Source organism: Actinoplanes siamensis (assembly GCF_016862395.1).
GTDB classification, from domain to species: domain Bacteria; phylum Actinomycetota; class Actinomycetes; order Mycobacteriales; family Micromonosporaceae; genus Actinoplanes; species Actinoplanes siamensis.
The window spans coordinates 57,672-114,387 of sequence record NZ_BOMW01000012.1; the positions used below are offsets into that span (position 1 = coordinate 57,672).

Annotated in this window: 55 protein-coding genes and 1 pseudogene (2 of these 56 only partly in view); 18 read left to right on the forward strand and 38 right to left on the reverse strand. The window is 72.0% G+C overall.

The features are described from left to right. The 4 genes from Asi03nite_RS05060 to Asi03nite_RS05075 form a co-directional block, all read right to left on the reverse strand. Positions 1–1,377: the 5' portion of a serine/threonine-protein kinase gene (locus Asi03nite_RS05060; RefSeq protein ID WP_203677226.1), read on the reverse strand. 543 nt of this gene lie to the left of the window's left edge; the window shows 1,377 of its 1,920 coding nt (coding positions 1–1,377); it begins with the start codon at positions 1,375–1,377; the stop codon falls past the left edge of the window. A 392-nt stretch (positions 1,378–1,769) separates the two neighbouring features. Continuing rightward, on the reverse strand, positions 1,770–4,478 hold the full coding sequence (gene cphA / locus Asi03nite_RS05065; RefSeq protein WP_203677227.1) for a cyanophycin synthetase: 2,709 nt from the start codon (positions 4,476–4,478) through the stop codon (positions 1,770–1,772). After that, a complete protein-coding gene (locus tag Asi03nite_RS05070; protein WP_203677228.1) occupies positions 4,369–5,256 on the reverse strand; it encodes a cyanophycinase in 888 nt (295 codons plus the stop codon). The genes cphA and Asi03nite_RS05070 overlap by 110 nt, the downstream gene beginning before the upstream one ends. 193 nt (positions 5,257–5,449) lie before the next feature. Further along, on the reverse strand, positions 5,450–5,947 hold the full coding sequence (locus Asi03nite_RS05075) for a winged helix-turn-helix transcriptional regulator (RefSeq protein WP_203677229.1): 498 nt from the start codon (positions 5,945–5,947) through the stop codon (positions 5,450–5,452). A 97-nt stretch (positions 5,948–6,044) separates the two neighbouring features. Between Asi03nite_RS05075 and Asi03nite_RS05080 the strand changes: the two are divergent. After that, a pseudogene (locus tag Asi03nite_RS05080) lies at positions 6,045–6,596 on the forward strand (PaaI family thioesterase); the annotation flags it as partial. 123 nt (positions 6,597–6,719) lie between these two features. Here Asi03nite_RS05080 and hisS read toward each other — a convergent pair. Then, the gene (gene hisS / locus Asi03nite_RS05085) at positions 6,720–8,036 is read right to left on the reverse strand and encodes a histidine--tRNA ligase (protein ID WP_203677231.1); all 1,317 of its coding nucleotides are present in this window, start codon (positions 8,034–8,036) and stop codon (positions 6,720–6,722) included. A 10-nt stretch (positions 8,037–8,046) separates the two neighbouring features. Further along, the gene (locus Asi03nite_RS05090) at positions 8,047–8,745 is read right to left on the reverse strand and encodes an MBL fold metallo-hydrolase (protein WP_203677232.1); all 699 of its coding nucleotides are present in this window, start codon (positions 8,743–8,745) and stop codon (positions 8,047–8,049) included. A gap of 162 nt (positions 8,746–8,907) precedes the next feature. On the opposite strand from Asi03nite_RS05090, the gene Asi03nite_RS05095 reads away from it, so the two are divergent. Next, complete coding sequence (locus Asi03nite_RS05095) at positions 8,908–9,771, forward strand: peptidylprolyl isomerase (RefSeq protein ID WP_203677233.1); 864 nt, start codon at positions 8,908–8,910, stop codon at positions 9,769–9,771. A gap of 32 nt (positions 9,772–9,803) precedes the next feature. Beyond that, positions 9,804–10,634, forward strand: coding sequence for a peptidylprolyl isomerase (locus tag Asi03nite_RS05100; RefSeq protein WP_203677418.1), 831 nt, complete (start codon positions 9,804–9,806; stop codon positions 10,632–10,634). A 347-nt stretch (positions 10,635–10,981) separates the two neighbouring features. On the opposite strand, the gene Asi03nite_RS05105 is transcribed toward Asi03nite_RS05100, so the two are convergent. From Asi03nite_RS05105 to ruvC, 8 genes are all read right to left on the reverse strand, one after another. Next, on the reverse strand, positions 10,982–13,465 hold the full coding sequence (locus Asi03nite_RS05105; protein ID WP_239102396.1) for a RelA/SpoT family protein: 2,484 nt from the start codon (positions 13,463–13,465) through the stop codon (positions 10,982–10,984). A gap of 171 nt (positions 13,466–13,636) precedes the next feature. After that, entirely contained in the window at positions 13,637–14,200 is a 564-nt protein-coding gene (locus Asi03nite_RS05110) for an adenine phosphoribosyltransferase (protein WP_203677234.1), read from the reverse strand. Between the two features lie 67 nt (positions 14,201–14,267). Then, positions 14,268–15,416, reverse strand: coding sequence for a protein translocase subunit SecF (secF, locus tag Asi03nite_RS05115; protein ID WP_203677235.1), 1,149 nt, complete (start codon positions 15,414–15,416; stop codon positions 14,268–14,270). A gap of 1 nt (position 15,417) precedes the next feature. After that, positions 15,418–17,328 carry a protein translocase subunit SecD gene (secD, locus tag Asi03nite_RS05120; RefSeq protein ID WP_203677236.1) on the reverse strand — a complete coding sequence of 637 codons (1,911 nt, stop codon included), beginning with the start codon at positions 17,326–17,328 and terminating at the stop codon, positions 15,418–15,420. Positions 17,329–17,492: 164 nt separating this feature from the next. Further along, entirely contained in the window at positions 17,493–17,903 is a 411-nt protein-coding gene (yajC, locus tag Asi03nite_RS05125) for a preprotein translocase subunit YajC (RefSeq protein WP_203677237.1), read from the reverse strand. A gap of 123 nt (positions 17,904–18,026) precedes the next feature. Continuing rightward, complete coding sequence (gene ruvB / locus Asi03nite_RS05130) at positions 18,027–19,067, reverse strand: Holliday junction branch migration DNA helicase RuvB (RefSeq protein WP_203677238.1); 1,041 nt, start codon at positions 19,065–19,067, stop codon at positions 18,027–18,029. After that, the gene (ruvA, locus tag Asi03nite_RS05135; RefSeq protein WP_203677239.1) at positions 19,064–19,666 is read right to left on the reverse strand and encodes a Holliday junction branch migration protein RuvA; all 603 of its coding nucleotides are present in this window, start codon (positions 19,664–19,666) and stop codon (positions 19,064–19,066) included. Before ruvA ends, ruvB begins: the two co-directional genes overlap by 4 nt. Beyond that, positions 19,663–20,190 (reverse strand): crossover junction endodeoxyribonuclease RuvC, encoded by a 528-nt coding sequence (ruvC, locus tag Asi03nite_RS05140; protein ID WP_203677420.1) that lies wholly within the window; start codon positions 20,188–20,190, stop codon positions 19,663–19,665. Before ruvC ends, ruvA begins: the two co-directional genes overlap by 4 nt. 97 nt (positions 20,191–20,287) lie before the next feature. Here ruvC and Asi03nite_RS05145 point away from each other — a divergent pair, with 97 nt between their 5' ends. Continuing rightward, a complete protein-coding gene (locus Asi03nite_RS05145; RefSeq protein ID WP_203677240.1) occupies positions 20,288–20,827 on the forward strand; it encodes a hypothetical protein in 540 nt (179 codons plus the stop codon). A gap of 86 nt (positions 20,828–20,913) precedes the next feature. Here the strand turns inward: Asi03nite_RS05145 and Asi03nite_RS05150 are convergent, their stop codons facing one another. Genes Asi03nite_RS05150 through pdxT form a run of 3 tightly spaced genes read right to left on the reverse strand, consistent with a single transcriptional unit; the run spans position 20,914 to position 22,883 of the window. Beyond that, positions 20,914–21,474: a Uma2 family endonuclease gene (locus Asi03nite_RS05150; protein WP_239102434.1), complete on the reverse strand. Its 561-nt coding sequence runs from the start codon at positions 21,472–21,474 to the stop codon at positions 20,914–20,916. 35 nt (positions 21,475–21,509) lie between these two features. Next, positions 21,510–22,262 (reverse strand): YebC/PmpR family DNA-binding transcriptional regulator, encoded by a 753-nt coding sequence (locus tag Asi03nite_RS05155; protein WP_203677242.1) that lies wholly within the window; start codon positions 22,260–22,262, stop codon positions 21,510–21,512. Between the two features lie 15 nt (positions 22,263–22,277). Next, positions 22,278–22,883, reverse strand: a complete 606-nt coding sequence (pdxT, locus tag Asi03nite_RS05160; protein ID WP_203677243.1) for a pyridoxal 5'-phosphate synthase glutaminase subunit PdxT — start codon at positions 22,881–22,883, stop codon at positions 22,278–22,280. Positions 22,884–23,044: 161 nt separating this feature from the next. Here pdxT and pdxS point away from each other — a divergent pair, with 161 nt between their 5' ends. After that, complete coding sequence (gene pdxS, locus Asi03nite_RS05165) at positions 23,045–23,941, forward strand: pyridoxal 5'-phosphate synthase lyase subunit PdxS (RefSeq protein ID WP_203677244.1); 897 nt, start codon at positions 23,045–23,047, stop codon at positions 23,939–23,941. A gap of 44 nt (positions 23,942–23,985) precedes the next feature. Here the strand turns inward: pdxS and Asi03nite_RS05170 are convergent, their stop codons facing one another. The 4 genes from Asi03nite_RS05170 to pgsA are packed head-to-tail and all read right to left on the reverse strand — an operon-like array spanning position 23,986 to position 27,193. After that, complete coding sequence (locus Asi03nite_RS05170) at positions 23,986–24,519, reverse strand: hypothetical protein (protein ID WP_203677245.1); 534 nt, start codon at positions 24,517–24,519, stop codon at positions 23,986–23,988. Positions 24,520–24,562: 43 nt separating this feature from the next. Beyond that, positions 24,563–25,699, reverse strand: coding sequence for a glycosyltransferase family 4 protein (locus Asi03nite_RS05175; RefSeq protein ID WP_203677246.1), 1,137 nt, complete (start codon positions 25,697–25,699; stop codon positions 24,563–24,565). A gap of 10 nt (positions 25,700–25,709) precedes the next feature. Next, entirely contained in the window at positions 25,710–26,576 is an 867-nt protein-coding gene (locus Asi03nite_RS05180; protein WP_203677247.1) for a phosphatidylinositol mannoside acyltransferase, read from the reverse strand. Then, a complete protein-coding gene (pgsA, locus tag Asi03nite_RS05185) occupies positions 26,573–27,193 on the reverse strand; it encodes a phosphatidylinositol phosphate synthase (RefSeq protein ID WP_203677248.1) in 621 nt (206 codons plus the stop codon). Before pgsA ends, Asi03nite_RS05180 begins: the two co-directional genes overlap by 4 nt. Positions 27,194–27,369: 176 nt before the next feature. On the opposite strand from pgsA, the gene Asi03nite_RS05190 reads away from it, so the two are divergent. Continuing rightward, positions 27,370–29,529: an elongation factor G-like protein EF-G2 gene (locus Asi03nite_RS05190; RefSeq protein ID WP_203677249.1), complete on the forward strand. Its 2,160-nt coding sequence runs from the start codon at positions 27,370–27,372 to the stop codon at positions 29,527–29,529. Here Asi03nite_RS05190 and Asi03nite_RS05195 read toward each other — a convergent pair. Next, positions 29,522–29,734 (reverse strand): hypothetical protein, encoded by a 213-nt coding sequence (locus tag Asi03nite_RS05195; protein WP_239102397.1) that lies wholly within the window; start codon positions 29,732–29,734, stop codon positions 29,522–29,524. The genes Asi03nite_RS05190 and Asi03nite_RS05195 overlap by 8 nt on opposite strands. A gap of 73 nt (positions 29,735–29,807) precedes the next feature. On the opposite strand from Asi03nite_RS05195, the gene Asi03nite_RS05200 reads away from it, so the two are divergent. Beyond that, entirely contained in the window at positions 29,808–30,185 is a 378-nt protein-coding gene (locus Asi03nite_RS05200) for a TetR/AcrR family transcriptional regulator (RefSeq protein WP_203677250.1), read from the forward strand. Here Asi03nite_RS05200 and Asi03nite_RS05205 read toward each other — a convergent pair. From Asi03nite_RS05205 to Asi03nite_RS05215, 3 genes are all read right to left on the reverse strand, one after another. After that, a complete protein-coding gene (locus tag Asi03nite_RS05205) occupies positions 30,139–30,663 on the reverse strand; it encodes an HIT family protein (protein ID WP_203677421.1) in 525 nt (174 codons plus the stop codon). The genes Asi03nite_RS05200 and Asi03nite_RS05205 overlap by 47 nt on opposite strands. A gap of 114 nt (positions 30,664–30,777) precedes the next feature. Further along, positions 30,778–32,775: a threonine--tRNA ligase gene (thrS, locus tag Asi03nite_RS05210; protein ID WP_203677251.1), complete on the reverse strand. Its 1,998-nt coding sequence runs from the start codon at positions 32,773–32,775 to the stop codon at positions 30,778–30,780. A gap of 204 nt (positions 32,776–32,979) precedes the next feature. Further along, positions 32,980–33,894 carry an ADP-ribosylglycohydrolase family protein gene (locus Asi03nite_RS05215; protein ID WP_203677252.1) on the reverse strand — a complete coding sequence of 305 codons (915 nt, stop codon included), beginning with the start codon at positions 33,892–33,894 and terminating at the stop codon, positions 32,980–32,982. Between the two features lie 96 nt (positions 33,895–33,990). On the opposite strand from Asi03nite_RS05215, the gene Asi03nite_RS05220 reads away from it, so the two are divergent. From Asi03nite_RS05220 to Asi03nite_RS05235, 4 genes are all read left to right on the forward strand, one after another. Then, on the forward strand, positions 33,991–34,680 hold the full coding sequence (locus Asi03nite_RS05220; protein ID WP_203677253.1) for a response regulator transcription factor: 690 nt from the start codon (positions 33,991–33,993) through the stop codon (positions 34,678–34,680). 2 nt (positions 34,681–34,682) lie between these two features. Then, complete coding sequence (locus tag Asi03nite_RS05225; RefSeq protein ID WP_239102399.1) at positions 34,683–36,077, forward strand: HAMP domain-containing sensor histidine kinase; 1,395 nt, start codon at positions 34,683–34,685, stop codon at positions 36,075–36,077. Positions 36,078–36,418: 341 nt separating this feature from the next. Continuing rightward, positions 36,419–38,536 carry an RICIN domain-containing protein gene (locus Asi03nite_RS05230; RefSeq protein ID WP_239102400.1) on the forward strand — a complete coding sequence of 706 codons (2,118 nt, stop codon included), beginning with the start codon at positions 36,419–36,421 and terminating at the stop codon, positions 38,534–38,536. A gap of 56 nt (positions 38,537–38,592) precedes the next feature. Further along, positions 38,593–38,739, forward strand: a complete 147-nt coding sequence (locus Asi03nite_RS05235; RefSeq protein WP_203677255.1) for a hypothetical protein — start codon at positions 38,593–38,595, stop codon at positions 38,737–38,739. Here Asi03nite_RS05235 and Asi03nite_RS05240 read toward each other — a convergent pair. Together Asi03nite_RS05240 and Asi03nite_RS05245 are read right to left on the reverse strand one after the other, a co-directional pair. Next, on the reverse strand, positions 38,730–39,752 hold the full coding sequence (locus tag Asi03nite_RS05240; protein WP_203677256.1) for an adenosine deaminase: 1,023 nt from the start codon (positions 39,750–39,752) through the stop codon (positions 38,730–38,732). The two genes, Asi03nite_RS05235 and Asi03nite_RS05240, sit on opposite strands and share 10 nt — an antisense overlap. A 21-nt stretch (positions 39,753–39,773) precedes the next feature. After that, positions 39,774–40,517: a trans-aconitate 2-methyltransferase gene (locus tag Asi03nite_RS05245; protein WP_203677257.1), complete on the reverse strand. Its 744-nt coding sequence runs from the start codon at positions 40,515–40,517 to the stop codon at positions 39,774–39,776. A 68-nt stretch (positions 40,518–40,585) separates the two neighbouring features. On the opposite strand from Asi03nite_RS05245, the gene Asi03nite_RS05250 reads away from it, so the two are divergent. Continuing rightward, the gene (locus Asi03nite_RS05250) at positions 40,586–41,563 is read left to right on the forward strand and encodes an aldo/keto reductase (RefSeq protein WP_203677258.1); all 978 of its coding nucleotides are present in this window, start codon (positions 40,586–40,588) and stop codon (positions 41,561–41,563) included. Next, complete coding sequence (locus Asi03nite_RS05255; RefSeq protein WP_203677259.1) at positions 41,557–41,805, forward strand: hypothetical protein; 249 nt, start codon at positions 41,557–41,559, stop codon at positions 41,803–41,805. Before Asi03nite_RS05250 ends, Asi03nite_RS05255 begins: the two co-directional genes overlap by 7 nt. A gap of 466 nt (positions 41,806–42,271) precedes the next feature. On the opposite strand, the gene Asi03nite_RS05260 is transcribed toward Asi03nite_RS05255, so the two are convergent. From Asi03nite_RS05260 to Asi03nite_RS05290, 7 genes are all read right to left on the reverse strand, one after another. Continuing rightward, positions 42,272–42,475 carry a cold-shock protein gene (locus Asi03nite_RS05260; RefSeq protein WP_011905669.1) on the reverse strand — a complete coding sequence of 68 codons (204 nt, stop codon included), beginning with the start codon at positions 42,473–42,475 and terminating at the stop codon, positions 42,272–42,274. A gap of 346 nt (positions 42,476–42,821) precedes the next feature. Further along, positions 42,822–43,094 carry a DUF4235 domain-containing protein gene (locus Asi03nite_RS05265; RefSeq protein ID WP_203677260.1) on the reverse strand — a complete coding sequence of 91 codons (273 nt, stop codon included), beginning with the start codon at positions 43,092–43,094 and terminating at the stop codon, positions 42,822–42,824. Further along, positions 43,094–43,570, reverse strand: coding sequence for a DUF3618 domain-containing protein (locus Asi03nite_RS05270; protein WP_203677261.1), 477 nt, complete (start codon positions 43,568–43,570; stop codon positions 43,094–43,096). The genes Asi03nite_RS05265 and Asi03nite_RS05270 overlap by 1 nt, the downstream gene beginning before the upstream one ends. A gap of 73 nt (positions 43,571–43,643) precedes the next feature. Further along, positions 43,644–44,075 carry a phage holin family protein gene (locus Asi03nite_RS05275; protein WP_203677262.1) on the reverse strand — a complete coding sequence of 144 codons (432 nt, stop codon included), beginning with the start codon at positions 44,073–44,075 and terminating at the stop codon, positions 43,644–43,646. 66 nt (positions 44,076–44,141) lie between these two features. Continuing rightward, entirely contained in the window at positions 44,142–45,332 is a 1,191-nt protein-coding gene (locus Asi03nite_RS05280) for a mechanosensitive ion channel family protein (RefSeq protein ID WP_239102401.1), read from the reverse strand. A 258-nt stretch (positions 45,333–45,590) separates the two neighbouring features. Next, positions 45,591–46,415, reverse strand: coding sequence for a DUF1206 domain-containing protein (locus Asi03nite_RS05285; protein WP_203677263.1), 825 nt, complete (start codon positions 46,413–46,415; stop codon positions 45,591–45,593). Positions 46,416–46,459: 44 nt separating this feature from the next. After that, positions 46,460–46,750 (reverse strand): hypothetical protein, encoded by a 291-nt coding sequence (locus Asi03nite_RS05290; RefSeq protein ID WP_239102402.1) that lies wholly within the window; start codon positions 46,748–46,750, stop codon positions 46,460–46,462. Positions 46,751–46,839: 89 nt separating this feature from the next. Between Asi03nite_RS05290 and Asi03nite_RS05295 the strand changes: the two genes are divergently transcribed. Continuing rightward, a complete protein-coding gene (locus Asi03nite_RS05295) occupies positions 46,840–47,127 on the forward strand; it encodes a GNAT family N-acetyltransferase (protein ID WP_203677265.1) in 288 nt (95 codons plus the stop codon). A 514-nt stretch (positions 47,128–47,641) separates the two neighbouring features. On the opposite strand, the gene Asi03nite_RS05300 is transcribed toward Asi03nite_RS05295, so the two are convergent. After that, positions 47,642–49,174 (reverse strand): glycoside hydrolase family 3 protein, encoded by a 1,533-nt coding sequence (locus tag Asi03nite_RS05300; protein WP_373872090.1) that lies wholly within the window; start codon positions 49,172–49,174, stop codon positions 47,642–47,644. Between the two features lie 138 nt (positions 49,175–49,312). Here Asi03nite_RS05300 and Asi03nite_RS38435 point away from each other — a divergent pair, with 138 nt between their 5' ends. Together Asi03nite_RS38435 and Asi03nite_RS05305 are read left to right on the forward strand one after the other, a co-directional pair. After that, positions 49,313–49,441, forward strand: coding sequence for a hypothetical protein (locus tag Asi03nite_RS38435; protein ID WP_275409326.1), 129 nt, complete (start codon positions 49,313–49,315; stop codon positions 49,439–49,441). 18 nt (positions 49,442–49,459) lie between these two features. Beyond that, a complete protein-coding gene (locus Asi03nite_RS05305; RefSeq protein WP_203677267.1) occupies positions 49,460–51,097 on the forward strand; it encodes a RecQ family ATP-dependent DNA helicase in 1,638 nt (545 codons plus the stop codon). 124 nt (positions 51,098–51,221) lie between these two features. On the opposite strand, the gene Asi03nite_RS05310 is transcribed toward Asi03nite_RS05305, so the two are convergent. Beyond that, a complete protein-coding gene (locus Asi03nite_RS05310) occupies positions 51,222–51,899 on the reverse strand; it encodes an MBL fold metallo-hydrolase (protein ID WP_239102403.1) in 678 nt (225 codons plus the stop codon). Between the two features lie 186 nt (positions 51,900–52,085). On the opposite strand from Asi03nite_RS05310, the gene Asi03nite_RS05315 reads away from it, so the two are divergent. Further along, positions 52,086–52,589, forward strand: a complete 504-nt coding sequence (locus Asi03nite_RS05315) for a hypothetical protein (RefSeq protein WP_203677268.1) — start codon at positions 52,086–52,088, stop codon at positions 52,587–52,589. A gap of 69 nt (positions 52,590–52,658) precedes the next feature. On the opposite strand, the gene Asi03nite_RS05320 is transcribed toward Asi03nite_RS05315, so the two are convergent. Continuing rightward, positions 52,659–53,261 (reverse strand): VOC family protein, encoded by a 603-nt coding sequence (locus tag Asi03nite_RS05320; RefSeq protein ID WP_239102409.1) that lies wholly within the window; start codon positions 53,259–53,261, stop codon positions 52,659–52,661. A 93-nt stretch (positions 53,262–53,354) separates the two neighbouring features. Between Asi03nite_RS05320 and Asi03nite_RS05330 the strand changes: the two genes are divergently transcribed. Next, complete coding sequence (locus tag Asi03nite_RS05330) at positions 53,355–56,210, forward strand: NACHT domain-containing protein (RefSeq protein ID WP_203677269.1); 2,856 nt, start codon at positions 53,355–53,357, stop codon at positions 56,208–56,210. Positions 56,211–56,358: 148 nt separating this feature from the next. Here Asi03nite_RS05330 and Asi03nite_RS05335 read toward each other — a convergent pair whose 3' ends face one another. Next, a protein-coding gene (locus Asi03nite_RS05335) for a glycosyltransferase (RefSeq protein ID WP_203677270.1) crosses the window boundary here: on the reverse strand, positions 56,359–56,716 show its end. It continues 824 nt past the right edge of the window; 358 of the gene's 1,182 nt are visible here — the last part of the coding sequence; its start codon lies beyond the right edge, outside the window; its stop codon occupies positions 56,359–56,361.

The window sequence follows — 56,716 nt, forward strand, 5'->3', positions numbered from 1 at the left end:
GTCGACCTTGCCCTGGCCGGAGACGGTCTGGTCGCCCGGCATCAGGAACCAGAGCTTCCAGTCCTCGACCGCCCGGTCCCCCCGGTTGGCGAGGGTGACCTGGGCCTTGAACCGGCCCTTCTCCTGCGACCAGACGGCGTAGCTGACGATGCAGTTGCCCGCCGCCGGGACCACGCTCGGACCGGGCGTGACCGCGTTGGCGCGCTCGTCGCCCTTCGGCGGGGCGGCCAGGCTCCACCCGTACGTCAGGCCGCTGAGCAGCCCGATCGTGCCCAGCACGACCAGCGCACGCCGGGTCCGGATCTGCTTGCGGGTACGGGCCGGCGACCGGTCGCCGGACGGGACCGGCGGCGGGCCTCCCGCACCCGGGCGCAGCGACGGCGGCCGGTCGCCGGCGTCCGGCGAGGGCGGCGACAGCGACGCGGCCGCCGCGGCCGGCCCCATGCCCGCGTAGGGATAGCCGGACGGCAGGATCGTGGTGTCCTCGCCGCTGTCCTCCCAGTCCGCGCGTAAGCCGCTGACCTGTGGCATCGGTGCGCCAGCGGCGACAGCGGCCAGCACGTGCGCGACCTCCGCGGTGGGCGGGCGGTCCGCCGGCCGCTTCTCCAGGCAACGGCCGACCAGGGCGTCCACCTCGTGCGGCAGGCCCTCGACCGGCGGCAGCGGATCGGGCTCCACGTACTGGTGGGCGCGCAGCAGGGCGGTCGTGGTGCCGACGTCCCACGGGAGCTGGCCGATCAGCATCCGGTAGATCAGCAGGCCGACCGCGTAGACGTCGGTGGCCGGGCTGACCTGGCCGCCCTCCAGGCGCTCGGGGGCCAGGTAGGCCGGCGTGCCGAGCAGGCTGCCGTCCGGGTCGGTGTCGTTCTCCCCGATCAGGGCGGAAATACCGAAGTCGACCACCTTCGCCCCGGACTGGGTGAGCATCACGTTGGCCGGGGTGACGTCGCGGTGCACGATCCCGCGCGCGTGCGCGGCCGCCAGGGCGGCCGCGACCTCGGCGCTGATCCGGACGGCGGTGTTCCACGGCAGGGTGCGGACCCGGGCCAGCACCGCGGCCAGCGACTCGCCGTCGACCAGCTCCATCACGACGTACGGCACGGGCTCGCCGTCGATCGTGGCGGCCTCGCCGTAGTCGTACACGTTGGTGATGTGCGGGTGGCTCAGCCGCGCCGCGGCCTGCGCCTCGGCCCGCAGCCGGCGCCGGAAGGAGGGATCGGCGCTGGTGGACGGGGGCAGCACCTTGACCGCCACCTGGCGGCCGAGAACTTCGTCGAAGCCTCGCCAAACCACCGACATCCCGCCGGCCCCGAGCCGCTCCACCAGCCGATACCGGCCGGCGAGCAGACCCGAACCGGGCAGGTCCGTCGTGCTCATGTGCCCCCACAGGCGCGCTTCGAGGAAACGCCGGACCGCACCGCCATGCGCCCCCGACGCCGGGCGACTCGGGCCCACTGATCGGATCCCGAGCATCCCCCATCGATGGCGAGGATGTTAGTCCCTGGCAGGCGTCAGTTCGATTCACCACCATGCGATCTACCAGGCAATCATTACCGTCTGTGGGATCGGCCGAGCGACGTGTGAGGCTGGCCGAACGGCCAGGAAAGCGCTTTCCGTAAACACGCCGTCACGGAGGGGCGGAGACGGGTGCGGGGATTGCCCGCTTCGCCGGAACTTGCGCCTTCAACTTTCGAGTGACTCCGTCGTGGAGATATGCACGATTAGTCAATGCATCGCTACGCAGCGAGATCATGCCTGTCCATGATCTGTCACACGACTTGACGCCCGCGGGCCGGCTGTGGCGCACTCCACGCCGCCGGAGTGACCGGCAACACAGGATGGGAGCCGGGCGGCGCCGCGCCCAATTCACCGAGGAGCGCCCGGATCGGCTCCCACTTCTCGTAGATCACCAGCAGCACCTCGCCCGGCGCGGTCAGGCTCAACCCGGTGGTCACCGCCTCGCGGTAGTCGCCGGCGCGGATCACCCGGATCTGCGGCCGGCGCGCCCGCATCTCCCGCTCGACCAGCTCGGACACCTCCCCCGGCGAGCGACCGCGCGGGTCCCGGTCGTCGTAGAGCACCGCCCGGGTCAGCCCGTCCGCCAGGATCTGCGCCGACGCGGCGAGCAGGTCGTCACGCCGGTCCCCGGGCAGCGTCACCGCGGCCACGCAGCGGTCCGCGCCCCACAGCCGGTGCAGCGTGCGCAGGGTGGTGGCGAGCGCGGCCGGGTTGTGCGCGTAGTCCAGGAAGATCGAGACGTCGCCGAGCCGCAGCATCGTGCCCCGGCCCGGGTTGTCCACGATCGGGTCGAACTCGGCGAGCCGCGCCGCCACGGTCTCCGGGCGGACGCCCAGGGCGCGGGCCGCGGCGATCGCGGCGAGGGCGTTGGCCGCGGCGTGCAGGGCGGCGCCGCCGTACGCCCCGGGCACCTCGGCCACCCGCATCAGCGGCGTCCGCCGGTCCCCGGTGGCCTGCACCAGCCAGCCGTCGTGCAGCACGTACGCGGTCCCGCCCCGCCCGAGGTGCTCGGTCAGCACCGGGTTGGCCGGGTCCAGCCCGAACCACACGAGGCGTTTCCGGTCGGCCCGTACCCGGGGGCGGGCTGCCAGCGTGCGCACCCAGGGATCGTCCGCGTTGAGCACCAGCGTGCCGCCGTCCCGGACCCGCTCGGCGACCACCGCCTTGACGTGCGCCAGGTCCTCGATCGAGCCGAGCCCGTCCTGGCCCAGGTGGTCGGCGGTGATGTTGGTGATCACGCCGACGTCCGACCAGTCGTAGCCGAGCCCGCGCCGCAGCAGCCCGCCCCGTGCCGTCTCCAGCACCGCCACCTCGACCTGCGGGTCGCCGAGCACCTGCTGCGCCGATCGCGGACCGGTGGCGTCGGCCAGCCGGATGGCCCGCCCGTCCACGTACACCCCGTCGGTGTTCGCCGCGCCGACCCGGTGGCCGGCGCCGCTGAGCAGGTGCGCGACCAGCCGGGTGACCGTGGTCTTGCCGTTCGTGCCGGTCACCGCGACGACCGGGATCCGCCCGTCGGAGCCACCCGGGAACATCGCCCGGACGATCGCGTCGCCCACCTCACGCGCCCGGCCGAGCGCCGGGGCCAGGTGCATCCGCAGTCCGGGCACCGCGTTCACCTCGATCACCCCGGCGGCCGGGGCGTCCTCGCCGACCGGCGGCAGCGGCCCGGCGATGTCCGGCAGCCGCAGGTCGATCCCGGCGATGTCCAGACCCACCAGCGCGGCGATCCGCTGACACAGCCGGGTCACGTCCGGATGCACCTGATCGGTGACGTCCCGGCTGGTGCCGCCGGTGGACAGGTTGGCGCACTCGCGCAGCCAGACGGTCCGCCCGGCGGGCGGGACGTCCGCCGGGCCGAACCCGGCGACCCGGCACGCGGCGGCGTCCAGGCTGATCCGGGTCATCACCCGGGCATGCCCCTCTCCCCGGCGCGGGTCGGCGTTGACCTGCTCGACCAGCTGGGCCAGGGTGGCGGCGCCGTCGCCGACCACGTGCGCGGCGATCCGCTCGGCCGCGGCCACCACCTCGCCGGCCACCATCAGCACCCGGTAGTCCCGGCCGGCCAGCTGCCGCTCGACCACCACGTCGCCGCCCGCCTCGGCGAAGGCCCGCTCGACCGCCTCGGGCGTACCCAGCCCGAGCGTGACGTGGTCGCCGTGCCGGCCGTGCCGGGGCTTCACCACCACGGGGGCGCCCAGTTCGCGCAGCAGCCGGACCGCCTCGGCCGCCGTGCCCGCCGTTCCGCCGGGCGCCACCGGGACACCCGCCTCGCCGAGCAGCCGCCGGGTGACGTGCTTGTCCGCGGCGATGTCGATGCCCACCCCACTGGTCCGGTCGCTCATCGCGGCCCAGGCCAGCCGCCGGCGGGTGCCCCAGCCGAGCCGGATCAGGCTGAGATCGTCGAACCGTTCCACCGGGATGCCGCGCCGGCGGGCCGCCGTGACGATCGCCCGGGTGCTCGGGCCGGTAGCCTCCCGCTCGGCGCACGCGGCCAGCTCGGCGAGCCGGTCGGCCGGCAGCCCACGGGCCTGGCCGTCGTGGATCGCCTGCACCAGGTCGACGGCCGCCTCCAGCAGCTCCCCGGGCACCCGGGACTCGGGTGACTCGTCGGCCGGGCACTCCACGATCACGTCGTAGAGCCCGGTCTCGCCGGCCGACACCGTCCGGCCGAAGCTGACCTCCCGGCCGATCAGCTGGGACAGCTCCAGGCAGACGTGCTCGGTGACGTGCCCGAAGTAGGTGCCGCCCCGCAGCCGGCTGACGAACCCGCCCGGGGCGCCGGCCGCGCAGTGGTGCTCGACCAGCCCGGGCAGCGCCCGCAGCAGACGCTCGGTGAACCCGGTGACGTCACAGGTCTCCCGGCCGGTCAGCTCCTCCAGACGGAGCCGGGCCACCACCGCCGGCCGGGACAGATACACGTTGGGGCCGCGCAGACGGCGCAGGCTCTCGATCTTCATGCGAGTGCTCCCCGATCCCCGGCCGGCGGCCGGTGAGGTGGAAGGTGTGGCCCGCCGGCAGCACGTGCACCAGCGCCCCGGCCAGCGCGATCGGCCCCTCCGGCGGGACCTGGATGTCGGTGGCGGCGCCCGCGTCGACGATCGTCACGGCGCCGCTGCCGAGCACCTCGAACCGGTCGCCGTCGATGAGGATCGCGGTGTCCTCGTCGATGCCCAGGCCGAGCTCGTGCGGATACAGGGCCACCGCGCTGAGCAGCCGGTTCAGCCGCCCCCGCTGGGCGAAGTGCTGATCGATCAGCACCCCCGGAACAAATTCCAGACCAGGACCCGTGTGTACGCTCGCGGCCGTCACCCCGGGCCCGCCCCCACCGATGATCATGGTGGCCGACATCATCGCCGCCCCGGCGCTGGTTCCGCCGAGCACCACCGAGCCGGCGGCCACCAGTTCCTGCAGCAGCGAGTCGGCTGCCGTCCCGCCCAGCACCGTGGTGATCCGCCGCTGGTCGCCACCGGTGAAGAAGATCCCTGTCGCGTCCCGCAGCACCGCCGCCGTGCCGGGCTCGTTCGCGTCGGCCCGGCTGGCCAGGCGCAACGCGCACACCGAGGCGGCGCCCAGCTCGGTGAACGTGCCGACGTGGAACGCCTCAGCGGCCTCGGGGGACTCAGTGGCGGCCGCGATCACCACGATCCGGGCGGACCGGCCCCCGGCCAGCTCGACGAACCGGACGAGCAGCTCCGGTCCGGCGGCGCCGCCGATGATGAGTAGCCGGCCGTCCACCGTGCCTCCTCAGCAGCTCCCGCGTGGGCCACTGTCGAGGTTAATCGGAACAAAACCGCAACATTCGGCTAATCGGAATGCTTGGCGGGCAGCGGATGGCGAATCTCCGGCGGGCCCTCGGCCAGCGCGATCGAGGGCCGGGCCGAAGTGCGCGACCAGCCGGCCGGCGAGAGCCGGGCCGGCCGAACGAAATCTAGACGGGCCCGCCGCGCCGCCGCGCTCCCGGGCCCGGGCGGGGCAGGACGTCCCGGTGGCCGGCGACCTGGTGGCCGCCGGCACAGTGGATCTCGACGTGCAGCTCCTCGGCGCAGTCCCGGTGGACGAACTGGATCGGCGGCCCCTCCGGGTCGGCCAGGTACCTGTTGCCCCAGTCGCCCAGGGCGATCAGCACCGGGTAGAGGTCGAAGCCCTTCTCGGTCAGCCGGTACTCGTGGCGGACCCGGGCGCCCGGCTCCTGATACGGCTCGCGGCGCAGCACCCCGGCGCCGACCAGGGCGGACAGCCGGTTCGCCAGCACTTGGCGGGGGATCCGGGTGCGCACCCGCATGTCGTCGAAGCGGCGGATGCCGGTGAAGACCTCGCGCAGCACCACCATGGTCCACTTCTCGCCGAGGATCGCCATCGCCCGGGAGATGGTGCAGTTCGCCACGTCCCAGTCGAGGGCGCTCGGTCGTGTGACGGGTTCAACCATCGGACCACCCTAGGTCTCGTGCCCCCGTGACGCCTTCCCAGCACCGCGCGGGCCGGTTCAGCCGGCCTGTGACGCCGCCGACCACGCCGCCAGGCTAAGTCTCGTTGACAGACGCAGCAAGCGGTGCCAGCCTGCATCCATGACGCAGACTCAGACCGAGCGGACCCGCACCTTCTCCTGGACCGACCCCAGGGAGCACGTCAACTCGCTGGCCTCCCGCACCGGCCTGGAGTTCCTGCGCGCGATGGCGTCCGGCGACATCCCGCCGCCCCCCATCGTCCAGCTGATCGACGGCAACGAGCTGCGGGTCCAGGAGGGCAGCGTCACCATCACCATGGACCCCCAGGAGTTCCACTACAACCCGATCGGCACCGTGCACGGCGGAATCCTGTCCACCCTGCTGGACACGGCGGCCGCCTGCTCGGTGCAGAGCACGCTGCCGGCCGGCGTCGGCTACACCAGCATGGACCTGAACGTGAAGTTCCTCCGCCCGGTCACTGTCGCCTCCGGCCGCCTCACCTGCACCGGCACGGTCCTGCAGCGGGGCCGCCGGACGGCCCTGGCCGAAGCCCGGCTCACCGACGGGACGAACCGCCTGATCGCCCACGCCACCTCGACCTGCCTGCTGTTCGACCTCCCCACCCCGTAACCCACCGCCCCGGACACACCCCCACGCCCGGCCGCCGATCCCGGCCGGGCATCGCAGGCGCGTCAACAGGCCCGCACGGGTGTGAACGCCTCGGCGCCGACGGGGAGCGCCGGGGGCGCACCGTCAGAGGTTGGTGATGGTGGGGTGCAAGTCGGCGGCGGGTGGGGTCCAGCTGGCGGCGTCCGCCTCGACCTGCTCGCCGGAGCGGATGTCCTTCACCGTGTCCGGCGAGCCGGGGAACCAGACGTAGGGAATCCCCCGCCGATCGGCGAACTGGATCTGCTTGCCGAACTTGGCAGCCGTCGGCGCCACCTCGGTCGGAATCCCCCGCTTGCGCAGCGCCGCCGCGATCCGGTGACACGCCGCCCGCTGGTCCTCGCTGGGCAGCGCGACCACCACGCAAGTCGGCACCGAGCGGGACACGCCGAGCGCGTTCTGCCCGAAGAGCAGCCCGAGCATCCGGGAGACGCCGATCGAGATGCCGACGCCCGGGAAGCGGGTGTTCCCGACGGAGGCGAGCGTCTCGTAGCGGCCGCCCGAGGAGATCGAGCCGAACCGCTCGTACCCCCGCAACTGGGTCTCATAGACCGTGCCGGTGTAGTAATCCAAGCCCCGGGCGATCTTGAGCTCGGCCCGGACCAGGCCCGACGCGTGCTCGTCCGCCGTCTCCACCACCTGCAGCAGCTCGGCGAGACCCTCGTCGAGCAGCGGATCGTCGACCCCGAGCGAGCGCACCCGGTCCACGAACGAACCGTCGGAGGCCGAGATCTCCGCCAATTTCAGGCATGCCGCCGCTTGCGCGTCAGACGCCCCCGCGGTCTCCGCCAGCAGCGCGGCCACCTTCTCCGGACCGATCTTGTCCAGCTTGTCGACGGTGCGCAGCACCTGCGCGGTGTCCGGCAGGCCCAGGCCCCGGTAGAAGCCCTCGCACACCTTCCGGTTGTTCACCAGGATCACCGCGGGCGGGATCGGCAGCGACCGGAAGACGTCGCCGATGACCAGCGGCATCTCGGTGTCGAAGTGGAACGGCAGGGTGTCCCGGTTGACCACGTCGATGTCGGCCTGCAGGAACTCGCGATAGCGGCCCTCCTGCGGCCGCTCCCCGCGCCACACCTTCTGGATCTGGTAGCGCCGGAACGGGAAGACCAGCTTGCCGTGATTTTCCACGACGAATCGAGCGAACGGCACCGTCAGGTCGAAGTGCAGCCCGAGCTGGTCGTCGGTGGCCGGCGCGGACGACGACTCCTCCTGAAGCCGGCGCAGGAGGTACACCTCTTTCGACGTCTCACCCTTGGCGAGCAGCGTCTCCAGCGGCTCGACCGCCCGGGTTTCGAGCGGCGCGAACCCGTACGACTCGAAGGTGGACCGGATCTTGTCCAGTACGAACTGCTCGACCATGCGCTGCGGCGGCAGCCACTCAGGGAACCCCGAGATCGGCACAGATTTTCTCCTAGAGGAAGCGGCCGGGCGCCGCGATCAGCTCCCGCAGGTACGGGTTCGACGCGCGCTCACGGCCGATGGTGGTGGCCGGACCGTGGCCGGGCAGCACGACGGTGTCGTCGGGCAGCGGCAGGATCTTGTCCCGCAGGCTGGCCATCATCGTCGGGGTGCTGCCACCCGGCAGGTCGGTGCGCCCGATCGAGCCCGCGAAGAGCACGTCTCCGGAGAGACAGATCTCCTCCGCGTCCCAGGAGGAGTTCTCGCCCGGCAGGCGGAACAGCACCGACCCGCCGGTATGGCCTGGCGCGTGGTCGACGGTGATCTCCAGGCCGACGAGAGAGAGAACCGCACCATCCGACAATTCCGACACATCCGACGGCTCGGAGTACTGCATCCGGCCGCCGAACAGCGAGTTCAGGTCGGCGCTCAACCCCTTCGAGGGGTCGGCGAGCATCTCGCGGTCGTCGGGGTGCACGTAAGCCGTGATGCCGCGCGCCCCGCAGACCGGCGCGACCGAGAACGTGTGATCCAGATGACCGTGGGTGAGCAGCACCGCGGCCGGCGACAGCCGGTGCCGCGCGAGCACCTCGTCGAGCTGGTCGAGCACACCGATGCCGGGGTCGACGATCAGGCACTGCTCGCCCGGACCGGCGGCCACCACGTAACAGTTGGTGCCGAAGGCCTGTGCCGGAAAGCTGGCGACGAGCACGAGCCGGGTCCCCCTCGAAGAAAACTCTCACAGCAAAACGGGTGCGAATCGTAACGAGCCTAGCTGGGCGGCCGCACACCACTTTCTCAGGAGGTACCCGTACACTCTTGCGGGCGTGTGGCGTGCCGCACCCCTTGACATGCACAGGGAAGGACAGCGTTAGTGGCTCCCAGCAAGGACCGGCAGCGCAAGCTCGCGCGCGCGAAATTCGATCGCCAGATGGCTCGCCGCGCTGTCCGCGAGCGCAGGCGCCGCCGTGTCCTGGCCGGCGCCGGCATCGCCCTGGCCGTGATCGTGGTCGCGGTCGGCGGCGCCTGGATCGGCGGCGCGTTCGACCCGACGGAGAAGACCTCCACCGAGGCCGCCGACGTCTGCCTGTGGTCGCCGCTGGACGTGGCGAACAACGCCGACCTGAAGGACGTGGGCACGCCGCCCACCAAGAACCTTCCGGAGACCGGCACCGAGACGATGAGCATCACCACCAACCAGGGCGCGCCGATCACCGCGAGCCTGGACGTGGCGAGCGCCCCCTGCGCCGCCGCCAGCTTCTCCTACCTCGCCGGCAAGCGGTTCTTCGACAACACCGACTGCCACGAGATCCTCGACATCGGCGCGGTGCGCTGCGGTGACCCGAGCGGCACCGGCCAGGGCGGCCCGACGTACGCCTACTACGACGAGAACACCCCGGTGCAGCCGGAGCCGTCGGCGAGCGCGTCCCCCGGGGCGAAGAACCCCGTTCTCTACCCCAAGGGCACCGTGACCACGATCGGCAACCCGGCCGGCAGCAACGGCAGCCAGTTCCTGCTCTTCTTCAAGGACTACGCGCCGGCCGCCGGCGACACGCAGTACTCGATCGTGGGCAAGGTGACCGGCGGGCTGGACACGCTGGCGAGGATCGGCAAGATTCCCACGGTGACCGGCGACGCGGGTGACAAGGTCAAGCCGAAGGAGAAGATCACCATCAAGAGCCTGACCGTCGCCGCGGACAGTGCCGCGGCAGCACCCTCGGCGAGCGCGCAGTCGTGAGTTCGGAAGAGACCAGCAGCAGGAGGAACGACGTGTCGTCGATCAAGGACCGGCAGCGTGCGGCTGCGCGAGCACGGCTCGAGAAGGAGATGGCCGAGCGCGCCGCGGCGGCCCGGGGCCGGCGCCGCCGTCAGGCGATCATCGGCTCGGCCATCGCCGTGGTGGTGATCGCCGGCGCGGCCGTGTGGATCGTCAGCGCCCTGAAGAAGGACGACAAGAAGACGACAGCCGGCAGTACCACCCCGGCCGGCACCGTCTCCTGCACCTGGACCCCTGTCGGCGCGGGCGGCGGCGGCAAGGTCAAGGACGTCGGCACCCCGCCGACCACCGTGCCGAACACCGGCACCAGCCTGCTGACCTTCGACACCAACCTGGGCCCGATCGAGGCGACCATCGACCTGAGCAAGGCGCCCTGCACCGGCGCCAGCTACAAGTACCTGGCGTCGAAGAAGTTCCTCGACAACACCAAGTGCCACCGCCTGGTCAACGAGGACAGCTTCAAGGTCCTGCAGTGCGGCGATCCGTTCGCCACCGGCAAGGGCTACCGCGACACCGACGGCACCGGCGGCCCGAGCTACACCATGGCCGAGGAGAACCTGCCGACCAACACCAACAACCCGTACCCCGCGGGCTCGATCGCGATGGCGAACACGGGCCAGCCCGGCTCCACCGGCAGCCAGTTCTTCATCTGCTCGGAGGACACCAACCTGCCGGCCAGCTACACGCTGCTCGGCACCATCACCAAGGGCCTGGACCTGGTGAAGACGGTGGTCAAGGCGGGTGACGACGGCGCGTTCGCGTCGCAGGCCGGCGGCGGCCACCCGAAGAAGGAGCTCGACATCAAGACCATGACGGTGTCCTGACCGGAGACCATGCGAAAAGGGCGGCCCCCAGCGGGGTCGCCCTTTTTCATGCCGATTCGCCGGTACGACCGATGCCCGCACCCGTGACGTCCCCGTCCCCCGGCGCCACCTCGGGCGACCGATGCCCGCACCCGCGACGTCCCCGTCCCCCGGCGCCACCTCGGGCGACCGATGCCCGCACCCGTGGCAGCCCACCGCCGCGGACCGACAGGTGCCCAAGCCCGTGGCAGCCCACCGCCGCGGCGGGCCGGGCGGGGCAACGCTGCCGGCCGCACGCCTCTCGGCTGGCTCCCCTGGTGGTCATCCGGCACGGATGGCCACCAGGGGAGCCAGCCGAGAGGCAGCCGTCAGGCGCCGGAGGTCACCCGGTACGCGTCGAACACGCCGTCGACCTTGCGCACCGCCGCGACCAGGTGACCGAGGTGCTTCGGATCGGCCATCTCGAAGGTGAACCGGCTCACCGCCACCCGGTCCCGCGTCGTGGTGACCGTCGCGGACAGGATGTTCACCCGCTCCTCGGAGAGCACCCGGGTCACGTCGGCCAGCAGCTTGTGCCGGTCGAGCGCCTCCACCTGGATGGCGACCAGGAACGTCGACGCGGACGTCGGCTTCCAGCTCACCTCGACCACCCGCTCCTCCTGCTCGCGCAGGTCCTGAGCGTTGGCGCAGTCCTCCCGGTGCACGCTGACCCCGCCGGAGCGGGTGACGAACCCGAACACCGCGTCCCCGGGGACCGGGGTGCAGCAGCGGGCCAGCTTCACCCAGACGTCGGAGACGCCCTTCACCACCACGCCCGGGTCCTGTGCGGTGCTGCGGTTGCGCGGCGGGCGGGTCGCGACGGCGGTCTCGGCGATGTCCTCGACCGCCCCCTCTTCGCCGCCGAAGCCGGCGACCAGCTTGGCGACCACCGACTGGGCGGAGACCGTGTTCTCCCCGACTGCGGCGTAGAGCGACGACACGTCGGGCAGGTGCAGGTCACGCGCGATGGTCGTGAGGTTGTCGCTGGTCAGCATCCGCTGCAGGGGCAGGCCCTGCTTGCGCATCGCCTTGACGATCGCGTCCTTGCCGACCTCGATCGCTTCCTCGCGGCGCTCCTTGTTGAAGAACTGCCGGATCTTCGTCCGTGCCCGGGGGCTCTTCACGAAGCCGAGCCAGTCCTGGGTTGGGCCGGCCGTGCTGGACTTGGACGTGAAGATCTCGATCACGTCGCCGTTGGAGAGCGTCGACTCCAGCGGCACCAGCTTGCCGTTCACCCGGGCGCCGATGCACTTGTGCCCGACCTCGGTGTGCACCGCATACGCGAAGTCGACAGGCGTGGAGCCGGTCGGCAGCGGGATCACGTCACCCTTGGGGGTGAAGACGTAGACCTCCTGGCTGGAGAGGTCGAACCGCAGCGCGTCCAGGAACTCGGACGGGTCGCTCGCCTCGCGCTGCCAGTCGAGCAGCTGCCGCAGCCAGGTCATCTCGTCGATGTGCGCCGGCGGGCCGACGATCGTCGCGCCCTTCTGCTCCTTGTACTTCCAGTGCGCGGCGATGCCGAACTCGGCGGTGCGGTGCATCGCGAACGTCCGGATCTGCATCTCCACCGGCTTGCCGGTGGGGCCGATCACCGTGGTGTGCAGCGACTGGTACATGTTGAACTTCGGCATCGCGATGTAGTCCTTGAACCGGCCCGGCACGGGCTGCCAGTTCGCGTGGATCACGCCCAGCGCGGCGTAGCAGTCGCGGACGGTGTCGACCAGGATGCGGACGCCGACCAGGTCGTAGATGTCGTTGAAGTCCCGGCCCCGGACGATCATCTTCTGATAGATCGAGTACAGGTGCTTCGGGCGGCCGGTCGTCTCGGCCTTGATCTTCGCCGACTTGAGGTCGAGGCTGACCCGGTTGGTCACCTGGCGCAGCAGCGCCTCGCGCTGCGGCTGGTGCTCCCCGATCAGGCGGTTGATCTCCTCGAACCGCTTGGGGAACAGGGTGCCGAAGGCCAGGTCCTCCAGCTCCCACTTGATCGTGTTCATACCCAGCCGGTGGGCCAGCGGGGCCAGGATCTCCAGCGTCTCCTTCGCCTTCTGCTCCTGCTTGGCGCGGGGCAGGAAGGTCAGGGTGCGCATGTTGTGCAGCCGGTCGGCCAGCTTGATCACCAGGACGCGCGGGTCCTTGGCCATCGCGACGACCATCTTGCGGATCGTCTCGGCCTTCGCCGCGTCGCCCAGTTTCACCCGGTCGAGCTTGGTGACGCCGTCGACGAGCAGCGCCACCTCGGCGCCGAAGTCGTTGCGCATCTGTTCGAGGCCGTAGTCGGTGTCCTCGATCGTGTCGTGCAGCAGCGCGGCCACCAGCGTGGTGGTGTCCATGCCGAGATTGGCCAGGATGGTGGCCACCGCGAGCGGATGCGTGATGTACGGGTCGCCGGACTTGCGATACTGCCCGGAGTGCCAGCGGGCAGCCACGTCGAACGCCTTCTGCAGCTGGCGCACGTCACCTTTCGGGTGACTCGCCCGGTGCGTGGCGATCAGCGGCTCCAGCACCTCGCTGACCTGTGTGCTCTGCCACGGCGCGTTGAACCGGGCCAGCCGCGCCCGCACCCGCCGCCCGGTGGGCGCGCTGGCGAAGCCGAAGCCGGTGCTCTCGCCCGCCGGGTCGGTCTCGGACGACGCCGGAACGGCCCCGTTGGTCACGGCTGCGCCGGCGGCTCCGTTGACAGCGGCGCCGTCGGCAGCGGTCGTCTCGTCAGCGCGGTCCGAGTTGCCGGGCGTGATCTCGCCCGAGCCGGTCCGCGAGTTCTGGGTCGGTTGCACCGTGCCCTCCGCCGGAGGGACGACGTCGCTGGACACCGGCCTCCTCATCACCTTCGCCATGACCCCCGGCGGCTGACCGGCCGCCGGGGTCGATTTCTCCAGGGGTGGCCCTCTGGAACGACCATCCTACCCGCACCGACATCACGAATGACCCTGCCGAACATCCCAATCGGCCGGGCCGGCCGGGCGAAGGACATCGAAGCCGGATCAAACGGTCAGCAGCGTGTGCACCGGGCGCGGCGCCAGCCTCTCCCGCCCGTCCAGGAAGCTCAGCTCCATCAGCACGCTGAAGCCGACAACCGTGCCACCGGCCCGTTCCACCAGGTCGATCGCGGCGGCCGCGGTGCCCCCGGTGGCGAGGACGTCGTCGACCACCAGGACGCGCTGTCCGGCGACGAACGCGTCCGCGTGCACCTCCAGGGTGGCCTCACCGTATTCCAGCGCGTACGAGGCGGACAGGGCCTTGCGCGGCAGCTTCCCGGCCTTGCGGATGGGAACCACCCCGGTGCCGGTGGCGTAGGCGATCGCCGCCGCCACCACGAAGCCGCGCGCCTCCACGCCCGCCACCACGTCGAACGAGCCGGCGCCGTGGTGGGTGACGATCGCGTCGATCACCTGCCGGAACACCGCGCCGTCGGCGAACAGCGGCATCAGGTCCTTGAAAACGACGCCGGGCTTGGGGAAGTCCGGCACGTCGATGCTGGCGCCCGCGACGACAGCTGCCAGTTCGGGGCCGCTGTCACCGGTCGCTCCCGGTTTCTCGCTAGTCACGGCGGACAGCCTAAAGGCCCGCCACCGCGCGTGCGGTGACGGGCCTTCGATCGCTTTCCCCGGGGTGTTACCGTCGTCCGCCCGGGCGGTTGCCGTTGCGGCGGGCGGCCGGGCGGGCGCCCGGGCGCGGGGTGGTGCCGCCGGCCATCGCCGGCACGTCCGAGTCGGTGGCGTTCGCCGGGCGGGTGCGGTCGCCCTTGGCCACGTCGTCCGACCGGTTTGCGCGCCGGGCCAGCACCCGGGCGTTGTGCGCCTTGATCTTCGGCTCCTGGTCCTTCAGCGCGCTCAGCACCGGCGCGGCGAACAGGATCGAGGAGAGCACGCCGAAGCCCATGCCGACGAAGAGCACCAGGCCCAGGTCCTTCAGGGTGCCGGCGCCGAGCAGCCCGGCGCCGATGAAGAGCAGGCCGCCGACCGGCAGCAGCGCCACCAGACCGGTGTTGAGCGAGCGCATCAGGGTCTGGTTGACCGCCAGGTTGGTCGCCTCGGCGTAGGTCCGGGTGCTGCCCGCGGTGATGCCGCGGGTGTTCTCCTGCACCTTGTCGAAGACCACTACCACGTCGTACAGCGAGTAACCGAGGATCGTCAGGAAGCCGATCACCGTGGACGGCGTGACCTCGAAGCCGACGAGCGAGTAGACACCGGCGGTGAGCACCAGGTCGAGCAGCAGCGAGGCCAGCGCGGCCACCGCCATCCGCCACTCGAACCGGATGACCAGGTACGCCACCACCAGGACCAGGAAGATGATCAGACCGATCAGCGCCTGCCTGGTGACCTGACCGCCCCAGGCGGCGGAGACCTGGTTGTCACTGATCTTGGTGGCGTCCACCCCGAGGTCCTGGACCAGCACCGTCTTGGCCTGCTCGGCCTCGGTGGCGGACAGCGCCGAGGCGCGCACGGTGTAGGTGGCGTCCTTGCCCTCGCCGACCTGCTGGACGGCGCCGATGGTGGCCTCGGCGTCGGACTGCCGGACGGCCTTCTCGACCGCCGAGGCGATCTCGTCCTGCGTCAGCGTCTTGCCGTTGGCCTGGGCCGGGACACTGAACGAGGTGCCACCGGCGAACTCGATGCCGAGCTCGAACCCGCGGATCACGAAGCTGCCGATCGCGATCAGCACCAGCGCCGCCGCGACGGTGAACCACATCTTCCGGCGGCCCACGATGTTGATGTTCGCTTCGCCCGCGTAGAGGCGGGTCGCGAGACCGGGACGGGCCATGTCAGGCCTCCTTCACACGCGAGGAGACGGACTCCTCGGTCGAGTTGCGGCGCAGGACACGGCCGAGACCGCTGACCCGCGGCGACAGGAACGCCTTGGTGTTGGCGAACATTGTCATGATCGGGTGCCGGAAGAGGAACACCACGACCAGGTCGAGAACGGTGGACAGACCCATCGCGAACGCGAAGCCCTGCACCGCGCCGATCGACACGATGTAGAGCACGACCGCACACATGATGGTGATCGTGTTCGCCGAGATGATCGTGCGCCGGGCCCGGTGCCACGCCCGCGGCACCGCGCTGCGCGGCGTACGGCCCTCGTGGATCTCGTCCTTGAGCCGCTCGAAGTAGATGACGAACGAGTCCGCCGCGACACCGAGCGACACGATGAAGCCGGCGATGCCCGCCAGGGTCAGCGTGTAGCCCATCGTGCGGCCGAGGAAGACCAGCGCGCCGAAGGTGAGCAGACCGGAGAGCAGCAGGCTCAGGAAGATGACCGAGCCGAGCAGCCGGTAGTAGAAGAACGCGTACACCGCCACCAGGGCCATGCCGATCGCGGCGGCCAGCAGGCCGGCCTCGAGCTGCTGCAGGCCGAGGGTCGCGGAGATGGTCTGCGCCGGGCCGGAGGAGAAGGTCACCGGGATCGCGCCGAACTTCAGCTGGTCGGCCAACTGCTTGGCGCTCGTCGCGGTGAAGCTGCCGGTGATCTGCGACGAGCCGGTCAGCACACCCTGGATCTGCGGCGCGGAGAGGATCTCCTTGTCCAGCACGACCGCGACGGCGCAGTGCTCGGCCGAACCGTAGAGCGCCTGAACCGCGGCGTAGCACGGGTCGCTGGAGGTCGCGTTGAACGCCACCCGGGTCAGGTCGGCCCACTTCTTCTGGCCCTCGCTCTTGAAGTCGAGCGAGACGACCCACTGGCCGTTGGTCTGGTCGAGCTGCGGGCTGGCGCTGGAGATGTCGTCACCGACCACCTTCGCCTTGTCCAGCATGACCTTGGCCTGGCCGCTGTAGCAGGCGACGACCTGCGCGTCCGCGTCGTCGATCGAGCCGTTCGGCCGCTTGTCGAGCTGGTCGCAGCTGACCGTCGGGATGTTGAACTGCATCTGCGGGGTGAGCGCGGCGACCTCGGCCGGGGTCAGCGTGGAGAACGGCTTGTACGGCAGGCCGGCCTTCGGGTCGCTGCTCAGGTCGACCGGCGCGGTCAGCTTCTCGGCCTGGTCCCAGAGCTTCGCGCCGACCTTCTGCTTGATCGCCGCGCGCTGCGCCCGCAGGTCCGCCGCCACCGGGGCGTCCGACGCGGACGCGCCGGGCGCCGCTGCCGGAGCCGGCGCGCTGGCGGCCGCCGACGGGGTGGCGCTGGGCACCGCCTCGCCACCACCCTGGCCGCCGGTGCCCGTCGACGGGCTGGACACCACCGACGGGGCGCTGGCGCCGGTCCGCGGAGCCGCCGAGCCGGACGGCGCGGCCGACGGCGCGCCGCTGGCCGGGGCGCCCGGCGACGGCGAGGCCGGGTTCAGCGCGCTCGCGGAGACGTCCCCGGTCGTGCCAATGAGCAGCCGGAACCGCATGTTCGCGGCCTGCGCGAGGTCCTTGAGCTGGTCGTCCGCCTTGCCGGCCAGGGAGACCACGATGGTGTTGCTGCCCTGGACGACCACCTCGGCCTCGGAGACGCCGAGCGCGTTGACCCGGTTCTCGATGATCTGGCGGGCCTGGTCCATCGCCTCCTTGGTCGGCGCGCCGCCGGCCTGGGTCGCGATGTACGTCGCCTGCGTGCCGCCGACCAGGTCGAGGCCGAGCTTCGGGTGCAGGCGGTCGGTGAAGCTGCCCTTCGCGTCGCCGGCGAAGAACACGAGCAGATACAGGACGACGAAGATCAAGCCGAGCACGCCGAGTTGGCGTCCAGGATGCATCTGTCCCTGTGGTGGTCGTGCCACGGCGTTAGGTCTCCCTGTGTTCCGGCCGCGCGGCCGCGCGGCACTGTCGATCGGTGGCCGGCCGTCGACTGTCGACCGGCGGCCGGGACGGACCGGACCCGCCGGCAGGGACGCCGCGGGCCGGTCCGAGATGGATCTTGTCAGTCCTGCTTACGGACGTCGACGACCGGGTTCGGCGGCTCCTCGGCGGTGGTCTCGGTGGCCACGGCGGGCTCCTCGGCGGTCTCCGCGGCCGGCTCGTCGGCGCGGGTCAGCACCCGGGAGATGGCCGGCCGGGCGAACCGGACCTGGACGGCCGGTGCGATCTCCAGCGTGACCACGTCGTCCTCGACGGCCACCACGGTGCCGTGCAGGCCGCCGATGGTGACGATCTCGTCGCCGGGGCCCAGCTTGTTCTGCAGCTCCATCGCCTCCCGGCGCCGCTTCTGCTGCGGCCGCATCACCAGGAAATACATCACGCCGATGATGAGGATGAAGGGCAGGAACAACCCCAGTGGGTTACCGCTGGCGGACTCGGCCAGGTACACGAGAAACAGCCTTCCGTAGGCCACCGGGACCTCTGCCGAGGTGTGCCGGGGGCGTCAAAACATCCGGGTTGAAGCGGGGGCGAGTCTAATCGGTCAACCTGGAGACTACGAATGCGGCACACGTCACGTTCACATCACGAGGGATATTTATGTATCTCGTGCGAACAGGTCCCCCTGAAACACCCCGGACCTGCCGTCTTGGGGCGGAGTCCGGCCGAGATGCGCCCAACCGGCCTCGGTGGCGACCCGGCCCCGCGGGGTCCGCGCCAGCAATCCGGCGCGCACCAGGAACGGCTCGCACACCTCCTCCACCGTGTCGGCCTGCTCGCCCACCGCGACGGCGAGCGTGGAGAGGCCGACCGGGCCGCCCTTGAACGACTCGATCAGCGCCCGCAGCACCGCGCGGTCCAGCCGGTCCAGTCCGAGCGCGTCGACGTCGTACACCTGGAGGGCGGCACGCGCGATCTCCACCGTGACCACGCCGTCGCCGCGCACCTCGGCGTAGTCGCGGACCCGGCGCAGCAGCCGGTTGGCGATGCGCGGCGTGCCGCGGGAGCGCCCGGCGATCTCGGCGGCCCCCTCCGGGGTGATCGGCACCCCGAGGATCCGGGCCGAACGGTGCAGCAGCGCGTCCAGGTCCGCCGGTGAGTAGAAGTCCAGGTGCGCGACGAAGCCGAACCGGTCCCGCATCGGCCCGGTCAGCAGGCCGGCCCGGGTGGTCGCGCCGACCAGCGTGAACGGCTCCACGTCCAGCGGGATCGCGGTGGCGCCGGGCCCCTTGCCGACCACCACGTCGACCCGGAAGTCCTCCATCGCGCTGTAGAGCAGCTCCTCGGCGGGCTTGGCGATCCGGTGGATCTCGTCGATGAACAGCACGTCGCCCGCCCCGAGGCCGGTCAGGATGGCGGCCAGGTCGCCGGAGCGCTCGATCACCGGGCCGCTCGTGGTCCGGATCCCGGTGCCCAGCTCGGCCGCCACGATGTTGGCAAGCGTCGTCTTGCCCAGCCCGGGCGGCCCGGAGAGCAGGATGTGGTCGGGTGGCGCGCCACGGCCCATCGACGCCTTCAGCAGCAACTCCAGCTGGTCACGGACCCGATGCTGGGCGATGAAGTCGGACAGCCGCCGCGGGCGGACGCTGGCCTCGGCGTCCAGCTCCTCGTCATGGACCTCGGGGGACAGATCGCTCATCGGCTCTTGCCCAGCAGCCGGATCGCCTGGCGCAGCAGCACCGGAACCGGCGGCACGTCACCGTCGAGGGTCTCGGCGATCGCGGCGACCGCCTGGTCGGCCTGGGTGGCGGTCCAGCCGAGCGCGAGCACGCCCTGGCGCACCTGCTCCTGCCAGGCGCCGGCCAGCACGCCCGCGCCCGCCCCGTCGCCGAGCCCGACCGGGCCGATCTTGCCTTTCAGCTCCACGATCATCTTCTCGGCGCCGCGCTTGCCGATGCCCGGGACCTGTGTCAGGGCCGCGATGTCGCCGCCGCCGATCGCCCGGCGTACGGCATCGGGCTGATGGACCGCGAGCACCGCCTGCGCGATCCGCGGGCCCACGCCGTTCGCCGTCAGCAGCAGCTCGAAGAGCTGCCGTTCGTCGTCGTCGGCGAACCCGTAGAGGGTGAGCGAGTCCTCCCGGACGATCAGCGTGGTGGCCAGCCGCGCCTCGGCCCCGGTGCGCAGCGAGGCCAGCGTGTTGGGCGCGCAGAACACCCGCATGCCGACGCCGCCCACCTCGACCACGGCGCTGTCCGGAAGGATCGCGGTGACCACACCGCGCACGCTGGCGATCATCGGCTGCTCCTGCGGGCGGCGGCGAGCGCCGCGGCTTGGATCCGGGCGCGGGTGCCCCCGCGCCAGATGTGACAGATGGCGATGGCGATGGCGTCCGCCGCGTCGGCCGGCCTCGGCGGGGCGTCGAGTTTCAGCAGGCGGGTCACCATCGCGGTGACCTGCGCCTTGTCGGCCGTGCCGGAGCCGGTGACGGCCGCCTTGACCTCGCTCGGGGTGTAGGTTTGCACCGGGAGCCCGGCTCGCGACCCGGCCAGGATCGCGACCGCGCTGGCCTGCGCGGTGCCCATCACGGTGCGCGCGTTGTGCTGGGAGAACACCCGCTCGACGGCGACGCTCTCCGGCCGGTGCAGCGCGACCAGCTCGGCGAGCCTGCGGTCCAGGTGCAGCAGGCGCTGCGAGATGTCCTCGTCCGGCTCGCTGCGGACCACGTGGTACGCGATGAGTTTGCCCGGCCGCCCCGGCACCCCCTCGACCACGCCCACGCCACACCGGGTGAGACCCGGGTCGATGCCGAGCACGCGCACCACGGCCTCCCCTCACGTACGTGTGTTCGACACCCTAATACCCGCACCGCTTGCGCTCGCCGCCGACACGCTCCGACGATGGGGTGGGAGGTTCGCCATGCACCTCATACCACCGATGGACGAGGATCCACCACCGCAGTTCGTCGATGCCGTCGCGGCCCACGAGGGTGAGCTGCGGCACGAGGCCGTGCGCCTGACCGGCGGCGATCCGATCGGCCAGGAGATCTACCAGGAGGCGTTGATCGACCTGGCCGCCCACTGGCGCCGCCTGCGCTTCTGGGGCAGTCTCACGAATTCCGACGCCACCGGCCGCTACCTGCGCGGGCGCTTGGCGAAGCGGACCGCGGCGTGGCGCGACGACCAGATCTACGAGGTCGAGGTCCGGGCGCTGCGCACACCGGAGAGGCAGTTGGTCCGGGTGGGCTGCCCGGCCGCGAGCATCGCCTTCCACAAGGCCGCATTGATCGAGGGTACGACCCGGGCGGGCCTACTGACCCTGGCCGACGCGGCAGTGGCCTGGTGCCACGCCTCGCGCCGGTCCGAGCAGCACCGGGTGGCCCGCCTGATCATCGGCAGCATCCTCTTGATCAGCGCCATGATCCAGTCCATGACCTGGCTGGCCGCCTCCGGCGCCTGACCCGGAGATCCACCGCGGGAGAACCCTGTGAGCGCCCGGCCCGCACACATCCCGGGATGCGCCTGGGATGGGCAGGGGCCGCTTCTCTAGCCCGCCCGCTTCTCCCGGTATTCGGCTTCCAGCTCGGAGAGACGCACGGTCCGCACATGGTCGTAGACCGGATCTTCTGCCTCACCGGCGAGTCGATGCATCAGCACGACGGCGTCACCCTGGGAGCCCTCCGGGTCCTGATCGACGATCCAGTATTCCGGAATGCCGCGATGCGCGTACCAGCTCGCCTTGTCCGTGTACTCACCGTTCGGGGAGTTCTCCGAGACGATCTCGACAACCAGCCGGAATGCCGACCCGGGGAGATTCGAGATGCCCGCCGTCTCGGCCGAGTCGTCGCCGATCACTCCAAGATCGGGGACTCGGTTGTCCCGCGGCCGGTCTCCGCGAACTCCGGTGTCCTGGAGAACGTCGAGACCGGCCGCGAACAACATCAGCAGGAGCCGTCGAGCCATGCGCTTATGCCAATAGGTCGACGGGGTCGTGATGAAGAGGTTTCCCTCACGCAGTTCATAACGATAGCCGCGGGGCAGGCGAGCGAGATCCTCAACGTCCAGATCTTTGATGATGGAAAGGGGGATTGATGGCTCGGTCAACACAAGCACCCTCTCAATACTTGCCCCGCGACTACCCGTCACGCGTCAATGAGCGCCATCACCTCGTCCGAGACATCGAAGTTCGCGTAGATGTTCTGCACGTCGTCGCAGTCCTCGAGCGCGTCGATCAGCTTGAACACCTTGCGCGCCGGCTCCTCGTCCAGCGGCACCGTCATGGTCGGGATCAGCGACGACTCGGCCGAGTCGTAGTCGATGCCGGCGTTCTGCAGCGCGGTCCGCACCGCGACCAGGTCGGTCGGCTCGCTGACCACCTCGAACGAGTCGCCCAGGTCGTTGATCTCCTCGGCGCCCGCGTCGAGCACGGCGAGCATGACGTCGTCCTCGCTCAGCTCACCCTTGGGGACGATCACCACGCCCTTGCGGTTGAACAGGTACGACACGCTGCCGGCGTCGGCGAAGGTGCCGTTGTTGCGGGTCAGCCGGGTGCGCACCTCGGTGGCGGCACGGTTCCGGTTGTCGGTGAGGCACTCGATCAGGATGGCGACGCCGTTCGGGCCGTACCCCTCATACATAATCGTCTGCCAGTCGGCGCCGCCGGCCTCCAGACCGGAGCCGCGCTTGACCGCGCGGTCGATGTTGTCGTTCGGGACCGACGACTTCTTCGCCTTCTGGATGGCGTCGTAGAGCGTGGGGTTACCGGCCGGGTCGCCGCCGCCGGTCCGCGCCGCGACCTCGATGTTCTTGATCAGCTTGGCGAACATCTTGCCGCGCTTGGCGTCGATGACCGCTTTCTTGTGCTTGGTCGTCGCCCACTTGGAGTGGCCGGACATGCGTAACCTCCGTGTCTACCGTGCGGGTGCGGCCTGGCGGACCATCTCGACGAAGTACCGGTGGACTCGAAGGTCGCCGGTCAGCTCCGGGTGGAAAGCCGTGGCGAGCAGGTTCCCCTGCCGAACGGCCACAATCCTACCGGCGGCGGGACCGGAGGCCACGCGCCCCAGCACCCGCACGTCGGGGCCGACCTGCTCGACCCACGGAGCCCGGATGAAGACGGCGTGGAAATCGCCGCCCTCGATGCCCTCGATCCCGACGGCGGCCTCGAACGAGTCGACCTGCCGGCCGAAGGCGTTGCGCCGGACGGTCATCTCGATCCCCTGGAAGGACTCCTGGTCGGGACGCCCGTCCAGCACCGTGGTCGCCAGCATGATCATGCCGGCGCAGGAACCGTACACCGGCATGCCGTCCGCGATCCGCTTCCGGATCGGGTCGAGCAAGCCGAAGGTGATCGCCAGATTGCTCATCGTCGTGGACTCGCCGCCGGGGATCACCAGCGCGTCGACATCGGTCAGCTCCTCGGGTCGCCGCACCGGGCGCGCCAGCACGTCCGATTCGGCCAGGGCGGACAGATGTTCTCGCACGTCGCCCTGCAGGGCCAGCACTCCGATGTTCACATCGCCAACTCTAGGACGACGATCCCGGCTGACCGGCAGGGGTGTGCCGGGGCGTCCGGCGGCCTCGGGCCGGAGCAGGCCACCAGGGGGGCGATTGGCTATCGAGGCCGCCGCGGTCCGTTCCTACGATCGCCTCACCGAAACCGCGCACGAGGAGTCGTATGTCTGAGAACCAGCCCGCCGTCGGAACCGCCCGCGTCAAGCGCGGCATGGCGGAGATGCTCAAGGGCGGCGTGATCATGGATGTCGTCACCCCCGAGCAGGCAAAGATCGCCGAGGATGCCGGCGCCGTCGCCGTCATGGCCCTGGAGCGGGTGCCGGCCGACATCCGGGCGCAGGGCGGCGTGTCCCGGATGTCCGACCCCGACATGATCGACGGCATCGTGAACGCCGTCTCCATCCCGGTGATGGCCAAGGTCCGGATCGGCCACTTCGTCGAGGCCCAGGTACTGCAGTCGCTGGGGGTCGACTACATCGACGAGTCCGAGGTGCTGACCCCCGCCGACTACGCCAACCACATCGACAAGTGGCGGTTCACCGTGCCGTTCGTCTGCGGCGCGACCAACCTGGGCGAGGCGCTGCGGCGGATCACCGAGGGCGCCGCGATGATCCGGTCGAAGGGCGAGGCGGGCACCGGCGACGTCTCCAACGCCACCACCCACATGCGGAAGATCCGCGGCGAGATCCGCCGGCTGCAGACCCTGCCGGAGGACGAGCTGTTCGTCGCCGCCAAGGAGCTGCAGGCGCCGTACGAGCTGGTCAAGGAGGTCGCCGAGGCGGGCAAGCTGCCGGTCGTGCTGTTCACCGCGGGCGGCATCGCCACCCCGGCGGACGCCGCCATGATGATGCAGCTGGGCGCCGAGGGCGTCTTCGTCGGCTCGGGCATCTTCAAGTCCGGCAACCCGGCGCAGCGGGCCGCCGCGATCGTCAAGGCCACCACGTTCCACGACGACCCCGACGTGATCGCCAAGGTGTCCCGCGGCCTCGGCGAGGCCATGGTGGGCATCAACGTCGACGAGATCCCGCAGCCGCACCGGCTGGCCGAGCGCGGCTGGTAGGCGGACCGGGGCGACGGGCCGCCCGCGCGGGCGGCCCGGCCCGGTCAGACCGAACGGACCGGGAGCGGCGCCTCCGGAGCCGGGGCGGGCCCCGGCAGCGGGGGCATCACCGGTTCCACGATGTCGAAGTAGCGGGGCCGCGGGTACCGTCCGGGCAGCCGCAGCACCCGGACCAGCTTGCGCCGCCGCGCGGTCAACGCGTCCCGGACCAGGTCGGTGTGCACCTGCCGGGCCAGCACCACCCGGCGGCTGCTGGCGATCAGCGTGCGCGCCGCCGGGTCGTCCGGGTCCAGCTCGATCTGCTGCAGCTGCCGGGTGAGGTCGTTCTCCGCGGACTCGCGCTCGTCCGGCTCCGCGTCCAGGGCCAGCCGGGCCGCGGCGTAGAGCTCGACGGAGTCGTTCCGCTCGGCGACCACGGCGGCGGCGGCCGCCCGGCGCACCAGGTGTGCGTCCAGGGCGCGCTCGGCGGACTGGGCGCGGGCGTGCACCCGCTCCACCCGCTGGGCGGTCCAGCCGAGGTACGCCGAGAAGATCGCGGCCAGCACGACGACACCCACCACCCACCACATGCCGGGCATCGTAGTGCCGAAATGCGTCGGACCGTCACCTGGCCCGAGCCGATCAGGCCCCGTCGTCGTCGAAGACCCGCCCGTCGGTGGCCTCGATCGCCGTCCGGTAGACCTCGAGAACCCGGGCGGCCACACTCGGCCAGTCGAACGTGCCGACCACCTGACGGGCACAGGAGGCCAGGTCAGCGCGCCGGGCCGGGTCGTCGAGCAGCTCGCCGAGCAGCGTGGTGAGCGCGCCGGCGTCGCCGTTGGGGAACAGCGCGCCGGCTCGGCCACCGTCCAATACCCGACGGAACGCGTCCAGGTCGCTGGCCGCGATCGTGGCGCCGGCCGCCATCGCCTCGGTGAGGATCATGCCGAAGCTCTCCCCGCCGGTGTTCGGCGCCACGTACACGTCGACGCTGCGCAGCATGCGCGCCTTGTCCGGCTCGCTGACCAGGCCCAGGAACTCGACCCGGGAGTGCAGGTCGGGCGGGATCCGGCCGTACAGCTCGTCCCGGTCGCCCGGACCGGCCACCAGCAGCCGCAGTTGCCGGCGGTCGCGGGCGAGCGCGACGAACGCCGTACGCAGCAGGGGGAAGCCCTTGCGCGGCTCGGTGAAACGGCCGAGGAAACCGAGAGCGCCGCCTTCCCCGGGCCAGCCCGGCAGCGCGGCCGCCGTGGCGAACTTGCGCACCGCGACCCCGTTCGGGATCTCCACGGCGCCGCCGCCCAGGTGCTCCACCTGGACCTTGCGGGCGAGTTCGCTGACCGCGATGCGCGCGGTGATCTTCTCCAGCACCGGCTGCAGGAAGTTCTGCGCGGCGGAGAGCGCCCGGGAACGCGTCATCGCGGTGTGGAAGGTCGCCACCACCGGGCCGCGCGCGGAGAGCACGGCGAGCAGCGAGAGGCTGGGCGTGAGCGGCTCGTGCACGTGCAGCACGTCGAACTCGCCGCGGGCCAGCCAGCGGCGCACCCGGGCGGTGGAGACCGGGCCGAACGCGATCCGGGCGACCGATCCGTTGTACGGCAGCGGCACCGCCCGCCCGGCCGGCACCAGGTACGCCGGCAGCTCGGCGTCCTCGTCCGCGGGCGCCAGCACGCTCACGTGGTGGCCCAGCCCGATCAGCGCCTCGGCCAGGTCCATGATGTGGTTCTGCACACCGCCCGGGACGTCGAACGAATACGGCGAGACGATCCCGATCCGCACCTGGAGCCCCCTAGATCCAGAGTTTCTGGAGCATGTGCCAGTCCTGCGGGTGGCCGGCGATGCCGATCTCGAAGGCGTCGGCCACCAGCTGGGTGGTGCGCTTGACCCGCTCGTCGAGCGGCCCGTCCTGCGGCGGGGTGATCCGGCGCAGCACCGCCTCGACGCCGGTCGGCGAATACCACATGTCGACCGCGTACATCGGGGCGCCGGTGCGCAGCGCGAGGATCGCCGGGCCGGCCGGCATCCGGGTCCGCCCGCCGAAGAACCGCACCTCGACCCCGTTGCGGGAGAGGTCCCGGTCGGCCAGCAGCGGCACCACCCAGCCCTGCTGCAGGTGCTCGGTCAGCACGTCGAGCGGCGCCCGGCCGCCGCCGGTGAGCGGGAGCACCCGCATGCCCAGGCTCTCCCGGTAGTCCAGGAACTTCCGGTAGACCGCCTCCGGCCTGAGCCGCTCGGCCACGGTGATCATCGGCCAGCCGTTGGCGACCACCCAGGCGGCGGCCGCGTCCCAGTTGGCCACGTGTGGCAGGGCCAGGACCATGCCGTTGCCCTCGGCGATCACGCTCTTCATCTCGTCGAAGCAGTCCGGCCGCATGTGGAAGTCGGCCAGGTTCTGCTCGCGGGACCGCGACGGCAGGCGGAACGCCTCCATCCAGTACCGGGCGTACGACCGCAGCCCGTCCCGGACCAGCGTCTCCGGCATGTCCGGGCCGACCACCTGCTGGTAGTTGCGGCGCAGCCGCTGGGTACCCGGGCCGTTGCCCTTCCACGCCCGGTCGGCGCCCCGGGTGAACAGCGCCCGAGCCACCGGCAGCGGCATCGCGCGGACCAGGCGCCACCCGGCCGAGTAGCCGAGCGTGAGCAGTTGGTCCCTCACGCGACCGGGGCCTTGGGCTCGGTGTTGCGCGCGTGGATCAGCCGCTGGAAGACGGTGAACACGGAGAGCACGGCGAGCACCCAGAGCGCGGCCGGCAGCCCCCAGTCCAGGCCCGCGGCGCCGAGCAGGCCGCCAACGCCCACAATGATCAGACGTTCCAGGCGCTCGGCGATGCCGACGTCGGCGTTCAGGCCCAGCGACTGGGCCCGCGCCTTCACGTACGACACGACCTGGCCGGCGGCGAGGCAGATCAGCGCGGCCGGCACGCCGCCGTACGGGTTGCCCTCGGTGGCCAGGTAGTACACGACAGCGCCGAACACCGCGCCGTCGGCTATCCGGTCCATCGAGGAGTCGAGGAGCGCTCCGAATCTGCTGGAACTACCGCGAAGGCGGGCCATTGTGCCGTCGAGCACATCGGTGAGAGCACAGGCGGTTACGATCACGGTGCCCCAGAAGAGCTGACCTTGCGCACCGAAGTACGAACCGATCAGCACCCCCACGGTGCCCGCGATGGTGACGGCGTCCGGTGAGACGCCGAGCCGGAGTAGGAAACGTGCGACCGGGTTGACGCCGTACGAGACGACGGCACGGGCCGTTACTTGGACGATCTTTGCCATGGCCGTCCCACCATATCGGCGTCCACCTGGTGGCGGTACGGCTCGCCCCCTCGTTGGCCGGATCGTCACCATCCGGCATCCTCTGGTGGCTTCCGGTCCTTGCGACCGGGACAGCCCCGGGTGTGGGATTTGAAGAACAGCGGCGTAACAAACCGGAAACGACAGGAGCGCTCGGCATGGCGCAGAAGACTTCGGAGAAGGGGCTCGCCGGCGCGGCCGCGCCGGTGGTGACAGAGCCCGGCAGAGTACGCAACGTGGTGCTGGTGGGTCACTCCGGCGCCGGGAAGACGACGCTGGTGGAGGCGCTGCTCGCGGCCACCGGGACGATCCCGCGCGCCGGCGCCGTGGCGGACGGCACCACGGTCACCGACCACGACCCGGCGGCGGTGCGGCAGCAACGCTCGGTGGCGCTGTCCTGCGCCCCGATCCTCCACCAGGACGTCAAGATCAACCTATTGGACACCCCCGGCTACGCCGACTTCGTCGGTGAGCTGCGGGCCGGGCTACGCGCGGCGGACGCGGCGCTGTTCGTGGTGTCCGCGGTGGACGGGGTGGACGACGCCACCGCCGCGCTGTGGGAGGAGTGCGCCGCGGTCGGCATGCCGCGGGCCGTGGCGATCACCCGGCTGGACCACCCGCGCGCCGATTACGACCAGACGCTGCAGGACTGCCAGGACGCCTTCGGCGAGAACGTGATGCCCACCCACCAGCCGATGCTCGGCGACGACGGCCAGTCGACCGTCGGACTGATCGGCCTCATCTCGCTCCGGGTCCTGGACTACTCGAAGGGTTACCCGCCCACCGTCGGCGAGGCGGAGCCGGAGCACCTGAACCCGATCGCCGACGACCGCAACCAGCTCATCGAGGGGATCATCGCGGAGAGCGAGGACGAGACCCTGATGGACCGGTACGTCGCCGGTGAGCTGATCTCCACCGACGCGCTGATCCCGGACCTGGAGAAGGCGGTCGCCCGGGGCAACTTCTACCCGGTCGTGCCGGTCTGCGCGGCCACCGGCGTCGGGCTGGACGCGCTGCTGGACGGCCTGGTCAACGCCGCGCCGTCACCGCTTGCGCACGACCTGCCGGTGGTCACCGGCGTGGACGGCTCGCCGCGCCCGCCGCTGACCTGCGACCCGGACGGGCCGCTGGTCGCCGAGGTGGTGCGCACCACGATCGACCGGCACGTCGGCCGGGTCTCGCTGGTCCGGGTCTTCTCCGGCACCCTGCGCCCGGACCAGACGCTGCACGTCTCCGGGCACGGCCTGGCCGAGCGCGGCCACCCGGACCACGACGCCGACGAGCGGGTCGCGCACATCTACACGCCGCTCGGCGCCACGCTGCGCGAGGTCCCGCAGTGCGTCGCCGGGGACCTGTGCGCGATCACCAAGTCCGGCTCGGCCGAGACCGGGGACACGCTGTCCGGCAAGGACGACCCGATGCTGATGGAGCCCTGGTCGATGCCGGAGCCGCTGCTGCCCATCGCGGTGGTGGCCAAGACCCGGTCGGACGAGGACGCGCTGGCCAAGAACCTGGCCCGGCTGGTGGCCGGCGACCCGACGCTGCGCCTGGAGCGCAACCCCGACACCCACCAGCTGGTGCTCTGGACGATGGGCGAGTCGCACGCCGACGTGGTGCTGGACCGGCTCCGCGCCGGTGGCGTCGAGCTGGACACCGAGCCGGTGAAGGTGGCGCTGCGGGAGACCTTCGGCGCCGCGGCCAAGGGGCACGGCCGGCACGTCAAGCAGTCCGGCGGCCACGGGCAGTACGCGATCTGCGACCTCGAGATCGAGCCGCTGCCCCGCGGCGGCGGCTTCGAGTTCGTGGACAAGGTGGTCGGCGGCGCGGTGCCGCACAACTACATCCCGTCGGTGGAGAAGGGCGTGCGGGCCCAGCTGGAGAAGGGCATCGTGGCCGGTTACCCGGTCGTCGACCTGAAGGTCACGCTCGTCGACGGCAAGGCGCACAGCGTGGACTCCTCGGACGCCGCGTTCCAGACCGCCGGCGCGCTCGCGCTGCGTGAGGCGGCGGCCGCGGGTCAGATGACGCTGCTGGAGCCGGTGGACGAGATCGTGGTGCGGGTGCCGGACACCTACGTCGGCGCGGTGATGAGCGACCTGTCCGGCCGGCGGGGCCGGCCGCTGGGCACCGACACCGCGGACGACGGCGGGCACAGCCTGGTGCGGGCCGAGGTGCCGGCGATCGAGCTGGTCCGGTACGCCGTGGAGCTGCGCGCGCTGTCCTCCGGGGCGGGCACGTTCACCCGCTCCTACCTGCGGCACGAGCCGATGCCCGCGCACCTGGCCGAGGCGGTCAAGAAGGAGCACGCCGTCAGATAGCTATCGCGTTGGCCGCCTCGTGCATCGGCGCGAGGACCTTGTCGATGACCCGCTCCTTCCGCGGGTGGAACTTCAGGGTCCGCATGCCGTAGTCGCGGAAGGCGATGGCGAGGCGGCCACCCGGCACCATGTCCTTGACCTGCGCGGCGTCGCCGAGCAGCGCCACCCGCCCGGACCACCAGGACGGCAGCTCCACCTGGCTCACCGAGTCGAAGAGAAGTCCGGCGCCTGATCCATCGCGGCCAGGAACTCGTCGCAGCGCCAGCCCTGGCCGGCGGATGTACGCGCCCAGGTGGCGCGGCGGCGTCAAGGCGCTGCTGGAGAAGGGGTACGCCCGGACCACCGCGCGCGACATCGTGGCGCTCTCCGGGACCAACCTGGCCTCGATCGGCTATCACTACGGGTCCACCGAGGCGCTGATGACCGCCGCGATGCTGAGCGCGATGGAGGACTGGGGCGACACCGTGGGCCGGGCGCTGGGCGGGCCGGGCGCCGGTGACGACCCGATGCTCGACTTCTGGCGGCGGGTGATCCGGTCCATCCAGACCGACCGGGCGCTCTGGCTGGCCAGCATCGAGGTGCTGACGGCGGAGGACGTCGTCGCCGGGATCAGGGCGCTGGGCGCGCTGCTGCCGGCCACGCCTCCGACAGCATGAGCCGGGTGTCGGTGAGGATCTGCGGCAGCACCTTGGTCCGCCCGATCACCGGCATGAAGTTCGCGTCGCCGCCCCACCGCGGCACCACGTGCTGGTGCAGGTGCTCGGCGATCCCGGCGCCGGCCACCGAGCCCTGGTTCATCCCCAGGTTGAAGCCGTGCGGCCGGCTCACCGAGCGGATCACCCGCATCGCGGTGCGGGTGAAGGCGGCCACCTCGGCCGTCTCCGCCTCGGTCAGGTCGGTGTAGTCGGCGACGTGCCGGTAGGGGCAGACCATCAGGTGCCCGGGGTTGTACGGGTACAGGTTCAGCACCGCGAAGACCAGCTCCCCACGGGCCACCACCAGGGTCTCCGGCTCGGGCAGGCTCGGCGCCAGGCAGAACGGGCAGCCCTCCGGCGGGTTCTCGCCGGTGATGTACGACATCCGGTGCGGGGTCCAGAGCCGCTCCAGCCCGTCCGGCTCGCCCGCCGCATCCATCACCACCTCCGCATCCTATGCGGTATCGCGCCGCACCGGATCTCCCGATTCCACGGCCGGGCCGCCCGGCGGGATCGCCCGCCCCCGCCGGGCGGCGGGGACGGACGCCGCGGATCAGACCGCGGACGGACCGGTGTTGACGCGGGAGCGGACCACCTCGACCACGTGCGCCACCGCCTCGTCCAGCGAGACGCCGTTGCGCTGCGAGCCGTCCCGGTACCGGAACGAGACGGTGCCGCCGTTCACGTCGTCGTCGCCGGCGATCGCCATGAACGGGATCTTCTGCTGCTGGGCGGTGCGGATCTTCTTCTGCATCCGGTCGGTGGAGTAGTCCACCTCGGCCCGGATGCCCTCCTTGCGCAACCGCTCGACGAACGCCGCGAGGTAGTCCGCGTGGTCGTCCCGGATCGGGATGCCGACCACCTGCACCGGCGCGAGCCAGGCCGGGAACGCGCCGGCGTAGTGCTCGACCAGCACGCCGAAGAACCGCTCGATCGAGCCGAACTTCGCCGAGTGGATCATCACCGGCTCCTGCCGGCTGCCGTCCGCCGCCTGGTACTCCAGCCCGAACCGGGTCGGCATGTTGAAGTCGTACTGGATGGTCGACATCTGCCAGGTGCGGCCGATCGCGTCCCGCGCCTGCACGGAGATCTTCGGGCCGTAGAAGGCCGCCCCGCCCGGGTCGGCCACCAGCTCCAGGCCGCTCTCCCGGGCGACCTCCTCCAGGACCCGGGTGGCGGTCTCCCACTGCTCGTCGGTGCCGATGAACTTGTCGCTGTTCGGGTCCCGGGTCGACAGCTCCAGGTAGTAGTCGTCCAGGCCGAAGTCGTCGAGCAGCGAGCGGACGAAGTTCAGCAGGTGCTTGATCTCGCCGGGGGCCTGCTCGGCGGTGACGTAGGAGTGCGAGTCGTCCTGGGTCAGGCCGCGCACCCGGGTCAGGCCGTGCACCACGCCGGACTTCTCGTAGCGGTAGACCGTGCCGAACTCGAACAGGCGCATCGGCAGCTCACGGTAGGACCGACCGCGCGACCTGAAGATCAGGTTGTGCATCGGGCAGTTCATCGCCTTGAGGTAGTAGTTCGCCCCCTCCAGCTCCATCGGGGGGAACATGGTGTCCTTGTAGTAGGGCAGGTGTCCCGAAGTGTGGAACAGGCCCTCCTTGGTGATGTGCGGGCTGCCCACGTACTGGAAGCCCGCCTCGATGTGCCGGGCCCGGACGTAGTCCTCCATCTCCCGCTTGATCACCCCACCCTTCGGGTGGAACACCACGAGACCCGACCCGATCTCGTCGGGGAAGGAGAACAGATCCAGCTCGGTGCCGAGCTTGCGGTGGTCCCGGCGCTCGGCCTCGGCCAGACGGTTGAGGTACGCCTTGAGCTCGTCCCGCGACGGCCACGCCGTCCCGTAGATGCGCTGCAGCTGCGGGTTCTTCTCGCTGCCCCGCCAGTAGGCGGCGGCCGAGCGCATCAGCTTGAACGCCGGGATCATCCGGGTCGACGGCAGGTGCGGGCCCCGGCACAGGTCGCCCCAGACCCGCCGGCCGTCCTTGTCCAGGTTGTCGTAGTGGGTGAGCTCGCCGGCGCCGACCGCGGCGGCCTCCTCGTCCACGTCGCCCTTGATGTCGACCAGCTCGAGCTTGAACGGCTCGTCCTTGAGCTCGGCCTTGGCCTCGTCGAGCGACGAGTACTCCCGGCGGCGGAAGGCCTGCCCGGCCTTGACGATCTCCTGCATCCGCTTCTCGAGCTTGCCGAGATCGTCCGGCTGGAACGGCTTCTCGACGTCGAAGTCGTAGTAGAACCCGTCCCGGATCGGCGGGCCGATGCCCAGCCTCGCCTCCGGGAACACGTCCTGCACGGCCTGGGCCAGCACGTGCGCGGTCGAGTGGCGCAGCACGTCCAGCCCGTCCGGCTCGTCGATCGCGACCGGGGTGACCTCGGTGTCGGCGGCCGGCGCCCAGTGCAGGTCGCGCAACCGGCCGTCGGCCTCACGGACCACCACGACCGCCTTCGGCCCGCTGGCCGGGAGCCCGGCGGCGGCCACCGCGTCGGCCGCCGTAGTCCCGGCCGGGACGACTAGCGGGTCGGCCACGGCGGGTGTACGGGGTGCAGACACGGTGATCTCCATTCAGAAAGGTGACGGCCCGGCTCCTCCGGGCCGTCACCGATGCTATCCGCCGCGGATATCCGCTCTTCGCGCGGCGCGCGAGCCACACCCACCGCCACGCCGCCGGCCCGCTCTCCCCTCGCGGCTCACCACGCCGCGCCGCCCGCTCCCCACCCGCGGCTCACCCGCCGGTGGCCCGGTGGGCGGCCGCGCTCATTCCCGGCCGACGGCGGCCGCCAGCCAGGAGGGCAGCGGCTCGCGGTTGGTGAGCCACTCGCCGGGGATCCCGTCGATTCCGGTGTACGCCGCCACGACTCCCCCGGCGATCGCCGCCGTGGTGTCCACGTCCCCGCCGGCCGCCACGCACGCCGCGATCGCTGCCGGATAGTCGTCCAGGTACCGGTCGGCCACCCAGAGCGCGAACGGCACGGTGTCCTGCGCCGTCGCCCGTCCCCCGTTGCCCAGCCGCTCCGCCGCCTCCGCGACACTCCTCGGCGCCGGCCCGGTCAGCCCGTCGCGGACCACACCCGGCGCGGTGTGCGCCGCCGTGGCCCGCAGCAGCCGGCCGGGGTCCGGGCGGCGCCCGCCGAGCCGGGCGGCGGCGGCGAACGCGGCGGCCACGGACACCGACACCCCGCCCGCGATCCCCTCCGGATGCGCGTGGGTCACCTCGGCGGCGCGGGCGCCCTGCACGGCCGCGTGCGCGAGCGAGTCGGCGTGCCAGGCCCCGAGCGGCGCGGCGCGCATGGCCGCCCCGTTCCCGCACGAGCCCTGCCCGTCGAACGCCGCGGCGGCCGCGATCGGCCAGGGCAGCCCCTCACGGATCTGGCGCAGCATCACCACCGCGCCCGGCCCGTATCCCCGATAGGGTTCGAAGACGCTGCCCAGGCGCCACGCGAAGGCGTCCCTGTCGAAATCTCCATCGTCGAGCGTGGCCACCAGGCAGCAGGCCTGCTCGGTGTCGTCGGTCCAGTCCCAGGGCGGGTCCGGGACCCGGGCGTCGAGCAGGTCGGCGGGCTCGTTGCCGGGCACGAAGTACTGCGCTCCGAGCGCGTCGCCGACGCTGAGGCCGGCCAGGCTCTCGAGGGCCAACGCGAGTCGCGTACCGGGGAAGAGGGTGAAAGACATCGGTACTTCGGATCGTATTCCATCACTGATTGTCATCAAAGCATCTCGCTGCATGACACTTTAGGTTCTGCCCGCCGCGGCCGGTACGGTCTTCGCATGGCCACGGTGTTGCTCGTCGAGGACGACCATGTCGTGCGTGGCGCCATGCTCCGTTCGCTCGCCGACCGCGGGCACGCCGTGCACGCCGTCGGCACCGCCCTGGAGGCGCTCCGGCGGGTCGCCGCGGAGACACCCGACCTCGTCGTGCTCGACCTCGGTCTGCCCGATCTGGACGGTTCGGACGCGCTGCGCATGCTGCGCGGCATCACCGATGTGCCGATCATCATCGCCACCGCCCGCGACGACGAGCAGACCGTCGTGCGGCTGCTCCGGGCCGGCGCCGACGACTACATGGTCAAGCCGTTCACCGGCGCCCACCTGGACGCCCGGATCGCCACGGTGCTCCGCCGGGTCGGCCGCGCCAGCCGCGCCGCGGCGCCGGCCGTGCACGAGGTGGGCGAGCTGCGGGTGGACGTCGGCGAGCGCAGCGCTACCCTCGGCGATCAGCCGCTGGCGCTGACCCGCAAGGAGTTCGACCTGCTGGCGTACCTCGCCGCCCGTCCGGGCCGGGTGGTGTCCCGTCGTGAGCTGTTGGAGGAGGTATGGCGGCAGCCCTCGGTCGGCGAGGACCAGACCATCGACGTGCACTTGTACTGGCTGCGCCGGAAACTGGGCGAGTCCGCGGCGAAGCCCCGTTACCTGCGCACCGTGCGGGGGGTCGGATTCCGGTTGGTGGCGCCGGACTGAGGTTGCGGCTGGCGTACACGACCGCCGCCACCACCGCCGTGGCCGCCCTGGTCTTCCTCGTCCCGCTGGGCTGGGGCCTGCGCTCGGACCACCGCGAGCAGGCGCTGTCCGACGCCGCCCGGCAGACCGCCACGGTGGCCGGCGCGCTGGTCGCCGGCGCCGGCGACAAGGGGGTGGCGGCCGCGGCCGCGACCGCCGGCAACCCGGTCGTGCACACCCCGGGCCTGGCGCCCGGCGACGGTGGCCGGGCCAGCGCCGCGGAGATCGACCGGGCGGCGAGCCGCACCGGGGCGAGCATCGTGGACGTCCCCGGCGGCGTGCTGCGCCTGCAGCCGGTCACCGCCGGCACCAAGGCCTGGGTGGTCGAGGCGTTCGTGCCGGACGCCGAGCTGGGCGCGAACACCGCCCGCGACTGGTGGCTGTTGCTCGGCCTGGCGGTGGTGCTGGTGGGCGGCTCGGTGATCGTGGTGGACCGGCTGGCCCGCGGCGCCGTGGACTCGGCGAACAACCTGGTCGAGGCGGCCCTCGCGGTCGGCGACGGCGACCTGGGCGTGCGGATCCACCCGTCCGGGCCCCGCGAGCTGGCCGAGGCCGGGTACGCGTTCAACCGGATGGCCGACCGTCTGATCACCTCGCGCACCGACGAGCGGGAGCTGGTCGCCGACCTGTCGCACCGGCTGCGCACCCCGCTCACCGCGCTGCGGCTGGACGCCGAGGCGCTCGACCCGGACGACACCCAGATCATCGACCTGACCGCGGACGAGGTGGACCGGCGGCGCGGCATCCGGCGCATCCGGAAGGCCATCGCCACTCTGGAGGACGAGGTCAACTCGCTGATCAACACCACCCGGCAGGCGGTCGCCGCGCAGGTGGCGGCCGCCCCCGAGGAGGGGATCTGCGACGCCAGCGAGGTGGTCCGGGAGCGGATGAGGTTCTGGTCGGCGCTGGCCGGCGACCAGAACCGGCAGTACCGCGTGGTCGGCGCGCACCTGCGGATCCCGGTGCCGGTGCCCCGCGCCGAGCTGGCCGCGGCACTGGACGCGGTGCTCGGCAACGTTTTCCGGTACACCCCGCAGGGCACCGCCTTCGAGGTGGCGCTCTCCCGCCGGGACGGCTGGGTGGCGCTACGGGTGGACGACGCCGGCCCGGGCATCCCGGACCCGGAGAAGGCGCTGCGCCGCGGTCAGAGCCAGCAGGGCTCGACCGGGCTGGGCCTGGACATCGCCCGCCGGATGACCCAGTCCAGCGGCGGCTCGGTCAGCCTGGACCGGGCCACACTCGGCGGCGCCAGCGTGGTGATGCTGATCGCCGACGCCGAGGCCGCCCCGAAGACGCCCAACCGCTTCGGACTGGTCGGCCGCGGCGGTCGCGGCCGCCGGTGGCAGCGTCCGAGTTGAAGCGCAAGACCCTTGACGGACACCTCCCCCAGACGGAACAGAAGTTGCTTAGATCTGTTTTAAGAGTGTTCCCCTGGCTCGCCCGGACTGGCAGTGTTCCCTCCGATCCCATCCGGCTCCCCGGTTCGCTCACCGCACGTCCCCATCGCCGCGGCCGGCGGAGCCTCGGCTCGGTGGGGGGCGGGCACCCCATGGCCCCCTCCCACCGTGCGCCAGCTCGACGAGGAGACGCTTTGCCAGCGCATCGCCGGTCAGCCTCCGGGTCGCCCATCGGGCGGCGCCGGGCCGGGGATGAGCAACCGGGGGCGTCACGCCCGGTCACCGGCCGGATGCTTCCGGTCGTGCTCGGGCTGGCCCTGCTCGGGGTCGGCGGCCTGGTCGGGCCGAGCGTGATCGGCTCCTCCCGGGACGACGACCCCGGCGCCTTCGAGCTCACCGCGCTCCCCGAGGACGCCCCGGACCAGGGGCTGGTCTACGAGGGACTTGAGCCGGCCAAGTCCGGCGCGCTCTGCTCCGGGTCGTACCTGCTCTTCGACGAGACCTGCACGCACGGCCCGGATCGCGCGCCCACCGGCCTGACCGTCCGCAAGGACGTCGCCCCGGTCACGGCGCCCACCAACCTGCCCGACAAGGTGCGCGCCATGCAGCCGGTGGTCGTCCCGCCGGACGCGGAGATCGCCCGCGACCTGGGCGGCAGCGCGCTCACCCCGGACGCGCCGGCCCTGATCGCCGACCCGGCGCCGGGCAACGCCGACTTCGTGCTCGGCCCCTCCGGAGTGGCCTGCGCCGACGACGGGCAGAGCGGTAAGCGCGTCCAGGTGCTCTACCTGTACGCGGCCGGCACCGCCACCCGCTACCGGCAGTACGTGAACTCGTTCCGCACCTGGGCGGCCGGGGTCGACGCCATCTTCGACGCCAGCGCCGGCGAGACCGGCGGCTCCCGGCACGTGCGCTACGTGACCACTCCGGAGTGCACGGTCTCGGTCTCCGAGGTGGAGCTGCCGGCCGGCTCGCTCGACTCGTTCGCCGCCACCGTCAAGGCGCTGAACGGCCTCGGCTACAACCGCGCCGACCGCAAGTACCTGATGTTCTCCGACTCGAACGTCTACTGCGGCATCGGCACGTACGTCGACGACCCCCGTCCCGGCCGCACCAACCGCAACAACGCCGGCCCGTCGTTCGCCCGGGTCGACTCCGGCTGCTGGAGCTCGGTGATGGCCGCGCACGAGCTGACCCACGTGTTCGGCGCGGTGCTCAACGGCGCGCCGAACAGCACCGGAGCGGGCGGCTGCGTGGACGACTACGACCTGCTCTGCGGCCCGGACCGGTCCGGCGAGACGGTCCGGCCGACCTGCCCGAAGACGCACGAGGTGCGCCTGGACTGCGGGCACGACGACTACTTCAACACCAACCCGAAGCCGGGCAGCTACCTGGACACCCACTGGAACGTGGCGCTCAGCGACTTCCTGCTGCGCAGCGACGGCGGTGACGACATCCCGGACGTCCCGGGCGCGGTCACCCCCGGCCCCACCCGCCAGGGCACGCCGCCGGCCAGTGCCCCGCCGGCCCGGCCGGACCCGTCGCCGAGCACCGTGCCGTCGCCGGCCGGTCCGGCCGCGGACCCGGCCGGCCCGAGCACGCCGCCGGGCTCACCCGCGGCCACGGCGCCGCTGCCGGGCGCCAGCGCGGGCGCCGGGCTGGACGCCGAGCGGGCCGCCTTCCACGCCGAGTCGGGCAGCCAGAACGGGTCCGGCGACCAGGACAGCGGCGCGCCGGCCGGGACGGGCTCGCAGGCGGCCCTGGAGATCCGCGACGCGACCAGCATGTCGGTCCGGCTCACCTGGAGCGCCGCGTCCGACGACGCGAAGTACGAAGTGTCAGTGGACGGCAAGCCGGTGGCCACCACCAAGGCGACCCGGGCCCGGCTGATCGGGCTCAAGCCGGACGCCACGTACCGGGTGGAGGTCAGGAGCCGGACCGCCGGCTACCGCGCGACCGGCTCCGCGAAGACCGCCCCGGCCGCCCGGCCGGTGCAGAACTCGTGGTTCGTGCTGACCAACTCGCTGACCGGCGGCGCGGCCGACCTCTACGCCGCCCGCGCCGCCGACGGCACCCCGGCCACCCTGTCCGCGGCGGACGGCGGCAACCAGCAGCAGTGGCAACTCGTCCCGGCGGCCGAGGCGCTCAACAGCTACACGCTGGTCTCCCGGGCCAGCGGCAAGTGCCTGCTGCCGCTCGGCGGCGCTCCGGTGGCCGGCGCGCCGCTGGTACAGGGCGACTGCCAGAGCCCGGGCACCCGCTGGCACCTGCAGGCCTCCGGGTTCGGCTTCACGCTGCGCAGCCAGACCGGCGACCTGGCGGTCGGAGTCGGCGGCCAGCGCTTCGGCTGGCACCGGGTGCTGGCCCTGGAGCCGGACACCGGTCAGCGTCACCAGAGCTGGACCGCGGTGCCGAACTGACCGATCCCCTCACCCCCCCATCCCGGCCGAACCGCCGGAGCGACAGGAGAGCAGCGATGCGTGACGTGCTGAGCAGGCGGAAGACCGAGCCGGAGGAGGAGCCGGCCCGGTTCGGCCGCCGCAGGCTGATCCGCTGGCTGACCATCCTCACCATCGGCACGGTGGTGATGCTGGCCTGCTGGCAGGACCCGCTCTATCCCTGACCCGCCGCGTAGGAGTCGATCTCGGCGAGCAGGCGCGCCTTGCCGTCCGCGGACCGGAAGCTGTGCCGGACGGCGTTGCGGGCCAGGTCGGCGACCCCGGCGGAGTCCAGGCCGAGCAGCCGTGCGGCGACCGCGTACTCCTGCTCCAGCGTCGTGCCGAACATCGGCGGGTCGTCGGAGTTCACGCTGACCGGTACCCCGGCCGCGACCAGCTTCCCGATCGGGTGCTCGGCGAGGTCGGTGACCGCGCGGGTGCGCAGGTTGGAGGTCGGGCACACCTCCAGCGGGATCTGGTGCTCGGCCAGGTAGGCCATCAGCCGCTCGTCCTGGGCGGCGGCGATGCCGTGCCCGATCCGCTCGGCGCCCAGCTCCCGGATGGCGTCCCAGATCGTCTCCGGCCCGGTGGTCTCCCCGGCGTGCGGGACGCTGTGCAGCCCGGCCGCGCGGGCCTGGTCGAAGTACGGCTTGAACTGCGGCCGCGGCACCCCGATCTCCGGCCCGCCCAGTCCGAAACTGATCAGGCCCTCCGGCCGCTCGTCCAGCGCGATCCGCAGCGTTTCCTCGGCCGACGCCAGACCCGCCTCGCCCGGGATGTCGAAGCACCAGGCCAGGTCGATCCCGAAGTCCCGGCGGGCGCCGGTGCGGGCGTCCTCGATCGCCTCGCAGAACGCCGGCGCCGGGATGCCGCGGCGCACGCTGGAGTACGGCGTGACGGTGAGCTCCGCGTACCGCACCCGCTGGCGGCTCAGCTCGCGGCCGATCTCGTAGGTCAGCAGGCGCACGTCCTCGGCGTCCCGGATCAGATCGACCACGCTCAGGTAGATCTCGATGAAGTGCGCGAAGTCGCGGAACTCGAAGTACTTCGTGAGCAGCTCGGGGTCGGCCGGCACGGGCGAACTGCCCTCGTGCCGGGCGGCCAGCTCGGCCACGATCCGCGGGGACGCCGAGCCGACGTGGTGCACGTGCAGCTCGGCCTTGGGTAGTCCGGCGATGAACGCCGTCAGGTCGCTCACGATCTCTCCCTGAGTCGGAACCTAGATGGAAGCCACCACGAAGATACGGCGGAACGGGAACGCCACGCGCCGGTGTCCGGCCGGATACGCGTCGGCGAGACGTCCGCCCAGCTCAGCCCGGAACTCCGTCCACTGGGGCGGGTCCAGCGCGGCCCGCACCGGCCGCAGCGCGGTCCCCTCCATCCAGCGCAGCACCGGATGCTCCGGCCCGTCCGCCGGCAGCAGGTGCAGGTAGGTGGTCTCCCAGGCGTCCACGTCGGCGCCGGCGAGCAGCGCGGCGTAGCCGGCCGGGTCCTCCACCGGCGACTCGCGCAGCACGTGACCGACGCCGAACTCGGCGGCCACCGCGCGCAGCAGCCGGTGCGACGGCGCGTCGAAGTTCCCCGGCACCTGCATCGCCAGCCACGCGCCGGGCGGCAGCGCGGCGGCCCACCGGCCGAGCATCTCCTGGTGTCCCGGCACCCACTGCAGTGCCGCGTTGGTCACCACCACGTCGGTGTCCGGCCCGGGTGCCCAGTCGGCGATGTCGCCGACGCGGAACCGCACGCTCCCCGGGCCGGCCTGCCGGATCATCTCGGGCGACGAGTCGACGCCGGTCACCCGCGCCCGCGGCCAGCGCTCGGCGAGCGTGCGGGTCAGCTCACCGGTTCCGCAGCCCAGGTCGGTCACGGCCCGCGGGGCGGTGGCGCCGATCCGCGCCACCAGGTCGAAGAACGGCCGGGACCGCTCGTTGCCGAAGCGCCGGTACACGGTCGGATCCCACATCTGCCGATCCCCTCAAACCGTACGTACGTTTTTCTAACAACGTATCAGCTTGGCGGTAGGGTCTCCACGTGGAAAAACGAAGCTTTCGCCGGATGGGCCGCGACGCGTCGGTGATCGGCCTGGGCGCCTGGCAGCTCGGCGCCGACTGGGGCGACGTCAGCGAGGCCGACGCGCACGCCACCCTGCAGGCCGCGGTCGACGCCGGGGTCACCTTCATCGACACCGCCGACGTCTACGGCGACGGTCGCAGCGAGCAGATCGTCGGCTCGTTCGTGAAGGACAAGCCCGGCCTCACGGTGGCCACCAAGATGGGCCGCCGGCTCCCCCAGGAGCCGGCGAACTACCACATCGACAACTTCCGGGCCTGGACCGACCGCTCCCGCGCCAACCTCGGGGTGGACACCCTGGACCTGGTCCAGCTGCACTGCCCGCCGACCCCGGTCTTCCACAGCGACGAGGTCTTCGACGCGCTGGACACGCTGGTCCAGGAGAAGCGGATCGCGGCGTACGGCGTGAGCGTCGAGAAGGTGGAGGAGGCGCTTGCCGCGATCGCCCGCCCGGGGGTCGCCAGCGTCCAGATCATCCTCAACGCGTTCCGGCTCAAGCCGCTCGAGCGGGTGCTGCCGGCGGCCGCCGAGGCCGGGGTGGGCATCATCGCCCGGGTCCCGCTGGCCAGCGGCCTGCTCTCCGGGCGCTACGACGAGCACACCACGTTCGCCGCCGACGACCACCGCAACTACAACCGGCACGGCGAGTCGTTCGACGTCGGCGAGACGTTCTCCGGAGTGGACTTCTCCACCGGGCTGGAGGCGGTCCGCCGGCTGCGGCCGCTCGTCCCGGACGGCGTGACGATGGCACAGTTCGCGCTGCGCTGGATCATCGATCAGCCGGCCGTCACCGTGGTGATCCCGGGTGCGCGCAATCCCGAGCAGGCGCGCGCGAACGCGCATGCCGCTGATCTGTCCCCGCTGACGCCGGAGACCCAGGAAAAGATCACCGCGGTCTACGATGAGCTGATTCGCCCCCAGGTGCACGACAAATGGTGAACAAAGAAACCGGTATCCCGGACGGGCCGGTCCGCTTGCACGGCTGGCTGCCCATGTCACTCGGCCTGCTCGGACTCGTGCTGGGTGCGGTGTGGACGCTGCAGGGGCTCAACCTGTTCGAGGACGAGCTGATGAGCGACCAGCCGGTCTGGGCCGCCGTCGGCGCCGTCGTGGCCGTGGCCGGGCTGGTCCTGGTGGTCATCGGCATGCGCCGCCGCAACAGCGCACGCCCCGTCGCCTGACGAGCGCGGGGACCGGCACCCGGGCCCGGGAGCCAGGGCAAGGACCGGCACCTGGGCCCGGGAGCCAGGGCAAGGACCGGCACCCGGGCCGGGGCGCCGACGCGAGGCCCGCGTCCACGCGGGGCGCCACCGCGAAGACGGCGCCCGCTTCCGGGGCGCCGTCGCGACGCGCCAACGCGCGAGACCGGGCGCCCGAACGCGACGCGCTAATGCGAGGACAGGCCGAAAAAGATCGGACCAATGCGCCGGACAACCCCATGAAGCACACGACCCGGCCGCGTGGGTGACTTCCCCTGGGAAGGCGGCGCCACACGCGACCGGGCCGGCATTAAATCGTTAATCGAGCTGCCCATAACAATGGGCCGCACAAAAGAGGCCCCGCAACCTCCGGCGAGGGTGCGGGGCCCAGTCAGGCCGGCCTCCGCCAGGCGGCCGGCAAGCCGGCCTCGCGACCGGCGGCTTGGTCTCAGAGCGGGCGAACCTGCTCCGCCTGCGGGCCCTTCTGGCCCTGGGCGATCTCGAACTCGACCCGCTGGTTCTCCTCCAGAGTGCGGTAGCCGCTCGTCTGGATGGCCGAGAAGTGGACGAACACGTCAGCACCCCCGCCGTCGACGGTGATGAAGCCGAAGCCCTTGTCTGCGTTGAACCACTTCACGGTTCCTTGCGCCATGCTGAACTCTCCTTCTGAAAATGCCGGCCCGCCCGACCGCGGCAGCGGAGCGCGGGGCCGATGACCGTTTTCGAGCAGCGGCGCCGCGAGGCGGCCCTTCAGAGGACGTCCCCTCCGTTCGGCTACGAGACACCTGGTGACCCTCCCGGGATCGGGCCGGTGTCGCGCCGCCTGGCGGAAGCAGCGAACCACGTACGCAAAAACTGGCCACACTGTACCCGAAAAACGGGCCGCAAAGCTGCCCCTCGAAGGAATCCAATAAAGCATGGCAGATATGGAAAAGGCTCCCCACTTCATGGTTGTGAAGTGGGGAGCCGTCACGACTCCTGTCTATACAGAAGTTGATCTAGTCGGGCCAGTGACCGGTGACCCGCCGCGTGCCGATCGCACCACCACGGTGGACGGCCGCCCGCACCACCGAGAAGATCGCCCCCTGCAGCGCCGCCGCGGCGAGCACCTCACCCCAGCCGCGGTCCTCGTCACCGGCGTCGGGCGCGTCGTCGTCCCCCGAGGCCAGCTTCCAGACCTGCTTGAACAGAACACCGGCCAGCGCGCCGGCGGCCAATCCGAGCGCCATGTTCACCGGCTTCAGCGCGGCCTTCTCCAACTTGCCCGCCATCAGCGCCGCCTCCCGCGCAGGATCAGGATCACGCCGACCACCGCGGCCAGCCCGGCCACGATCAGCGCCGGCGGGATCCGGCCGCTGCGCACCCGGTCCACGGCGTCGTGCGCCACGTCGCCCGACACGGCGGCGGTCTGGCCGGCCGCGTCCTTCACCGTCGACGACGCCTGACCCGCCGCGTCCTTCACCGTGGCGGACGCCTGACCGGCGGCGTCCCGGACCGTCGCGGAGGCCTGGCCGGCCACCTCACGCAGCCGGCCGGTGGCCGACACCGCCTGATCGAGCAGCCGCTGCTTGGTCTGCGAGACCTGCTCGCGGGCGCGGGCCTTGACGTCCGCCTTCGCGGCCAGGGCCTGCACCGTCTCACCCAGGTCCGCCCGGGTCTGCTTGATCTCGGCGCGCAGGGCCACCAGATCCGGTTTCCCGGCCGTGCCGTTGTCCGGTTTCCCGGCCGTACCGTTGCTCTCGCTCATGCCGCCACCTCCGCTTCGCTCCGGCGTCGCCACGAGTCCACGACCGAGCCGACTGATCCACCCGCAAGCTCGCTCATGCCCGGCCCCGCTCCTTGACCGCCTGCTTGACCTCGTCGACATCGGCCTTCAGGCCCTCGATCGCGGCCTTCGGCTCCGGCGGGACGGCCCGGCGCAGCTGCGCGCGGCCGATCAGCGCCAGCACACCGGCCACCGCGAAGATCGCCACGGTGATCACGAGCGCGGCCAGCCAGAGCGGCCAGACCAGGTCCAGGGCGATGACCGCTGTCGCGATCAAGGCGCCGACACCGTACATGGCGAACACGCCCGCGCCGCCGAACAGGCCGACGCCGATCCCGGCGTGCTTGCCCTTCTCGGCGAGCTCCGCCTTGGCCAGGGTGAGCTCGTCCCGGACCAGCTTGCTGAGCTGCTCACTGGCACGCTGCACCAGTTCCCCGGTGGACTGCTCGGTCAACGGTCGAGCCCTGCCGTTGAGCACATCGGCCATCGTTCCCCCTTTCGCTATGTCCGGTGTATGCCCTGATCACCGATGACTCAATCCTTCCGGAACGGGTCACCGCCCGGTCGTGGCCGCGACCGTGTCGTCAGTCCCCGGCGCGTGGCCGTCCGCGCCGCCGAACGCCGCGCCCCGGGCCTCGCCGTCGTCGCCGCCGCTGAACACCCGGGCATCCGCCGGCGCGTCCACCCTCCGAGCCTGACGCACCGGCGCCACCCCGTCGTCGAGTTCGTCGAGCTGGGTGCGCATCCGCGGCAGGGCGCCGCGCTGGTTCTCCCACATCCAGCCCACCAGGCGCTCGCGGACCAGGCAGCGCAGATCCCAGAGCGCCCCCGCGTCGGCCGCGCTGACCAGCGCGCGCAACCGGATCGTCCCGCCGGTCGCCTCGGTCACCTGCAGCACGCAGACCCGCTCGTCCCACAGCTCGGAGTTCTCGCAGACACGCCGCAGCTCGGCCCGCAGCGGCTCGATCGGCGTCGACCAGTCCACGTCGATCTCCGCGGTGCCGAGCACCGCGGACGTGCTGCGGGTCCAGTTCTGGAACGGCTTGGTGGTGAAGTACGAGGTGGGCAGGATCAGTCGCCGGTCGTCCCAGATCTGCACCGCGATGTAGGTCAGGGTGATCTCCTCGATCCGGCCCCACTCGCCCTCGACGACCACCACGTCGTCGACCCGGATCGCGTCGCTGAACGCCAGCTGGATGCCGGCGAAGACGTTCCCCAGAGTGCTCTGCGCCGCCAGAGCCGCGATCACCGAGACCAGACCGGCCGAGGCCAGCACGCTGGCGCCCAGCGCGCGGATCCCCGGGAAGGTCATCAGCACCACGCCGACGGTCAGGATCACGATCGACGCGACGGTGACCCGGCGCAGCATCACCACCTGGGTCTTGATCCGCCGGCGGCGCAGGTTGTCCGGCACGTCGGTGCGCCACCGGGCGAGGGTCATGTCCTCCAGGACCAGCAGCAGCGCGGCCACCAGCCAGCCGAACGCGGCGATGCAGCCGATCACCAGCGCGTGCACCACACCGGTCCGGCCGGGGAAGTCGCCACCCCAGACCCGGACCGCCTGCTGGATCGCGATCAGGGTCAGGGTCACCAGGAACGGGCGGTGCATGTTGCGGGCCAGATCGGCGGCGAGCGCGGACCGGCGGCCGATCCGGATCATCGCCCAGTGCGACGCCTCGACGACCACGATGGCCGCGACGGCAGCCCCCGCGACACCGAGAACGGCTGTCAGAACGCTGGACACGAGGCTTTCCTCTCCATGATCGAGTGCTGTGCCAGCGCTCCAATTTGCCCTCTCCGGTGGCCGGCACACACCCGAACGGCGGATGTCGGACACAGCTCACACCGTGCCGCGCCGGGATGTCAGTCAGATCTTGAGATCCCGGTCGTGCCCGCGGCCCCGCCTCGGGCGTACCGCGAATCGGATTGTGCCTCTCAGATCCGGAGAGGCGGCCACGCCGGTGGCCCCGCTCCCGGCGTACCGCCGATCGGCTTGTGAATCTCAGATCTTGCGATATTTGGCCTGGGCGAAGCAGTAGGCCCCGAACGCCGCGATGCCGGCGGCGATCAGCACCAGCAGCCAGACCCCCCACGGGTGCCCGGCCAGGGTCTTCAACGCCGCGTCCAGGCCACGGGCCTTGTCCGGGTCGTAGGTGACCGCGGCCGTGACGAACAGGACGCCGGCGATCGCGTACGCGGTGCCCTTGGCCAGGTAACCGGCCATGCCGAGCCGGACGATCGGCTGCCGGGTGGACGCCGGCATCTGCTGGGTGTTCAGGTGCTTGGTGAACTTCCTGCGCAGGCCGTAGACGAAAATCCCGATGCCGACGCCGAGCACCGCCAGGCCGGCCAGCCCGACGAGCCAGCGCCCGCCGGTGGACTGCATCAGCCCGGACGACTTGCTCTCGTAGCTGTCGCCCATCGAGGCGTTGGCGCCCTGGACCACCTTGACCGCCATCCAGCCCAGGTAGACGTAGAGCACCGCCCGCACGCCGGAGAGCACCCGCTCGGCGACCGCTGTGCGGTTCTGCTCACCGCTCTCCCCGACGACCGCCTCGAAAGCCTGCCAGATCGCCATGGCGGCCAGGCCGATCGCGATGATCACGAGCAGTGTCTTGCCGTAGGAGTGGCGGGCCAACTCCTGCAGGGCGCCCGACTGGTCGCTCTCCTGGCCGGAGCCGCCGAAGGCCACCTGCAACGCGATCCAGGCGAACAGCAGGTGGATGATGCCGTAGCCGACGAACCCGCCCCGGGCCAGATACTCCAGAGGCTTGCTGTCGGCCGCGCGCGACGCGTGGTATTTGACGTTCGAGGCAGTGGAGGACATGCCCCCCAATGTGACCGAGCGCGCCGTCCGTCAAACTCCGGGTGCTATCGGGAGACCTGCACCTGGATCGCGCTCGGCGTCACACTCTCCAGGGACACCTGCAACCCGGCCACCTCCACCGCCTGCTGGCCCTTGGTGAGCGTGATCTGCTGGCCGGCCACCCGCAGGGTCACCGTGTCGTCGTCGGCGCTGACGAACTCGGCCTCCACGCCGAGCACCTCGGCGCTGGCGCTGGTCTCCCGCTGGATGGTCACCGTGCACTGATCGACACCACAGTCGACGCCGTCGCCGCCACAGCCGCCGACGAGCAGAGCCGCTCCGAGAGCCGCGGACACGGCAAAATTCTTTAAGATCGACACCCTTTTCACGGTACGTGGCCGGAGCCACCCCAAGCCGTGGATCCGGTCCCGCGAGGAGGCCTTTCGTGACTGACCACCTGGTGCACGACAACGTCGCGGCACACCGTTTCGAGCTCGCGGTGGACGGCGAGGTGGGGGCGCTGGCCAGTTACCGGATGCGCGGCGAGGACGTGGTCGTCGTCCTGCACACCGAAACGCACCCGGATCTGCGGGGCCAGGGGCTGGCCGGTGAGCTCGCCCACAAGACGCTGGACCGGCTCCGCGATCGGGGCCAGCGGATTGTGCCAGCTTGTCCGTTCTTCGCCCGCTACATCGGCGACCATCCGGAGTACGCGGACCTGGTGGCCCACTGAGCGGGCCCCGGCATCCGGGACAGCCCCCACCCGGGAACCACCACCATCCCGAGCCCAGCCGCGCACGGTCCCCTCCACCTGCGCGTAACGGCCACGAACCCAGCCGAACGAGCCGGGCTGGCAGTCATGGTTGCTTCAACTCCCGGACACGACCAGGAGTTCCGGCCGGGAGCCCACCACCGCAACCGGCGAATCGGCAGGAACCGGCCGACCACGCCGCCCGGCAACCAATCCCAGCCATCCACCACCAAGACCGGCGGCGCAAAGCGCAACCCACCCCAGCCACCCACCACCAAGACCGACCGCCCCACCCCACACCGCGAGCGACAGCCCCGGAAAAGCAGCCCAAACCGCGAATTCACCCGATCGGGCCGCACCGCAAGTCTTCACACCCCGCCCACCCAGGGGGCTGACCCCTGACCACCATGACTCGGATGGGTGATCTTGGCCGGGGCGCCTGTGGACAACCCGCCACTGTGGATAACTCCCGTTGATCTCCGCGGGGCTGGGAGGATCAGGCGGCGACCGGCTCCGGGACGTTCGCGCCGGCGATCAGCTCGGCGGCGGCGAGACCGCAGGCCCGGGTCGCGCCGAATGTCGCCACATGGATGCCCCCGAGGACGGTGACCGGAATGCCCATCTCCACCACTATCGCGTCCGGGCGCGCGGCCAGGACACCGGCCAGCGTGTCCGCGATCCAGCGGTGCCGGTGCACGTCACGGACCACCAGGACGAGCGGGCGGCCGGCCGCGCCGGCCAGCACCACGCTCGCCGGGTCGCTCAGGCTCTCCAGGTCGTCCGCGCCCAGGCGGACCGAGGTGGTGCCGGGCAGCAGTTCGGCCAGGGGCGCGCCGATGCCCCACGGGGTTTCCTCGCCGATCGCGATGTTCCGCGGCGGGGCGAATTCCACGACGTGCGGGACGCCGGTGACGGGCAGTTCCGGGGCGCCTTCGGCGCGGGTCACCCGGACCGCGCGGCGGGCGGCGTCGAAGCCGATCCCGGAGAGGGGTTGCGGTCCGCGGACCACTCCGGCCTCCCGCTGGGTGCGGGTGGTCCACGCGCCGAGCGCGCGCACCCGCGCCACGGCGTCACGCAGCCGCGCCTCGGGCAGTTCGCCGGAGAGCACCGCCGCGACGATCGCGTCGCGCAGCCGGATGGCGGTCTCCTCGTCGGCGTGGTCGCCGCCGACACAGATCGCGTCCACCCCGGCGGCCAGCGCGCGGACCGTGGCGCCCGCCAGGCCGAAGCGGCGGCGCACGCCCTGCATCTCGATGCCGTCGGTGACGATCAGGCCGCCGAAGCCGAGTTCCTCGCGCAGCAGCCCGGTGAGGATCCGCGGGCTGAGGGTGGCCGGCAGGTCCGGGTCGTATGCCGGGACGAGCAGATGACCGGTCATCACGACCTGGGCGCCGGCGGCGATCGCGGCGCGGAACGGGACGAGCTCGCAGGCGGCCAGCTCCTCGGCGGTGCGGTCGATCAGCGGCACGTCGTGGTGCGAGTCGACGCTGGTGTCGCCGTGTCCGGGGAAGTGCTTGGCGCAGCCGGCCACGCCGTACGTCTGCAGACCCCGCACGAATGCGGCCGTGTGCCGCGCCACCAGTCCGGGCTCGGCGCCGAACGCGCGTACGCCGATGACCGGGTTGTCGGGGTTGTTGTTGACGTCCGCGTCCGGGGCGTAGTCGAGGGTGATGCCCGCCGCGGCGAGTTCGCAGCCCAGGTCCCGGGCGACCGCCTCGGTGAGCAGCGGGTCGTCGATCGAGCCGAGCGCCAGGTTGCCCGGGCGGGAGCTGCCCAGCCGCGATTCGAAGCGGGTGACGTCGCCGGCTTCCTCGTCGATGGCCACGATGACGTCCGGGCGCTCGGCGCGCAGCTGGGCGGTCAGCGCGGAGACCTGGGCCGGCGACTCGACGTTGCGGGCGAACAGGGCGACCCCGCCGAGGCCCTGGCCGAGCCATCGGCGGACCCAGTCCGGGGCGGAGGTGCCGACGAAGCCCGGCTGGAGGACCGCGGCGGCAAGTTCCGGCAATTCGCCGTGCTTGGACATGATCCCCCGTACCTCCGAATGAATAGACGAACGCCTATGTGAGCGTTCTCCCCCGTTCGGGGACCTATGGTCACACCACTCACCGTCATCAGTCAACAAACCTTTCTATTAGCTGTGGCCGATACCCGATAGAGTGGCGTGGTGCCGCTCACCCCCCTCGCGGAAGCCACCGTCGACTGGTCCCAGGTGCATGCCGTCCGTCTGCTCGGCGTCGCTCTGGCCGTGCTTTTCCTGCTCTGGGCCATCCGCCGCATGTTCCGCGGCAAATAGGGGTACACAGGCGGCCCGATGAAACTCCCCATCTACGGCCCCCGCCTGCGCAAAGTGGCCCGCACCCACTTCGGTTGGCCGTCCCTGCGCCCCGGCCAGTTCAAGCCGATGCGCGCCGTCCTGCGCCGCAAGGACGCCCTGGTCGTGCTCCCCACCGGAGCCGGCAAGTCGGCCATCTATCAGATCCCGGCGGTGCTGCTGCCCGGCCCGACGGTGGTCGTCTCCCCGCTGCTCGCCCTCCAGCAGGACCAGATCTCCGCGCTCAACGAGCGGAACGACCCGAAGATCCGCGCGGTCCGGGTCAGTTCCGCGGAGACGCCACGCGAGCAGCAGGAGGCCATCGAGGAGCTTCGCGCCGGCCGCGCCGAGTTCCTCTTCATCACCCCCGAGCAGCTGGCCAACCCGGAGCGGCTGGCCGAGGTCAAGGCCCTCAAGCCCGGCCTGGTGGCGATCGACGAGGCGCACTGCATCTCGGCGTGGGGGCCGGACTTCCGGCCGGACTTCCTGGCGCTCGGCGAGATGATCAAGGAGCTGGGCAGCCCACCGGTGCTGGCGCTGACCGCTACCGCGTCGCCGCCGGTGCGCGAGGACATCATCAACCGGCTGCGCCTGCGCAATCCGGAGATCCACGTGTCCGGCCTGGACCGGCGGAACCTGTTCGTCGAGGTCACGCACTGCCCCGACGAGGCGTACCGGTGGCGGCGGCTGACCGCGATGCTGGACGAGGGACAACGACCCGGCATCGTGTACGTCCCGACCCGCCGCGCCGCCGAGGAACTGGCCGCCCGTCTCACCGAGGCCGGGTACCCGGCGGAGTTCTACCACGGCGGGATGGCGGCCGGCCTGCGCGAGCAGCGGCACGAGGACTTCACCGACGACAAGATCGACATCATGGTCGCCACGTCGGCGTTCGGCATGGGCATCGACAAGCCGAACATCCGCTGGGTGGCGCACATGGCGCTGCCCGACTCGCCGGACAGCTACTTCCAGGAGATCGGCCGGGCCGGGCGCGACGGCGAGCCGGGGCGGGTGCTGCTGCTCTGGCGCGCCGAGGACGAGGCGATCCAGCGTTTCTTCAACGGCGGCGGGCCCGACGTCGAGGAGCTTCGGGAACTGGCCGGGGTCCTGCACAAGGGACCGACGACGAAGACCGCGCTGCAGAAGGAGACCGGGCTGGGCCCGCGCCGCGTCGGGCAGTACCTGGCGCTGCTGGAGCAGGCGGGCGCCGTCCGTACCGGGAAGCGCAGCAAGCTGACCGTGCCGGCCGGCGCGCCGCTCCCGGCCGAGGCCGCCGAGGCCGCGGCCGCGGAGTACGAACGGCAGCAAACCGTGATCAAGTCGCGGACCGACATGATGCGCGCGTTCGCGGAGAGCCGGCAGTGCCGGACCGAGACGCTGCTGGCGTACTTCGGCGAGGAGATCCGGGGGACCTGCGGCCATTGCGACAACTGCGCGGACGGCAGCGCCGACGCGGTCAACGCGGTGGAGGAGGAGGGGCCGTTCCCGGTGCACAGCCAGGTCCGCCACGGGGAGTGGGGCACCGGGATGGTGATGGGGTACGAGGAGGAGAAGATGACGGTCCTCTTCGACACGGTCGGCTACAAGACCCTCTCGGTGCCGGTCGTGGTGCAGCAGAATCTGCTCACCGCGGCTTAGGGAGCGGCCCGGCGCGCCCGGGACAGCCGGTATCCATGGCAGGGCACGAAAGCAAGACCGCGCGGCGTACGCCCGTGGCTGAGCGCGAAAGCTTAACCGCGCGGCGTACGCCCGTGGCGGGGCCTCAGGGGGCCACCGCCTCGCGGAAGCGGGCGGCGGCGCCGCCGGAGATCGCCGGCCCGTGGCCGAAGACGGCGTGCTCGAAATCGCGCTCGGCCAGCCGGGCCAGGCTCTGCACGGCCCGCTCCGGATCGGCCACCACGGTGAGCCCGGTCACCCGACCACCGGAGCTGGCCGCGGCGTCGCCCGCGAACAGGACGCCCCCGGCGCGGTCGAGCAGGAAGCACAGGTGTCCCCGGGTGTGCCCGGGCGTGTGCAGCGCGGTGAATCCCGGGATCGGCTCGGCCCCGTCCCCGGCCAACTGGTCGACTCTGGTGGGCTCGACCCGGCCGATCCGCCGGAAAAGGAACTTCTTCAGCCGGCCGGCGGGCTCCTCGGCCGGGAAGGCGCCGTTCACGAACGGCGCCTCCGCGGCGTGCGCGATCAGCCGGGCCCCGGTGCGCTCGCGCACCTGCGCCGCGCTGCCCGCGTGGTCGGGGTGGTGGTGGGTGAGCAGGATCGCGGTCACCTCGCCCAGGTGCCGCCCGATGCCCCGCAGCGCCCGCTCGATCACCGCCGTCTGCCCGGGCAGGCCGGTGTCCACCAGCACCACGCCGTCGTCGGTCCGGACCGCGTGCACGTTCACGTTGACGTTGCCGAATCCCAGGCGGAGCTCGAAGACCCCGTCGACCACTTCCCGCACGCCGCACAGTCTCTCAGGAGCCACCGCCGGCCGGTCCATCAGGCGGACCCGAGTTCGCAACACGGGGTTAACGGAGCATGTCGGGTGAGCCACGACATGATCGGGTAGAGGGGTGGTGAGACGGTACCGGCACGGTGGTGCGAAAGAATGCGCTGTCGGCCACCGACGGAAGCGAAAGGAACCCGAGTGACGGACGAACCGCTCTACGCCCAGCTGGGCTTCACCGACGCCGAGTGGGGGCTGCTGGTCGGCCTGCCGCACGCGGTGCTCACGGCGGCGAGCGCCGCCACCCCCGACAGTGCCCGCAAGACCCGGGCCGAGAGCGCGGCCGGCCTGAGCCGCATCTCCGACGCCCGGGCCTCGGCGAGCACCCTGGTCACCGCGGTCGCCACGGCCGCCGTGGCCGAGGCCGGGGACCCGGAGCTCGGCGAGGAGCCGCCGGTGATCGAGCCGGCCGACCCCGGCGCGTACGCCAAGGATGTCCTGGGCCGGGCGGCCGAGGCCGCCGCCCTGCTCTCCGCGAAGGCCTCGGTGGCCGACGCCGAGACCTACCGCCACTGGCTGCTGGAGATCACCGACGCGGTGGTCGGCGCGGCGTCCACCGGCGGCCTGCTCGGGCTCGGCGGCGAGACCGTCACCGAGGACGAGCGCACCTTCCGGGACCACCTGGCCAGCGCACTGGCCGCCTGACCCGGCCGGCCCGGGGCCCCGGCCCCGGGCCACGAAGGTCCACGCCCGCGGCGGCGCGACCGGGAAGGATCAGCCCGGCGCGCCCCGGTAGGTGCCGAAGGCCCACAGATTCCCCTCGGGATCGCGAACGGCGAAGTCCCGCGAGCCGTAGTCGGTGTCGAACGGCTCCCGCACCACCTCGGCCCCGGCCGCCCGCGCCCGCGCGAACAGCTCGTCCGGCTCATCGGTCACCACGTACGCCCCGAAGGTCCCCGGACGCAACGCGAACGAGTCGTCCCGGGTCGATCCGAGCATGATCCCGCCGCCCGGCGGCCAGTCCAGCTGGGCGTGGTCCACCCGGTCCCCCTCGCCGTACGTCACGGTCTCGACGAAGCCGAACGCCGCCACCAGGAAGCGGATCAGCGCCCGGGCGTCGTGTGCCCGCAGCGTCGGCCAGACCTGCGGGGGCGGTGGTGTCCTCTGATCAGTCATGATCTCATCCTGACCGGTGGCAGCCGCGGCCGCTCGGACCAGACCGAACTCCTCCGCCAACCACCGGGACGGGGCACATCCGGCGAACGCCTGGACGTCGCGGACCAGGTGGGACTGGTCGGCGTACCCGTGCTCGGCGGCCAGGCCGGCGAGCCGGCGCGTACTCGTCGACAGTCGCCCGCACAGCACGCCCCCTGACATCTGTCGATGGCATGGCAGTATCGGGACGTGTCGCGGGCGGTGGTCAGCGGGGCCGGTCCCGCCCGGCGCCCGCCGGGCTGATCGGAGGGCTGGATGGAGAACCGCCCCTCCGGATGGACGCCGTCGGGGAGAACCCTGGCCACCGTGGTCACCGGTGTCGGCCTGGGCCTGCTGGGCAACCTGATCACGAACGAGATCGATCCGCCGGACTCCTGGTCGCCGTGGTGGCCGCGCGGGCTCTGGGCCGCCCTCGGGGTGCTGATCGTCGTCACCTGGCTGCTCACCGACGTACGCCCGGAGCAGGCCGCCCGGGTACGGCGCCGGCGGCTGTTCGCCGACTCGGTGGTCAGTGCCCTGGTCCGGATCGGCGAGAAGGAGAACTGGCGGGACGTCCGCTTCGCCGAGCTGCAGGCCGAGCTGGAGGTGCAGGACGACAGGCGCCGGCTGCGGCGCCCGCGCGGCCCGCGCCGGGTACGGTCGCTGACCCGGGCCATGCGGCAGAGCCGGGACCGGCTGGTCCTGCTGGAGGGCGAGCCCGGCGCCGGGAAGAGCGTCGCCCTGCGCCACCTGGCTCTGCGCCTGGGCCGGCGGGCCGCCCGGCGCTTGTTTCCCGGCCGGGTCGTCCCGCTCTACCTGAACCTGAAGGAGCTGCGCCGGTCCGGCGGCGAGCTGAGCATCAGGGACTTCGTGATCGCCTCGGTGAGCCGGTCCGGCGCGTTGCTCGCCGAGGAACTGGACGAGGGGATGCGCCGGGGGACCTGGCTGTTCCTGTTCGACTCGTTCGACGAGATCCCGGAGATCCTGACCGCCACCGAGGTGGAGCCGGTGGTCGAGGAGTACGCCGATGCCATCCACGAGTTCCTGCACACGATGAACGCCAGCCGCGGCATCGTGGCGTCCCGCGAGTTCCGCGGCCCGCGCCGGTTCGGCTGGCCCCGGTTCACCGTGCTGCGGCTGACCACCCGGCAGAAGCGGGAGCTGATCCGGCGCGCCCGGCTCACCGCGGCGCAGGAGAGCCTGCTGCTCGGCGGGATCACCGCGAACGAGGGCGCGCTGGGGCCGTTCTCCGACAACCCGATGCTGCTCGGCCTGCTCACCGGCTACGTGGCCCGCAACGGCACGCTGCCCCGGGCCTCGCACGAGGTCTTCGAGGACTTCGTGGCGGACCGGCTGCGCCGCGACGCCGGCCGGGTCCGGCAGCGGTTCGGGCTGGACGGCGCGGCGGTGCGGTCGGCCGCCGAGCAGGCCGCGTTCTGCATGGCCGCCGAGCCAGGGCTCGGCCTCTCCCCCGGCCACGACGAGCTGGCGGCCGCTGTCGCCCGGCGTTTCGGCCCGCGACCGGCGCCGCGGGCCGGCCTGGACGCGCTGGCGCTGGTGCGGCTGGCCGGCGGCGAGGACCGGTTCAGCTTCGTGCACCGCCGGTTCCAGGAGTTCTTCGCGACCGCGCTGGTGCTCCGCGACACCTCGCTGGTGTCCGCGGAGCGCCTGCTCACCGACGGTCGCTGGCGGGAGACCGCGGTGACGCTGCTGCAGACCCACGACGCGGCGGCCACCACCGAGCTGATCGAGGAGGCCGGGCGCCGCCTGCGTGCGGCGATCCCGGCGCGCTCCCGGGCGAAGCGTTTCACCTGGCCGTCCGGGGTGCTGCACCTGCTCTCCGTGCTGACCGCGGGGCTCGGCGCCGCTTCGGTGACGCGGATCGGCGCGCCGGTGCGCGCGCTGGTCGGGCGGTTGCTGCGCCGGGCGTACGAGAAGGGCTCCCGCACCGACCGGATGTGGGCGATCGAGAACGCCGCGCTCGCCCCCGACCCGGAGCGCGACGAGCTGCTCGACCGCGCCGCCGCCGGTCCCAGCCTGATGCTGCGGGAGACCGCGTTCGCCCAGGTGGGCCGGCTGCGCTCGATGACTCCGGCGCTCGAGCGGCAGGTGCGCGCGATCCTGATCGGGCAGGCCGCCACCGGCCGGCTGTGGCGGGAGCGGGCCACCGTGGCGGCCGGTCTCCGGCGCCTGCCCGAGCCCCGGCCCTTCCTGCAGCTCTACGGCGTGCTGCTGCTCACCCCGGCGGCCGACGCGCTGGTCGTGGCCACGTATGCGGCGCTCGGCCTGCGCCGGGCCGGCCTCACCGGCCCGCTGGTCGTGGTCGCCACCCTGGTCGAGACCTTCATCCTGCTCGGCTTCCTGCTCTGCTGCGTGGTGGCCGGCGCCCCGGCGCTGGGCTCCCGGTCCGCCCGCTGGGCCCGGGTGGTCGGATCGGTCCCGCCCGGCGCGTTCCGGGCGTTCACGGTGATCGGCACGCTGGTCCGGACCTTTCTGCTGTTCGCGGTCATGCTCGCTGTCCTGCCCGCGGCCGGGCCGGTCGCCGTCCATCTGGCGCTGTGTTTCCACGCCTACCTGGACGCCGCGGCGAGCCCGCGCCCGATCCCGCTGCGGTGGCTGTGGGCGGCGCCGGTGGTCTGGCTGGCGCACCGGTCCACGGCCGTGCGGCGGATCCCGCGGCGCCACCTGATCGCCCCCGCGCTGGGCGTCCTGGCCGTTCTGGTCCTGGCCACCGGCGGCCGGCCGGTCCTGGCGTTCTGGAGCGCCTACGTCAATCCGGTGACCGAGTCGTTGTCCCGGGTGCTGCTGGCCCTCGGCCTGCTGATCGCCGCGGGATGGTCGGTGTTCCGCTGGTGGTCGAACCACCGGGACCAGCGCCGGGTCACCGCGCGGGCCGGCGCCGGCCCGCTGCGGCTGGCCGACATGCGCGCCCTGCTCACCGCGATCGAGACCGACCACGGCCTGTCCGTGCTGGTCCGCGGCCTACGCCGGGGCCGGTTCAGCGCCGAGCCGGACGCCGTGGAGCACCTGCGCGTGCTGGAGGCGGGCGACGGCCCCTACCGCGTCAAGGCCAGCGAGACCACTCTGGACGAGATCGCCCGGCTGCTCGCCGACCGCCGCCCCGCGGCCTGAGCAGCCTCACTCCCGGCCCAGCAGGCCTCGGGCGCGGGTCGTTGGCGACGATCCGGTGGACGGCGAGCACCGAGCCGACCGCGTGCCGCGGGTTGCCGGTGCCGACCACCTCGACGCGGCCGCGTCGACCGGCGAGCGAACTCCTGCATCAGGCGACCACTTCCGGTTCGGCCTCGGCGGCGGGCCGGCGCACACCGGTCACCGCGGAGTAGACCGAGCCGATCTGCGCGGCGACCCGCTTCCAGGAGTACGCCTGCCGGGCCCGGTCCAGGGCGGCCGTCGCGTAGGTGAACCGCCGCACCTTGTCGTTGACCAGGCGGCGCAGCGCGCCGCCGAGCGCCCGCGGGTCACGGGCCGCGACCAGGTCGCCGGTCAGGCCGTCGACCACCGTTTCGCTCAGCCCGCCCTCCGCGGCCCCGATGATCGGCACGCCGCAGGCCATCGCCTCCAGCGCCGACTGCTCCTCCCAGGGCCCGGCGACCAGCAGGTCGGCGGAGCGGTACCAG

Bases quoted from the DNA above. Each gene is read 5' to 3' on its own strand.
- Asi03nite_RS05260 (WP_011905669.1), bottom strand. From the start codon at position 42,475: ATGGCGCAAGGAACCGTGAAGTGGTTCAACGCAGACAAGGGCTTCGGC.
- Asi03nite_RS05245 (WP_203677257.1), bottom strand. From the start codon at position 40,517: ATGTGGGATCCGACCGTGTACCGGCGCTTCGGCAACGAGCGGTCCCGG.
- Asi03nite_RS05255 (WP_203677259.1), top strand. From the start codon at position 41,557: ATGGTGAACAAAGAAACCGGTATCCCGGACGGGCCGGTCCGCTTGCAC.
- Asi03nite_RS05320 (WP_239102409.1), bottom strand. From the start codon at position 53,261: ATGTCAGGGGGCGTGCTGTGCGGGCGACTGTCGACGAGTACGCGCCGG.
- Asi03nite_RS05270 (WP_203677261.1), bottom strand. From the start codon at position 43,570: ATGAGCGAGAGCAACGGTACGGCCGGGAAACCGGACAACGGCACGGCC.
- Asi03nite_RS05265 (WP_203677260.1), bottom strand. From the start codon at position 43,094: ATGGCGGGCAAGTTGGAGAAGGCCGCGCTGAAGCCGGTGAACATGGCG.
- Asi03nite_RS05235 (WP_203677255.1), top strand. From the start codon at position 38,593: ATGCGTGACGTGCTGAGCAGGCGGAAGACCGAGCCGGAGGAGGAGCCG.
- Asi03nite_RS05285 (WP_203677263.1), bottom strand. From the start codon at position 46,415: ATGTCCTCCACTGCCTCGAACGTCAAATACCACGCGTCGCGCGCGGCC.
- Asi03nite_RS05205 (WP_203677421.1), bottom strand. From the start codon at position 30,663: ATGGATGCGGCGGGCGAGCCGGACGGGCTGGAGCGGCTCTGGACCCCG.
- Asi03nite_RS05075 (WP_203677229.1), bottom strand. From the start codon at position 5,947: ATGGTTGAACCCGTCACACGACCGAGCGCCCTCGACTGGGACGTGGCG.
- Asi03nite_RS05190 (WP_203677249.1), top strand. From the start codon at position 27,370: ATGGCGCAGAAGACTTCGGAGAAGGGGCTCGCCGGCGCGGCCGCGCCG.
- Asi03nite_RS05170 (WP_203677245.1), bottom strand. From the start codon at position 24,519: ATGCCCGGCATGTGGTGGGTGGTGGGTGTCGTCGTGCTGGCCGCGATC.
- pdxS (WP_203677244.1), top strand. From the start codon at position 23,045: ATGTCTGAGAACCAGCCCGCCGTCGGAACCGCCCGCGTCAAGCGCGGC.
- Asi03nite_RS05305 (WP_203677267.1), top strand. From the start codon at position 49,460: ATGAAACTCCCCATCTACGGCCCCCGCCTGCGCAAAGTGGCCCGCACC.
- secF (WP_203677235.1), bottom strand. From the start codon at position 15,416: ATGGCCCGTCCCGGTCTCGCGACCCGCCTCTACGCGGGCGAAGCGAAC.
- Asi03nite_RS05200 (WP_203677250.1), top strand. From the start codon at position 29,808: ATGTACGCGCCCAGGTGGCGCGGCGGCGTCAAGGCGCTGCTGGAGAAG.
- Asi03nite_RS05155 (WP_203677242.1), bottom strand. From the start codon at position 22,262: ATGTCCGGCCACTCCAAGTGGGCGACGACCAAGCACAAGAAAGCGGTC.
- Asi03nite_RS05215 (WP_203677252.1), bottom strand. From the start codon at position 33,894: ATGTCTTTCACCCTCTTCCCCGGTACGCGACTCGCGTTGGCCCTCGAG.
- pgsA (WP_203677248.1), bottom strand. From the start codon at position 27,193: ATGGCAAAGATCGTCCAAGTAACGGCCCGTGCCGTCGTCTCGTACGGC.
- cphA (WP_203677227.1), bottom strand. From the start codon at position 4,478: ATGAAGATCGAGAGCCTGCGCCGTCTGCGCGGCCCCAACGTGTATCTG.
- ruvA (WP_203677239.1), bottom strand. From the start codon at position 19,666: ATGATCGCCAGCGTGCGCGGTGTGGTCACCGCGATCCTTCCGGACAGC.
- Asi03nite_RS05220 (WP_203677253.1), top strand. From the start codon at position 33,991: ATGGCCACGGTGTTGCTCGTCGAGGACGACCATGTCGTGCGTGGCGCC.
- ruvB (WP_203677238.1), bottom strand. From the start codon at position 19,067: ATGAGCGATCTGTCCCCCGAGGTCCATGACGAGGAGCTGGACGCCGAG.
- secD (WP_203677236.1), bottom strand. From the start codon at position 17,328: ATGCATCCTGGACGCCAACTCGGCGTGCTCGGCTTGATCTTCGTCGTC.
- Asi03nite_RS05330 (WP_203677269.1), top strand. From the start codon at position 53,355: ATGGAGAACCGCCCCTCCGGATGGACGCCGTCGGGGAGAACCCTGGCC.
- Asi03nite_RS05275 (WP_203677262.1), bottom strand. From the start codon at position 44,075: ATGGCCGATGTGCTCAACGGCAGGGCTCGACCGTTGACCGAGCAGTCC.
- Asi03nite_RS05145 (WP_203677240.1), top strand. From the start codon at position 20,288: ATGCACCTCATACCACCGATGGACGAGGATCCACCACCGCAGTTCGTC.